Origin of the sequence: Paenibacillus sp. B2(2019) (genome assembly GCF_008370385.1) — a bacterium.
Taxonomy (GTDB): domain Bacteria; phylum Bacillota; class Bacilli; order Paenibacillales; family Paenibacillaceae; genus Paenibacillus_AQ.
The window spans coordinates 346,030-403,700 of record NZ_VTZR01000002.1; the positions used below are offsets into that span (position 1 = coordinate 346,030).

At 42.7% G+C, this 57,671-nt stretch carries 61 protein-coding genes and 1 pseudogene (2 of these 62 only partly in view); 50 read left to right on the plus strand and 12 right to left on the minus strand.

The window, feature by feature from the left end; all coding sequences use genetic code 11:
• Positions 1 to 871, plus strand: the 3' portion of a protein-coding gene (locus PAENI_RS01840) for an extracellular solute-binding protein (RefSeq protein WP_149644064.1). Its footprint begins 734 nt before the window's first position; only the last 871 of its 1,605 coding nucleotides appear in the window; the start codon falls outside the window, past its left edge; the stop codon is at positions 869 to 871.
• 108 nt (positions 872 to 979) lie between these two features.
• Here the strand turns inward: PAENI_RS01840 and PAENI_RS01845 are convergent, their stop codons facing one another.
• Positions 980 to 2,323 carry a glycoside hydrolase family 30 protein gene (locus PAENI_RS01845; RefSeq protein WP_042187078.1) on the minus strand — a complete coding sequence of 448 codons (1,344 nt, stop codon included), beginning with the start codon at positions 2,321 to 2,323 and terminating at the stop codon, positions 980 to 982.
• A gap of 135 nt (positions 2,324 to 2,458) precedes the next feature.
• Between PAENI_RS01845 and PAENI_RS01850 the strand changes: the two genes are divergently transcribed.
• Complete coding sequence (locus tag PAENI_RS01850) at positions 2,459 to 3,253, plus strand: AraC family transcriptional regulator (protein ID WP_149644065.1); 795 nt, start codon at positions 2,459 to 2,461, stop codon at positions 3,251 to 3,253.
• 12 nt (positions 3,254 to 3,265) lie between these two features.
• Here PAENI_RS01850 and PAENI_RS01855 read toward each other — a convergent pair whose 3' ends face one another.
• From PAENI_RS01855 to PAENI_RS01865, 3 genes are all read right to left on the minus strand, one after another.
• Complete coding sequence (locus PAENI_RS01855) at positions 3,266 to 4,312, minus strand: glycosyltransferase family 4 protein (protein WP_149644066.1); 1,047 nt, start codon at positions 4,310 to 4,312, stop codon at positions 3,266 to 3,268.
• Between the two features lie 118 nt (positions 4,313 to 4,430).
• Entirely contained in the window at positions 4,431 to 5,216 is a 786-nt protein-coding gene (locus PAENI_RS01860; RefSeq protein ID WP_262495474.1) for a sugar phosphate isomerase/epimerase family protein, read from the minus strand.
• Between the two features lie 110 nt (positions 5,217 to 5,326).
• Positions 5,327 to 6,235, minus strand: coding sequence for an alpha/beta fold hydrolase (locus PAENI_RS01865; RefSeq protein ID WP_149644068.1), 909 nt, complete (start codon positions 6,233 to 6,235; stop codon positions 5,327 to 5,329).
• Between the two features lie 379 nt (positions 6,236 to 6,614).
• Here PAENI_RS01865 and PAENI_RS01870 point away from each other — a divergent pair, with 379 nt between their 5' ends.
• From PAENI_RS01870 to PAENI_RS01915, 10 genes are all read left to right on the plus strand, one after another.
• Positions 6,615 to 7,115 (plus strand): GNAT family N-acetyltransferase, encoded by a 501-nt coding sequence (locus PAENI_RS01870; protein WP_042187086.1) that lies wholly within the window; start codon positions 6,615 to 6,617, stop codon positions 7,113 to 7,115.
• A gap of 228 nt (positions 7,116 to 7,343) precedes the next feature.
• On the plus strand, positions 7,344 to 9,413 hold the full coding sequence (locus tag PAENI_RS01875; protein WP_149644069.1) for a bifunctional aldolase/short-chain dehydrogenase: 2,070 nt from the start codon (positions 7,344 to 7,346) through the stop codon (positions 9,411 to 9,413).
• 40 nt (positions 9,414 to 9,453) lie between these two features.
• Entirely contained in the window at positions 9,454 to 10,212 is a 759-nt protein-coding gene (locus tag PAENI_RS01880; protein WP_042187090.1) for a DeoR/GlpR family DNA-binding transcription regulator, read from the plus strand.
• 26 nt (positions 10,213 to 10,238) lie between these two features.
• Positions 10,239 to 10,967, plus strand: coding sequence for a (Fe-S)-binding protein (locus PAENI_RS01885; protein ID WP_042187093.1), 729 nt, complete (start codon positions 10,239 to 10,241; stop codon positions 10,965 to 10,967).
• On the plus strand, positions 10,964 to 12,517 hold the full coding sequence (locus PAENI_RS01890; protein ID WP_149644070.1) for a LutB/LldF family L-lactate oxidation iron-sulfur protein: 1,554 nt from the start codon (positions 10,964 to 10,966) through the stop codon (positions 12,515 to 12,517). The genes PAENI_RS01885 and PAENI_RS01890 overlap by 4 nt, the downstream gene beginning before the upstream one ends.
• Positions 12,510 to 13,238 carry a LutC/YkgG family protein gene (locus PAENI_RS01895; RefSeq protein ID WP_149644071.1) on the plus strand — a complete coding sequence of 243 codons (729 nt, stop codon included), beginning with the start codon at positions 12,510 to 12,512 and terminating at the stop codon, positions 13,236 to 13,238. Before PAENI_RS01890 ends, PAENI_RS01895 begins: the two co-directional genes overlap by 8 nt.
• A 27-nt stretch (positions 13,239 to 13,265) precedes the next feature.
• Entirely contained in the window at positions 13,266 to 14,753 is a 1,488-nt protein-coding gene (gene rhaB, locus PAENI_RS01900) for a rhamnulokinase (protein ID WP_149644072.1), read from the plus strand.
• 221 nt (positions 14,754 to 14,974) lie between these two features.
• A complete protein-coding gene (gene rhaA / locus PAENI_RS01905; protein ID WP_149644073.1) occupies positions 14,975 to 16,249 on the plus strand; it encodes an L-rhamnose isomerase in 1,275 nt (424 codons plus the stop codon).
• Between the two features lie 117 nt (positions 16,250 to 16,366).
• A complete protein-coding gene (locus tag PAENI_RS01910; protein WP_149644074.1) occupies positions 16,367 to 17,005 on the plus strand; it encodes a Vat family streptogramin A O-acetyltransferase in 639 nt (212 codons plus the stop codon).
• Between the two features lie 111 nt (positions 17,006 to 17,116).
• Positions 17,117 to 17,494 (plus strand): YkvA family protein, encoded by a 378-nt coding sequence (locus PAENI_RS01915; RefSeq protein ID WP_149644075.1) that lies wholly within the window; start codon positions 17,117 to 17,119, stop codon positions 17,492 to 17,494.
• A gap of 16 nt (positions 17,495 to 17,510) precedes the next feature.
• Here PAENI_RS01915 and PAENI_RS01920 read toward each other — a convergent pair whose 3' ends face one another.
• Positions 17,511 to 17,903 (minus strand): winged helix-turn-helix transcriptional regulator, encoded by a 393-nt coding sequence (locus tag PAENI_RS01920; RefSeq protein ID WP_042187109.1) that lies wholly within the window; start codon positions 17,901 to 17,903, stop codon positions 17,511 to 17,513.
• Between the two features lie 151 nt (positions 17,904 to 18,054).
• Between PAENI_RS01920 and PAENI_RS01925 the strand changes: the two genes are divergently transcribed.
• The 13 genes from PAENI_RS01925 to PAENI_RS01980 all read left to right on the plus strand — a co-directional run bounded on the left by PAENI_RS01925 (position 18,055) and on the right by PAENI_RS01980 (position 25,168).
• Positions 18,055 to 18,729, plus strand: coding sequence for an NAD(P)H-dependent oxidoreductase (locus PAENI_RS01925; protein ID WP_149644076.1), 675 nt, complete (start codon positions 18,055 to 18,057; stop codon positions 18,727 to 18,729).
• Positions 18,730 to 18,939: 210 nt separating this feature from the next.
• On the plus strand, positions 18,940 to 19,350 hold the full coding sequence (locus tag PAENI_RS01930) for a CidA/LrgA family holin-like protein (protein ID WP_076283039.1): 411 nt from the start codon (positions 18,940 to 18,942) through the stop codon (positions 19,348 to 19,350).
• Positions 19,350 to 20,036 carry an LrgB family protein gene (locus PAENI_RS01935; protein ID WP_076283038.1) on the plus strand — a complete coding sequence of 229 codons (687 nt, stop codon included), beginning with the start codon at positions 19,350 to 19,352 and terminating at the stop codon, positions 20,034 to 20,036. Before PAENI_RS01930 ends, PAENI_RS01935 begins: the two co-directional genes overlap by 1 nt.
• A gap of 91 nt (positions 20,037 to 20,127) precedes the next feature.
• A complete protein-coding gene (locus tag PAENI_RS01940) occupies positions 20,128 to 20,307 on the plus strand; it encodes a hypothetical protein (RefSeq protein WP_042126589.1) in 180 nt (59 codons plus the stop codon).
• Positions 20,308 to 20,483: 176 nt separating this feature from the next.
• Positions 20,484 to 20,672, plus strand: coding sequence for a hypothetical protein (locus tag PAENI_RS01945; RefSeq protein WP_076283037.1), 189 nt, complete (start codon positions 20,484 to 20,486; stop codon positions 20,670 to 20,672).
• Between the two features lie 163 nt (positions 20,673 to 20,835).
• Positions 20,836 to 21,402 (plus strand): putative ABC transporter permease, encoded by a 567-nt coding sequence (locus PAENI_RS01950; RefSeq protein WP_262495475.1) that lies wholly within the window; start codon positions 20,836 to 20,838, stop codon positions 21,400 to 21,402.
• Between the two features lie 145 nt (positions 21,403 to 21,547).
• Positions 21,548 to 22,012, plus strand: a complete 465-nt coding sequence (locus PAENI_RS01955) for a 2-thiouracil desulfurase family protein (protein WP_042187118.1) — start codon at positions 21,548 to 21,550, stop codon at positions 22,010 to 22,012.
• A 61-nt stretch (positions 22,013 to 22,073) separates the two neighbouring features.
• Positions 22,074 to 22,220, plus strand: a complete 147-nt coding sequence (locus PAENI_RS31720; RefSeq protein WP_156113097.1) for a hypothetical protein — start codon at positions 22,074 to 22,076, stop codon at positions 22,218 to 22,220.
• Positions 22,221 to 22,430: 210 nt separating this feature from the next.
• Positions 22,431 to 22,904, plus strand: a complete 474-nt coding sequence (locus PAENI_RS01960; protein WP_042193681.1) for an NUDIX domain-containing protein — start codon at positions 22,431 to 22,433, stop codon at positions 22,902 to 22,904.
• Between the two features lie 18 nt (positions 22,905 to 22,922).
• A complete protein-coding gene (locus PAENI_RS01965; RefSeq protein ID WP_149644077.1) occupies positions 22,923 to 23,510 on the plus strand; it encodes a histidine phosphatase family protein in 588 nt (195 codons plus the stop codon).
• A complete protein-coding gene (locus PAENI_RS01970) occupies positions 23,507 to 23,932 on the plus strand; it encodes a hypothetical protein (RefSeq protein ID WP_149644078.1) in 426 nt (141 codons plus the stop codon). Before PAENI_RS01965 ends, PAENI_RS01970 begins: the two co-directional genes overlap by 4 nt.
• A 9-nt stretch (positions 23,933 to 23,941) precedes the next feature.
• Complete coding sequence (locus PAENI_RS01975; protein ID WP_262495476.1) at positions 23,942 to 24,352, plus strand: ribosomal maturation YjgA family protein; 411 nt, start codon at positions 23,942 to 23,944, stop codon at positions 24,350 to 24,352.
• A 24-nt stretch (positions 24,353 to 24,376) separates the two neighbouring features.
• The gene (locus PAENI_RS01980) at positions 24,377 to 25,168 is read left to right on the plus strand and encodes a lipid II flippase Amj family protein (RefSeq protein WP_060622455.1); all 792 of its coding nucleotides are present in this window, start codon (positions 24,377 to 24,379) and stop codon (positions 25,166 to 25,168) included.
• 18 nt (positions 25,169 to 25,186) lie between these two features.
• Here PAENI_RS01980 and PAENI_RS01985 read toward each other — a convergent pair whose 3' ends face one another.
• A complete protein-coding gene (locus tag PAENI_RS01985; RefSeq protein ID WP_076283032.1) occupies positions 25,187 to 25,963 on the minus strand; it encodes a hypothetical protein in 777 nt (258 codons plus the stop codon).
• A 198-nt stretch (positions 25,964 to 26,161) separates the two neighbouring features.
• On the opposite strand from PAENI_RS01985, the gene PAENI_RS01990 reads away from it, so the two are divergent.
• Positions 26,162 to 27,019, plus strand: coding sequence for an SDR family oxidoreductase (locus tag PAENI_RS01990; RefSeq protein ID WP_149644080.1), 858 nt, complete (start codon positions 26,162 to 26,164; stop codon positions 27,017 to 27,019).
• 368 nt (positions 27,020 to 27,387) lie between these two features.
• Positions 27,388 to 27,783: a DUF4265 domain-containing protein gene (locus PAENI_RS01995; RefSeq protein WP_076298441.1), complete on the plus strand. Its 396-nt coding sequence runs from the start codon at positions 27,388 to 27,390 to the stop codon at positions 27,781 to 27,783.
• A 140-nt stretch (positions 27,784 to 27,923) separates the two neighbouring features.
• Here PAENI_RS01995 and PAENI_RS02000 read toward each other — a convergent pair whose 3' ends face one another.
• On the minus strand, positions 27,924 to 28,901 hold the full coding sequence (locus PAENI_RS02000; RefSeq protein ID WP_410477453.1) for an alpha/beta hydrolase: 978 nt from the start codon (positions 28,899 to 28,901) through the stop codon (positions 27,924 to 27,926).
• Between the two features lie 169 nt (positions 28,902 to 29,070).
• Between PAENI_RS02000 and lepB the strand changes: the two genes are divergently transcribed.
• From lepB to mle, 3 genes are all read left to right on the plus strand, one after another.
• Positions 29,071 to 29,568, plus strand: coding sequence for a signal peptidase I (lepB, locus tag PAENI_RS02005; RefSeq protein WP_076283028.1), 498 nt, complete (start codon positions 29,071 to 29,073; stop codon positions 29,566 to 29,568).
• Between the two features lie 126 nt (positions 29,569 to 29,694).
• Positions 29,695 to 30,732 (plus strand): HD-GYP domain-containing protein, encoded by a 1,038-nt coding sequence (locus tag PAENI_RS02010; protein ID WP_042187147.1) that lies wholly within the window; start codon positions 29,695 to 29,697, stop codon positions 30,730 to 30,732.
• Between the two features lie 264 nt (positions 30,733 to 30,996).
• On the plus strand, positions 30,997 to 31,857 hold the full coding sequence (mle, locus tag PAENI_RS02015; protein ID WP_149644081.1) for an alpha/beta fold macrolide esterase: 861 nt from the start codon (positions 30,997 to 30,999) through the stop codon (positions 31,855 to 31,857).
• Between the two features lie 72 nt (positions 31,858 to 31,929).
• On the opposite strand, the gene PAENI_RS02020 is transcribed toward mle, so the two are convergent.
• Positions 31,930 to 32,247, minus strand: a complete 318-nt coding sequence (locus PAENI_RS02020) for a MazG nucleotide pyrophosphohydrolase domain-containing protein (RefSeq protein WP_149644082.1) — start codon at positions 32,245 to 32,247, stop codon at positions 31,930 to 31,932.
• Positions 32,248 to 32,344: 97 nt separating this feature from the next.
• Here PAENI_RS02020 and PAENI_RS02025 point away from each other — a divergent pair, with 97 nt between their 5' ends.
• The 6 genes from PAENI_RS02025 (at position 32,345) to PAENI_RS02050 (ending at position 37,657) form a co-directional block, all read left to right on the plus strand.
• The gene (locus tag PAENI_RS02025) at positions 32,345 to 32,923 is read left to right on the plus strand and encodes an LOG family protein (RefSeq protein WP_149644083.1); all 579 of its coding nucleotides are present in this window, start codon (positions 32,345 to 32,347) and stop codon (positions 32,921 to 32,923) included.
• A 103-nt stretch (positions 32,924 to 33,026) separates the two neighbouring features.
• Positions 33,027 to 33,410 carry a hypothetical protein gene (locus tag PAENI_RS02030; RefSeq protein WP_149644084.1) on the plus strand — a complete coding sequence of 128 codons (384 nt, stop codon included), beginning with the start codon at positions 33,027 to 33,029 and terminating at the stop codon, positions 33,408 to 33,410.
• 86 nt (positions 33,411 to 33,496) lie between these two features.
• On the plus strand, positions 33,497 to 34,246 hold the full coding sequence (locus PAENI_RS02035) for a GTP pyrophosphokinase (protein WP_042187155.1): 750 nt from the start codon (positions 33,497 to 33,499) through the stop codon (positions 34,244 to 34,246).
• A 156-nt stretch (positions 34,247 to 34,402) separates the two neighbouring features.
• Complete coding sequence (locus tag PAENI_RS02040) at positions 34,403 to 36,028, plus strand: glycoside hydrolase family 9 protein (RefSeq protein ID WP_149644085.1); 1,626 nt, start codon at positions 34,403 to 34,405, stop codon at positions 36,026 to 36,028.
• A gap of 124 nt (positions 36,029 to 36,152) precedes the next feature.
• A complete protein-coding gene (locus PAENI_RS02045) occupies positions 36,153 to 36,902 on the plus strand; it encodes an ABC transporter ATP-binding protein (protein ID WP_262495477.1) in 750 nt (249 codons plus the stop codon).
• The gene (locus tag PAENI_RS02050; RefSeq protein ID WP_149644087.1) at positions 36,899 to 37,657 is read left to right on the plus strand and encodes an ABC transporter permease; all 759 of its coding nucleotides are present in this window, start codon (positions 36,899 to 36,901) and stop codon (positions 37,655 to 37,657) included. Before PAENI_RS02045 ends, PAENI_RS02050 begins: the two co-directional genes overlap by 4 nt.
• A gap of 7 nt (positions 37,658 to 37,664) precedes the next feature.
• On the opposite strand, the pseudogene PAENI_RS33000 reads toward PAENI_RS02050, so the two are convergent.
• Positions 37,665 to 37,712: pseudogene (locus PAENI_RS33000) on the minus strand (excalibur calcium-binding domain-containing protein); the annotation flags it as partial.
• 82 nt (positions 37,713 to 37,794) lie between these two features.
• Between PAENI_RS33000 and PAENI_RS02060 the strand changes: the two are divergent.
• Positions 37,795 to 38,289 carry a hypothetical protein gene (locus tag PAENI_RS02060; RefSeq protein WP_149644088.1) on the plus strand — a complete coding sequence of 165 codons (495 nt, stop codon included), beginning with the start codon at positions 37,795 to 37,797 and terminating at the stop codon, positions 38,287 to 38,289.
• Positions 38,290 to 38,390: 101 nt separating this feature from the next.
• Here the strand turns inward: PAENI_RS02060 and PAENI_RS02065 are convergent, their stop codons facing one another.
• Positions 38,391 to 39,248, minus strand: a complete 858-nt coding sequence (locus PAENI_RS02065; protein WP_149644089.1) for an alpha/beta hydrolase — start codon at positions 39,246 to 39,248, stop codon at positions 38,391 to 38,393.
• Between the two features lie 184 nt (positions 39,249 to 39,432).
• Here PAENI_RS02065 and PAENI_RS02070 point away from each other — a divergent pair, with 184 nt between their 5' ends.
• On the plus strand, positions 39,433 to 40,251 hold the full coding sequence (locus PAENI_RS02070) for a cupin domain-containing protein (RefSeq protein ID WP_149644090.1): 819 nt from the start codon (positions 39,433 to 39,435) through the stop codon (positions 40,249 to 40,251).
• A 52-nt stretch (positions 40,252 to 40,303) separates the two neighbouring features.
• On the opposite strand, the gene PAENI_RS02075 is transcribed toward PAENI_RS02070, so the two are convergent.
• Entirely contained in the window at positions 40,304 to 41,299 is a 996-nt protein-coding gene (locus tag PAENI_RS02075) for an acrylyl-CoA reductase family protein (protein ID WP_149644091.1), read from the minus strand.
• A gap of 229 nt (positions 41,300 to 41,528) precedes the next feature.
• Between PAENI_RS02075 and PAENI_RS02080 the strand changes: the two genes are divergently transcribed.
• The 6 genes from PAENI_RS02080 to PAENI_RS02105 all read left to right on the plus strand — a co-directional run bounded on the left by PAENI_RS02080 (position 41,529) and on the right by PAENI_RS02105 (position 46,224).
• Complete coding sequence (locus tag PAENI_RS02080; protein WP_262495509.1) at positions 41,529 to 41,822, plus strand: GNAT family N-acetyltransferase; 294 nt, start codon at positions 41,529 to 41,531, stop codon at positions 41,820 to 41,822.
• A gap of 84 nt (positions 41,823 to 41,906) precedes the next feature.
• Positions 41,907 to 43,325: an NAD-dependent malic enzyme gene (locus PAENI_RS02085; RefSeq protein WP_076298432.1), complete on the plus strand. Its 1,419-nt coding sequence runs from the start codon at positions 41,907 to 41,909 to the stop codon at positions 43,323 to 43,325.
• Positions 43,326 to 43,721: 396 nt separating this feature from the next.
• The gene (locus PAENI_RS02090) at positions 43,722 to 44,804 is read left to right on the plus strand and encodes a sensor histidine kinase (RefSeq protein ID WP_262495510.1); all 1,083 of its coding nucleotides are present in this window, start codon (positions 43,722 to 43,724) and stop codon (positions 44,802 to 44,804) included.
• Positions 44,797 to 45,243 carry a hypothetical protein gene (locus PAENI_RS02095; protein ID WP_149644093.1) on the plus strand — a complete coding sequence of 149 codons (447 nt, stop codon included), beginning with the start codon at positions 44,797 to 44,799 and terminating at the stop codon, positions 45,241 to 45,243. The genes PAENI_RS02090 and PAENI_RS02095 overlap by 8 nt, the downstream gene beginning before the upstream one ends.
• Before the next feature lie 52 nt (positions 45,244 to 45,295).
• Positions 45,296 to 45,739, plus strand: a complete 444-nt coding sequence (locus tag PAENI_RS02100; protein WP_076298429.1) for a GNAT family N-acetyltransferase — start codon at positions 45,296 to 45,298, stop codon at positions 45,737 to 45,739.
• Positions 45,740 to 45,753: 14 nt separating this feature from the next.
• A complete protein-coding gene (locus PAENI_RS02105; protein ID WP_076298428.1) occupies positions 45,754 to 46,224 on the plus strand; it encodes a DinB family protein in 471 nt (156 codons plus the stop codon).
• 28 nt (positions 46,225 to 46,252) lie between these two features.
• On the opposite strand, the gene PAENI_RS02110 is transcribed toward PAENI_RS02105, so the two are convergent.
• Complete coding sequence (locus tag PAENI_RS02110) at positions 46,253 to 47,947, minus strand: ABC transporter substrate-binding protein (protein WP_149644094.1); 1,695 nt, start codon at positions 47,945 to 47,947, stop codon at positions 46,253 to 46,255.
• 112 nt (positions 47,948 to 48,059) lie between these two features.
• Between PAENI_RS02110 and PAENI_RS02115 the strand changes: the two genes are divergently transcribed.
• The 6 genes from PAENI_RS02115 to cysK form a co-directional block, all read left to right on the plus strand.
• Positions 48,060 to 49,559 carry a DUF4153 domain-containing protein gene (locus PAENI_RS02115; protein ID WP_149644095.1) on the plus strand — a complete coding sequence of 500 codons (1,500 nt, stop codon included), beginning with the start codon at positions 48,060 to 48,062 and terminating at the stop codon, positions 49,557 to 49,559.
• A gap of 24 nt (positions 49,560 to 49,583) precedes the next feature.
• Positions 49,584 to 50,108, plus strand: coding sequence for a hypothetical protein (locus PAENI_RS02120; protein ID WP_149644096.1), 525 nt, complete (start codon positions 49,584 to 49,586; stop codon positions 50,106 to 50,108).
• Between the two features lie 198 nt (positions 50,109 to 50,306).
• On the plus strand, positions 50,307 to 51,005 hold the full coding sequence (locus tag PAENI_RS02125) for a Crp/Fnr family transcriptional regulator (protein WP_076283011.1): 699 nt from the start codon (positions 50,307 to 50,309) through the stop codon (positions 51,003 to 51,005).
• Between the two features lie 164 nt (positions 51,006 to 51,169).
• Positions 51,170 to 52,864, plus strand: a complete 1,695-nt coding sequence (locus PAENI_RS02130) for a methyl-accepting chemotaxis protein (RefSeq protein WP_149644097.1) — start codon at positions 51,170 to 51,172, stop codon at positions 52,862 to 52,864.
• Positions 52,865 to 53,225: 361 nt separating this feature from the next.
• Positions 53,226 to 57,146 (plus strand): galactose-binding domain-containing protein, encoded by a 3,921-nt coding sequence (locus PAENI_RS02135; protein WP_149644098.1) that lies wholly within the window; start codon positions 53,226 to 53,228, stop codon positions 57,144 to 57,146.
• Positions 57,147 to 57,300: 154 nt separating this feature from the next.
• Positions 57,301 to 57,671 carry the beginning of a cysteine synthase A gene (cysK, locus tag PAENI_RS02140; protein WP_149644099.1) on the plus strand. Its footprint extends 550 nt past the window's final position, so 371 of the gene's 921 nt are visible here — the first part of the coding sequence; its start codon is at positions 57,301 to 57,303; the stop codon falls past the right edge of the window.

Sequence of the window (57,671 nt, forward strand, 5' to 3'; positions counted from 1 at the left end):
GGATCTGAACAATAACTTTATGGTCGTCCAGGACGGAAATGCGGTATATTACCCTGTTTCAGAGGCGTACAAAGAAGGGCTCAAATGGGAGCATAAATTATTTGTCGAAGGTTTGCTTGATAAAGAGTTATTCACGCAAGATGAAACGATGAGATCAGCCAAGTTTCTTAATCCGGATGCTCCTATTGTAGGATTCTCGTATCAGTGGACGCCGGATGCCGTGTTTGGCAAATGGAGTGATCAATATATCACGATTCCTCCGATTGCAGGACCTGATGGTAAGCGCTACACCATAGGAAATCCGTATGGAATGAATCTGGAGCGTAACGAGCTGCTAATTTCCACTTCTTGCAAATATCCAGAGATTGCTGCCCGCTGGGCTGACCAGTTCTATACCAATGAAGCAAGCATTCAAAATTTCTGGGGAGCGATAGACACCGTTATTAAGAAAAATATCAACGGTTCTTATACATTGATGGACCCACCGATGGGTACCAGTGCTGATGCCTGGTATTGGGATCAATCACTCCGGGATTTCGGGCCGAAATATGTCAGTCCAGTGTTTGAAAAATCCATCTTTCTAAACCCAAAAACCGGAGATGGACTGAAGCTGCAGCTCGATAAGCTGGGAAGTGATTATACAACGCCACCTTTCCCTGATGTAATGTACACCGCTGAAGAGTTTCAGCTGCTGCCGACTTTGACTACGGACATCGATAGTTATGTCAATACAATGCGTGCTCAGTTTATAATTAGAGGTAAAATTGACGAGGGCTGGGCTGATTATGTGAAACAGCTGCGGGGAATGGGGCTGGAGAAGCTGGTTAGAATTCGTACCGATGCTTACAGTCGTTATGTGAATGTAGAATAGAGCATTATGTGAAATACTGACGGCTAGGCTGTAACATCCTATTTCACTTATTTAAACAAAGGAGGTTCTCTCTATGCGAGTGGCATAAAGAGAACCTCCTTATTCTTTTTACTTTATTAGCAGGGTTTGAATGGCATGAGCCGGAATCATGTTCTCAGCCAAGTTGTTATGGAAGCGCAGGGTGAAAGGAAGCTCTTGTTCCGTGCGGTTCATAACGATAACAGCAATGGTGCCATCTGGGTTACGGAAAGCCGTTGTTTCAAGCTTATCAGTATATTTAGAGTGCCCAATTCGTTTAGCACCTGGGCGAATGTATTTACTGAAATGCCCGATGTAATAGAAGGAGCTCTCAAATATAATTTCATCGTTTTTCGTATCTCCAATAATTGGAGCATCGCAGTAGTTACCTACATGGTTAGGGCCCCCTTGCTCGTCCAAGACAATATTCCAGTCCGTCCAGCTTGACATCCAGTTGTTCAGGTTACCAATGATATCATGGCCGTAACGTTCGCCTGTGTTCCATGAGCCGAGATGAACGCCACCTTCTTGGCAGCCTTCGCTGAAGAACAGCTTCTTGTCTGGGAAGCGATCATGAACGGCCGATAGGGCTTCGAAGTGATCGCCGGAGTACCAGTGGAAGCAAATTCCCCAAATGTATTTGGAGGCTTCTTGATCTTCAAAAGCAACCTTGGCACGGTCATACACGCGCTCCTTGTTATGATCCCAGATCATAACCTTTACATGAGCCAAACCGGCTTGTTCCAAGGCTGGTCCCAAGTAATCACGAACAAAATCTTTTTCTTCTTCGGCAGTATAAAGGCAAGAATCCCAGATTTGAACAGCCTTCGCTTCATTCTGAACACTAACAGCCCAAATATCGATGCCTTCAGCTGCGTAAGCCTGAATATATTTTACGAACATGTTGGCCCAAGCCTCACGGTATTCAGGCTTGAGAGCTCCACCACCGTTCATTTGACCGTTCGTTTTCATAAAAGCAGGTGGACTCCAAGGAGAGGAGAACAAACGGAAATCTTCACCAACAGCTGTTGCAGCATTTTTGATTAGGGGAATAATTGACTCTTGATCTCTGGAAATATCGAACGAACGGAGCTCTGCATCGCCTTCTTCTACATAAGCATAGTTGCCCAGTGAGAAGTCACAGCTCTGGATATGCGAGCGGCAAAGGGTATACCCAATTCCGTGCTCAGGATCAAAATAAGCGTCGATGATTTCTTTTTGTTTAGCTTCACTTAGTTTAGCGATGGTAACAGCAGAAGCCTCAGTAAGTGCACCACCGAAACCTTCCATTTCCTGATACTCCAGATCATCATAAATATTGATGAGCTCTGATTCGACGCCTGATGTGTCAGGGAGGAAGATCAGAGGGTCTTTTTCTGTTAGACGGTCGGTAGTTTCTTTTGCTGTTTGAATGACGCGAACAATTTTACTCATAGTGGTTGGTAACCTCCTGTACATATAAATTCTGTCTTTATTATAGAAGGAGATTAACTGCTCTTTGAAGAAACAATATGGCTAAGAACCTCAACGATCTGGTCATCGACTACTTAGTGAAGAGGAGTGAATGCAATGGAAACTAATTGTGTCCAAATAAGCCTATGCGGCTTTATTTGCCATACTCAGCCTTTTCGGCAATTATATCGCAGTGGGCTGGATACCTATATCATCAGGCTGCAAGCAGAAGGGGAGTGTGAAGTACTGATCGATGGGGACATGGTAACCGTGGTGCCTGGTGATCTGTTATTATTTAAGCCTCAAGATATATATGATCTGAGAATCGGGGAAAAGAAGAGTCCGCTGGGACATAGTGTGGACTATTTTGTAATGTGTACAGGGGAATGGGTGGATCAATGGTGGAACCTGCGCGAAAGACCGAAGAAGGTTAGAATTGCGGATGATGGCAAGCTGCAAAGTATATGGCAACAGCTTGATCTGGAGAATAGAAGACTAGATGGGGGTAGCCCTGAAATACTTGAGGCGCTGTTTAAAGCGCTATGTCTGCTGTTAGATCGGGCAATGGAAGAAGCATCTGCATCATCATCAGCCTCACTGCTACACGGGCTTAAGATGAAGAGTTATGTAGAGGAGCATGCTACATCAGAAATCAGGCTAAAGGATGTAGCTGCCCATGCCGGAATTAGTGTAACGAGGGCTGTGCATGTATTCAAAATTCAATTCGGCTACTCTATTATGCAATATGCTGGGCAAATTCGGCTTGCTATGGCACTTCGATTAATGGACAACACCAATTATACCTTAGAGCGAATAGCAGAGGAGACGGGGTTTGGAAGCTACACCTATTTCCACAGGGTATTTCGGGAACGTTATGGCGTCTCGCCAGGCAACTATCGTAAGAGAGAGTAGCCTTCACTATTTTTAAGATCGTCTAGTTTTTAACAAGAAGTCCCTAACCGCTTGCTCAAATAACCTGACACTATTTGCCCATGTCCATTTGTGGGAAGATCTTTCACCTTGTGCAGCCAATTTAGTTCTTAAGTTTGGGTCTCGGATTAGGCGGATGACATCTTCACCAAGCCGATTCTCGTACCGATAGGAGAGCAGGCAGTTCTTCTCGTGATTTGCGTATTCAATATTTCCACCTGAATAAACACAGACGAGTGCTGCGCCACACCGCATGGCTTCAAGCCCCGGCAAAGAACCCGTATCAAAAATACTAGAACTAACAAAGATATCTGCACCGTTGTAATGGTAACAGAGCTCTTCATCATTCGCTGGCGTGAAGAATCGATATTTTCCAGTAGCTTTCATTCTTTGGAGATCTTCTGAAGTGTTGAACTCGTCGGGCGGACTGATAAAGTTAATATTTACATTGGGACATTGATTTTTCACGTGATCCAGCTGCTCTATAAGATAGTCTTGCTCACGGTGCCATGAGAAACCACGTTCTGCTTTTCTTAATATAGCTGTTATGTTTAAAGGCTCCTGAAGACTGTAACGGATATTCATATTCTTGAAGGAGGAGCTTATGCCAATGGGCACGATTTTTCCTGTGATCCCATGATTTAAACGAATCAGCTCCTGCTGCCAATACGATAAAACAATTAGATGCTCTGTGACATGATAAGAAGGGAACGACAGTGAACTATCTGGTAAAAAGGGGGGTTCATAACATAATGACAATCTTACATGAATTCCTTTTCCTTGATTGCTAGCTGCTTGAGAGGTAGGGACTGTCGTATGAAAATTAGAAACAATAACATCGCCTGAGGGATAGTCCTGTTCTTGAAGCTCCATATGTGTGGAACGGATTAAGATGGATCGGACATCATAGGAAACAACCCCATCCACAGGCATGAGGATAGTAACCTGATGCCCCATAGCTGTTAGCCCATTGGTGAGTTCTACCAGCATGCGTTGAGCTCCACCATGAGATAAGGTCAGAATAGGGAATGTGAATCTCATCGGTAATCCCGTCCCTTCCAAGTTAGGGCTTAATCATCAAACGATGTTACTCAATCGTTCTGTTTCTTATTTTATTCAACTCGCTTAGAAAGGTACCATTTATCCAGTTTGGAAAGCATTATTTTTCCATAGAAGCAATATTCTTCAGTAAAGCAACGGTCTCATTAATCTCGAGGTTCGTTATATCTTCTAAAGATACGTCGATCATGGGCTTGAATTTTTGGAGTTTGCTCAGGAAAGTTTCGGTATGGAAATGCCCTCCACCAGCTTTACCGTGGTAAATTCTCTCTCCATCTTGATAGATGTCTTTTAAATGCGCCAAAATGATCCGATCCCCGAACAACCTGAAGGCGTCATCAACAATTTGATCCTGCATATCTACAGCGTCACCAATAAAATTGCATGGATCCAGGACAACCCCAATATTGCCAGAGGGAATTTCATCTAAGATGCGGCGCATCTTGTCTGGTGTAGAAAGAGTATGTGTGCAGACCCCCTCCAATCCCAGAAAAACACCCCATTTTTCAGCTTCCTCTGCAAGCTCTTGTACAGTTGCCTTTAATATATCCCAGCCGATCTTTTCGTAATGGAGCGGATCTTGTGCTTGGAAAGTAGTCAGTGCGCCCGTCTCCGTAGCCACCATAGGGGCGCCGAATTGGCGGGCATGCCGTAGATGTTCTTTAAAGCGATCTATTTCTAATCTCCGAATAACAGGATCCGGGTGAATGGGATTGATATAACAGCCTAACACTCCGATACGTATACCTGCTCTGTCAAATTGTTCGCCAATATAGTTTGCGAGGCCTGGACTTAATTTACCTGTGGAGGTATCGATGTCCTGAATAGCTTTGGATAAAGCAAGTTGAACAAAATCGATATCATAAATCTGAAGCGTTGCTGTCAACGATTTGAGGGGTAAACAACCAAATGTATGCGCTAATGTTCCGTATCTGATGGAAATCATCTCCTTATCTAGGGTAGGTATGTGTAATTACAAACATAATAGTAGCGCTTTCATCTGGATGCAAGTGATTTATCCTTATCGTCTATCAGGAAATTGATGATCTCAGTGTTTACTCTATCCGGTTGCTCATGATTAATCCCGTGTCCCGCATGGGGGATGACTTGGTAATAGAACTTTCCATCTTCTAAAATATTTATGAAATCCTTCGATTGTTTTAGCGCGTGTTCTCCAACTAGAAAATAGAGCTTGTCTCTAACTGCGACTGCAGCGTTTTTATCGTATGGATGAAGCTTATGCACAAACATAGCTTGCTGATTATGAGTGCGCATTAAAAGGATCAGATGAGCAGCTAATGCTGGATGGTTGTCAAATAAAGGGGAGTGAGGTGCGCTTAACTTCTTTAGAACTTTCAGTAAATTGCGATCCGTTGGAATCAGAATCTCCGGGAACATCATCATTAAAGTTTGGATCATGGCTTTAAACGGTGCAGTGACCATCCCGCCCTCCAAACAAACGACACGGTTCACTTTGTCCGGTTGCTTGGTCGCATAATTAAAAGCAATATAGGCGCCATTGGACACACCCGCAATATTAAAGACGTCTATATTCAGATACGTCGCTATTTCATTAATCCATTTTACTTGCTCAAACTTCTGTTTGTTAAACTGCTCGTTAGGTATGCTTTTTCCGGGTCCACCCAAAGTATCAATCGCGATGCAATAAAAATGCTTCGATAATTCCTCGATATTTAAGATCCACATAACCGCCGAGTTATCACCTACACCATGAAACAGTAGTAAAGGTGGATTACTCTTTTGACCAGCAAGGATACAATGCGTCAATCCATATGTGGTTGGAACATCGATCTCCTCAAGTGGAATGGGCCACTGCTCAACCATCTGCTTATAGGAGTGCCACACTCGTTCTTGCGCCTTGGCATTCTTAAAGCTATTTACCATCTCAAACCTCCTTATCCAAAATAAAACATCTGTATCTTATTCCAATTAGTATACTACGAGAGTTCGAAAGGAGGAGATAGAAATAGAAATATTACTGTGAAAAAGAGGACGAGAGCAGATAAGTGTATTTAATACAACTAAACAGCTACTTTACTCCGGTTATTGTGATATAGATGTACTTTGTACAACTATATCTCTGGAAATCAGCGGATACAGCTTAATTGGGGGAATTTAGTTGCACTAAGTACACTTAACGATAGACAGGCGTGCTGAAGTTAATTTTAGTTGTAGAAAGTGCAATTAAATAATGCAGAGGGCTCTTTTTTGCAGTAAAATTTTTTGATATGGTAAGCAATTTTGTGTTCTAGGGGGGATTATGATGTTGATTGAGCTAAAGGAAGCTAGTTTGTCAGATGGACGCGATATTTTTGAAATGATTATGGAGATCGGCCCTGGGGAGAATGGATTCGTTAACAATGGGTTTGATTTGGCTTACAGTGAATTTCCTGATTTCATCAGAGATCGGATAGCACTCTCAAGAGGCGATAATCTCCTACCAAACTATGTCCCGCAAACCAACTATTGGTTACTGATTGACTCTTATCCTGTTGGTGTTGGAAAGCTAAGACATTCCTTAAATGATCAATTAAGAAAATCAGGTGGACACATCGGATATAGCATCAGGCCTAGTGAGCGAGGAAAGGGCTTTGGCAAGATTTTTTTAGCAGAGTTGTTAAAAAAAGCTGCGGATCTGGGGATTGATAAGGTCATGCTGACTTGTGAGCCGAACAATGTATCTTCGAGAAAGGTTATTGAAGCGAACAGAGGAATACTTAGCGGTATCGAGGATGGGAAATGTAACTACTGGATTAGTTTATGAGTCGAGTCGGTGCTGAATAGTGGGGGTGAAGGAGTTGCTAATTGGCAACTCTTTTTTTTGTTTTTTCACAATGGAATTTCAGTTCATCCAAGGAGGATTCGTCTAACTTGTGAAATAAATTTTAAATTTTGTTGAAAACGCTCTATTCAAACACAAACAAATAGATTAAAATCAAAACAAACAAAAATAAACAAAAAAATAAACATTCAAAAACGGAGGTATTCACAAATGGTACAAAGTTTATGGGATTCTGCACGGGGAAAAGTCATCAACGGAGGTCTGGATGCACTGGTCTATCGCTCCAATCTGTTGGGTGAAGATCGTAGAGTCTGTAATTTTGGAGGAGGGAATACCTCTAGTAAAACTATAGAATTAGATTTCCGTGGTCGTGAGGTTGAAGTCATGTGGGTGAAGGGTAGCGGATCTGACCTAGCTACGATGAAAGCAGGCAATTTTACCGGATTGCGGCTTGAGGATATTGCGCCTTTGTTTGATCGGGAGGAAATGCCTGATGAGGAAATGGTGGCTTACCTCGCGAATTGTATGATTGATCCTAAGCATCCGCGTGCTTCAATTGAGACGCTGCTGCATGCTTTTTTACCATTCAAACATGTAGATCATACGCATCCAGATGCGATTATCAGCTTATGCTGTGCTCATAACGGTAAAGATATTGCGCGGGAAATCTATGGGGATCGTTTCGTATGGGTGCCTTACATTCGTCCTGGGTTCACTTTATCCAAAATGATCGCTGAAGGCGTACTTGCTAATCCTCAAGCAGAATTGGTGTTGATGGAGAAGCATGGTCTCGTGACTTGGGGGGATACGCCGGAAGCTTGTTACGCGAAGACGATCTCTATCATTAATGAAGCAGAGCGTTACATCCAAGATAGAATTGAAGATGGGAACCTGTTCGGAGGTCGCAAATCGGAAGCGCTTCCGGAAGAAGAGCGGCGGGCTGTAGCAGCTGCAGTGATGCCGTTGATTAGAGGCGCAGTCAGTGATGAGCGCAAAATGATACTGACCTTCGATGATGCAGAGGATGTGCTGTGTTTTGTAGGTGGAGTTAACTCGGAGAAATTATCCAGTGTAGGTGCAGCTTGTCCGGATCATTTGGTACATACCAAAATGCTGCCACTATTTGTGAATTGGGAACCAAATGCCAGTGATATTGATGGTTTGAAGACGAAGCTGAACGAAGCGATTACCGCATACAAAGAGCAGTACAAAGCGTACTTCGATCGCAATAAGCATGAGGGAGATGTAATGTTCGAAGCCGCACCGCGTGTGATTCTAATTCCTGGAGTGGGAATGATCAACACAGGCAAAAGCTGGAGCAACTCTAAAATTAGCGGTGCCTTGTATCACCGGGCGATTGCTGTTATGCGCGGAGCTACCGCATTGGGAGATTTCGTCTCTCTAAGTGAAAATGAATCGTACAATGTGGAATATTGGCCTTTGGAATTATATAAATTATCGCTGGCACCAGCAGAAGCAGAATTCTCGCGTAAGGTTGCGTTCATTACTGGTGGCGCAGGAGGAATCGGGAGCGAAACCGCTCGTCGTCTAGTGTCCGAAGGGGCGCATGTTGTGCTGGCAGATCTCAATCTGGAGGGCGCACAGAAAATTGCCGAGGAGATTAACGATAAATACGGTGAGAATCGTGCGTTCGCTGTTAAAATGGATGTAACGCAGGAGGAGCAAGTTACCGCAGCTTATGCAGATACAGCACTCTTTTATGGCGGAGTAGATATTATTGTGAACAATGCTGGGCTTGCGACTTCCAGTCCTTTTGATGAGACTTCATTAAAAGAGTGGAACTTGAACATTTCCGTGCTAGGAACTGGTTATTTCCTCGTTGCACGCGAAGCCTTCAAGGTAATGAAGGAGCAAAAGATCGGCGGTAGCATGGTATTTATTGGCTCTAAGAACTCTATATTTGCTGGAAAAAGCGTATCGGCTTACAGTTCTGCCAAAGCACTCGAAGCACATTTGGCTCGCTGTATTGCAGCTGAAGGTGGAGAGTTCGGTATTCGCGCCAATACAATTTTGCCGGATGCCATTCTACAAGGCTCAGCGATTTGGAATTCGAACTGGCGGAATGAACGGGCTGCTGCTTACGGGATTGAGCCGGATCAACTGGAGGAACATTATCGTAAACGCACAACACTGCTTGTAAATATTTATCCACGTGATATTGCTGAAGGGGTGGCCTTTTTCGCTTCATCCAAGTCAGAGAAGACTACGGGCTGCATGCTGACGATTGACGGTGGAGTGCCGGCAGCTTTTACTAGATAAGTGGAAGATGGAATATAGATAGATATAACGGAGGGAAGCCATGCTGATTGCAGACAGATATGAAAGAATCGTAGAACTAGTGAATGAACGTGGCAGCATTCGTGTCTCGGAACTGAGTACATTATGCCAAGTGACGGAGGAGACCATCCGCCGGGATCTTGATCGCTTGGAAAAGGCGGGGAGGCTGCTACGCTCGCACGGCGGTGCAGTTAGTCTACGTGATCGTCAGCCAGAGACGCCATATGCTGAACGTGAAATTATGAACGCAGCGGAGAAGCAGCAGATTGCTCGTGAAGCAGTGATGATGATAAAGCCGGGAGATCGGATTTTGCTGGATGCTAGCACAACTGCATGGTATATGGCCTCACATTTGCCGGATATGCCACTAACTGTACTGACTAATTCTATTAGGGTAGCTGCGGAGTTAAGTGGGAAGGAACGAATAGATGTGATCTCAACTGGCGGTCAACTGAGCCGCAGATCGATGTCCTTTGTTGGTCATTTAGCCGAGCGTTCGCTTGAGTTGTATCACGTGGATAAGATGTTTTTTTCCTGCAAAGGATTTCATCTCGAACGCGGCGCCAGTGAATCGAATGAGCTGCAAGCGATGGTGAAGCGAAAGATGATTTCTATCGCGGAGCAGGTGATCCTACTTTGTGACTCCAGCAAATTCGGAATTCAAGCGTTCACACATGTTGCCACGACTAGTGAATTGGATGTTGTGATAACGGATTACAGCCCTGCCACAGAACAGCTAAAGCAGCTACAGGAGCTGAACATCGCAATAACAACCGTGTAGAAAATAGTGTTGCAGGAGGTGAAGACATGAAGGTATCGATGTTTATTACTTGCATCAGTGATGCTGTGTACCCGAAGGTCGGAGAAGCGATGGCACGTCTGCTTGCCAGATATGGCGTACAGCTGGATTTTCCCGAAGTGCAGACCTGCTGCGGACAGCCTGCGTACAATAGTGGCTATTGGAATGAGGCACGTCAAGCTGCACTTACGATTTTGCAGGCTTTCGAAGACAGTGACTTTGTCATTGCTCCTTCCGGGTCTTGCACCGGGATGCTTCATCATTACCCGAAACTGTTTCAAGATGATCCGATTAATTTGGTCAAGGCGCAGAATTTGCAGCGTAAATCCTATGAGTTCAGCCAGTTCATGGTACAGGTGCTTGGCGTAACGGATCTAGGGGCCGTATTTCCGCATAAAGTTACCTATCATCCTTCCTGTCATGGCACTCGGATTCTGGGGATTCGTGATGAGCCTATGTTACTTATGCAGAATGTGAAGGCGATGGAGCTAGTGCCATTACCTTTTGCTGAGGACTGTTGTGGGTTTGGTGGAACCTTTGCCGTGAAGATGTCTGATATCTCCGGGGCGATGGTCACCGAGAAGTCAGATCATGTGCTGGAGTCGGAAGCAGAAGTCTTAACGGGTCTGGATATGGGCTGTCTCATGAATATTGCTGGGAATTTGCGCTATCGCCACAAACCGGTCCGAGTCATGCATTTAGCAGAGCTACTGTATGAGGGGGTGAGTGGACAATGAGTCAGAATGCCGCTCAGACTAAATCGGAATCGATTAATGTGAAGCCAGCTACGGTAAAAGAGCGTGCCGACTTGGCGCTGAATAATGACTTTTTGCGCAAGGCGGTTCGCTTTACTACGGAAAGGCTGCGTGACGGGAAACAGAAAGCGGCGAACGATCATGGACACTGGGAAGAATGGCGCGAACGTGGGCGGCAAATTCGCCTGCATACGATCGCTCATCTGGATTATTACTTAAATCTATTTGCGGACAATGCAAGAGCGAACGGCACGCATATTCATTTTGCGGCAACGGGTGAAGAGGCAGTGAAGATTGCTTTAGAGATTGCACAGCGAAAACAAGCGGCTTCCGTGGTCAAATCAAAATCGATGGTGACTGAGGAGCTGCATTTGAATACGGCTCTTGAATCCATTGACGTGGAGACGATTGAAACAGATCTTGGCGAATATATTATCCAGCTTGCCGGAGAAACTCCGTCTCATATCATTATCCCAGCCATCCATAAGAACCGCTATCAGATTGCTGAGCTGTTGTCCAAGGAGGCAGGGGAGGAGCTTTTGCCTGAGACTACAATCCTTGCAGGATTTGTAAGGCGCAAGTTACGGGAGAAATTCCTAGAAGCGGATATTGGGATGACGGGATGCAATTTTGCGATTGCAGAGACAGGTTCCATGGTGCTATTCGAGAATGAGGGCAATGCTCGCATGGTCACCACCTTGCCGAAGACGCAAATCACTTTGATGGGGATGGAGCGGATTATTCCTTCTTGGAGCGACCTTGAGGTGATGGCTACGTTATTACCTCGTTCAGCAACTGGCCAGAAGCTAACAGTGTATATGTCCGGTATTTCAGGACCCCGTAGAAAGGATGATGGGGACGGACCGGAAGAGCAGCATATTATTATCCTTGATAATGGTCGATCTGAGCAGCTCGGCGATCCAGAGTTTCAGGAGCTACTGAACTGCATCCGCTGTGGAGCTTGTCTGAATGCCTGCCCTGTCTATCGTCATATTGGCGGTCATGCCTATGGTGGGACTTATAGCGGACCGATCGGAGCAGTGTTGACCCCGGCGCTGAACAAAAATGTAGATCAATGGGATGATATCGCAGGTGCATCGAGTCTATGCGGTGCGTGTTATGAAGCTTGTCCAGTCAAAATCCCTCTGCATGATATGCTTATCTATTTACGGCGACGTAAGGTAGAGAGAGGTTATGGAGACAAAGCGGAAGGTCTTGGCATGAAAGGTTTTGGTGCGATTATGGCGAAGTCCCAGCGATTCAGTAGTGTGATGAAAGTAGGCAGAATCGGACAAAAGCTACTTGTGAGAGACGGCGGAATTCCGTCAAAGCTTGGGCCGCTAAAAGGCTGGAATAACTACCGGATCGCTCCGAAGCTGGCGGATGAATCCTTCCGCGAGAGCTGGAAAGAGCTGCAGGAGGAGTTAGACCAAAATAGTCGCGAGATGGACCCGTCGATACAGAAACGGATGGAAGATTTATTAGCGAAGCGGAAGGCGGAAGAACTGAAAGGAGAGCCCGGATATGACTGAGGAAACGCACAGAGAATGGCTGGAGCGTATGGATCATGATTCTCGTGAGAAACAGCAGGCATTCATGAACGATATCGCTCGTCGCCTGAAGCGGCCAAGAACGACTGCGGCTCCGTTACATCCTTTTCGCGGTGCTCCAGATTATTGGCAAGAATTCCAGTGGAGTCCAGAAGAACGCATCGATCAATTTACTGCGAGTTTTCAAAGTGCAGGTGGACATGTGTTTCGCATGGCAACGATGGATGAAGCTAAAGCTTTTATCGTCAATAAAGCGAGTGATATGCTCGCCCGTTATATTCTTCGGCAAAATGTAGCTGAGCTTGAGGCACTTCGTCTAGAAGAAGAACTTGTAGATACGCAGGTATCTGTCTGGAATACGGATATGCAAGAAGCATGGAAAGCTAGGGCGGCGGAAGCCGATATTGGGATTGTGATCGCGGATTATGCAGTTGCTTATACAGGCTCTATTACAGTGTTATCTTCTGCGGATAAAGGGCGCTCTGTCAGCCTGTTGCCAACCGCATTAATTGCCATCGTTCCGCTGGATCGGCTGAAGACTCGTCTGGGTGAGGTGCTTATTGATTTTGATGAAGCGGGACAATCGGGTCTCCCAGCAGGTATTCACTTTATCTCTGGACCTAGCCGTTCAGCGGATATTGAGAATGATCTGACGATAGGTGTGCATGGCCCTGGAATCGTATTCGCCTTGCTGGTAGGCTGATGAGGAGATAAGGAGTGTTGTTTAAGAATGAATGCTGGGGCACATAAACAGGGTCAGAATCATATTGCTATTGATATTGGAGCCTCTAGTGGGAGAGTCGTTTGCGGAACCTTGCAAGAACCGGAAGGAACCTTATCATTAACGGAAATTCACCGTTTTAGTAATGGGTTCTCTGAGAAGAATGGTAATCTTTATTGGGACGTCGATTATTTATTTGCTGAAATTATAAAAGGTTTGCAGAAGGCGAAATCAAAAGGAATTGAGCATTGTACCGTCGGAATTGATACTTGGGCCGTGGATTACGTACTTCTAGATCAGAAGGGTACACGAATTCATGAAGTTTTTTCTTATCGTGATTCCCGAACAGATGGAGCGGTACAAAGCCTACATCGCAATATATCAACTGAAAGCGTTTACCGAAAGACGGGGATACAAGTTCTCCCGATTAATACGTTGTACCAGCTGTTTGTGCATGATCAGGCAGATCTTGAAGCAGCACATTCAATCCTGTTGGTCCCTGATTATCTCTACTATCGGCTTACGGGACGAAGAATTAGTGAAGTCACGAATGCTTCAACCACGGGTCTGCTGAATCTGCAAACACGGGATTATGATACTGATTTACTGGCACTGCTTGGTCTTTCAAAAGAGCAATTCCCCTCCTTAACGGAACCTGGGGAACAAATTGGCGGGTTGACTGATGACTTGGTGGCACGCGGTGATCTTCCAGATTGTGAGTTCATAGCAGTTGCCACACATGATACAGCATCAGCTGTACTAGGCGTTCCTGCAAGTAGCGACAAATGGGGATTTCTCAGTAGTGGTACTTGGTCCCTCATCGGGGTGGAACGAGCTTCAGCCATTACAAGTCCCGAGGCGATGGAACGTAACTATACGAACGAATGGGGCGCCTTCGGTTCGTTCCGTTTTCTGAAGAATATTATGGGGATGTGGCTGATCCAAAAGGTTCGTGAGGAATATGGCGGGCAATACAGCTTCAGCGAACTAGTAGAGCTGGCAGAGCAAGAAATTCCTTTCAGATCCATCATCTACTGCAATGATGAACGATTCATGAATCCATCCAACATGATCAGCGAGATACAGAGCTATAGTGCGGAAGTCGGACAGTGGGTACCAAAGACACCAGGGGAGATTGCCAGATGTGTGTTTGACAGTCTTGCTCTTTCTTACTATTTCTATGTTCAGGATCTTCAGCTATTGACCGGCGAGAAGTGGGAGCGGCTGCACATCGTAGGCGGAGGGGCGAACAATGGATTGCTATGCCAAATTGCGGCGGATTTGCTAGAGATGGAGATTTACGCTGGTCCAACGGAATCGACCGCATTAGGTAACGTAGTTATGCAAATGATCAGTGTGGGTACGGTCACAGATATTAAAGAAGCAAGAGAAATTATATATCGTTCATTTGATGTAACAATCTATATTCCACAAGAGATGGACTCTTCCCTAAAAACCGCGGCATTAGCTGAGTTTACTCGACTGCAGATCGTTTAAGAGTAACTAATAAAGTAACCGAGAATATATGGGATGACTATTAGATAGCTATGGATGAGCAAAAGAGGTACAAAAATACCCTACATTGAGCGTAAATAGCGGATAACGAGCAAAAGAAGGGTATAAATGCCCCTCATTGAGCGTAAATAGCGAAAAACGAGCAAAAGAAGGGTATAAACCCCCTAAATGAAATCACTAAGACAATATCAGGAGGCTCAAGCATGGAGCAGAATACAGAAAGCTTAAAGAGCATTCAGACGAGCTATAATGAGGCGAAAAAGCTCTACGCACAGCATGGCATTGACGTAGATAAAGTATTAGAGCAGCTTGCAGCAATCAAAATTTCATTGCACTGTTGGCAAGGAGACGATGTAAAGGGCTTCCTGAATAAGGAAAAGGAGCTAAGTGGCGGGATCGCGGTCACGGGCAGTTACCCGGGGCGAGCTAGAAATCCGGAGGAGCTGCGCCGTGATTTGGAGCAAGCACTAGCACTTATCCCCGGACGTCATAAAGTTAATTTACATGCTATTTATGCAGATACGGAAGAAACTGTAGATCTTGATGCGCTAGAGCCTAAGCATTTTGAAAGATGGGTGGACTGGGCTAAGGAGCAGGGACTTGGATTAGATTTCAATCCCACTTGCTTCTCTCATGAAAAAGCTAATGATGGCTTCACGCTAAGCCACTCGGATCCTGAAATCCGCAATTTCTGGATTGCTCACTGCAAGGCTTCACGCCGAATCTCCGAATCTTTCGGTCAGGCACTAGGTCAGCCTTGTGTAACCAACTTCTGGGTTCCAGATGGATATAAAGATACACCGATCGACCGTCTGTCACCGAGAGTGCGACTTCAGCAATCACTGGACGAGATCTTCAGCGAGGAGATCGATGAGCGATATAACATTGATGCTGTAGAAAGCAAGCTGTTCGGAATTGGCTCAGAAAGTTATGTGGTAGGTTCGCATGAATTTTATATGGGTTATGCACTAAGTCGGGGCAAAGCGGTTTGCTTCGATGCTGGGCATTTCCATCCGACCGAGACCATCTCGAATAAACTATCCTCTTGGCTGCTGTTTGGTGATCAATTGTTGCTGCATGTTAGCCGTCCAGTACGCTGGGATAGTGATCATGTGGTGACTATGGATGATGAACTGCTGGAGATTGCTCGTGAACTAGTTAGAGGTCAATTCCTAGAAAGAACTCATATTGGACTCGATTTCTTTGACGGAAGTATTAATCACATTGCCGCTTGGGTGATCGGAACACGTAACACAATCAAAGCCCTGCTACGTGCGATGCTGGAACCGATAGCGCTATTGAAGCAAATTGAACTGGATGGGGATTATACTACTAGACTTGCACTGGTAGAGGAATTGAAATCTTATCCGTTCGGAGCTATTTGGGATTATTATTGTGCGACGAATGGTGTGCCTGTCCGAGAAAGTTGGCTGAGCGATGTGAAGCAATACGAAGTAGATGTTTTATCAAAGCGATAAAGTACTTGTAATGGCGGTTACCACACGGTAGCCGCTTTTTATGTTCATGATTCGTACTTATTTGAAAAGATATGTGATCTCTGCTATGTTTTATCAAAAAGAGAGAGAGGCGTTATTATGGAGAAATATGGACCGAATCCGAATGTGCTCTATCCGAATGAACAGATCAAAAGCATCTGTTATATCAAAAATGTGATTACAAGAAAAAATATTACGGTTGGCGATTATACGTATTATGATGATATAGACGGTGCCGAAAAGTTTGAGGAGCATGTGACTCATCATTATGATTTTATTGGTGACAAGCTTATTATTGGGAAATTCTGCGCGATTGCCAAAGGTATTGAATTTGTCATGAATGGTGCGAACCATCGAATGAATTCTGTTACGACCTACCCTTTTAATATCATGTCTAATGGCTGGGAGCATGCGGTTCCAGAACTATCAGATTTACCCTTAAAAGGAGATACGGTGATCGGCAACGATGTGTGGATTGGGCAGAATGTTACAGTTATGCCAGGTGTACATATTGGTAATGGAGCCGTCATCGCGGCCAATTCAACAGTTGTCAAAGATATCCCGGCTTATAGTGTCGCTGGAGGAAATCCATGTAAAGTAATTAGACAACGTTTTGATGATGAATTGATCGAACATCTAGAAGCGCTTAAGTGGTGGGATTGGGATGCTGAGCGAATCTTTAAGAATCTTGAAGCGTTATGCAGCAGTGATTTGAATAAAATCAAAGAAATTAAATGATATTGTGTAAGTTTCATAGAACGAGCTATAGTTTATCTTAAAGATATAAATAATAGCTGAGGGTATACTGACTGTATGTACTTCATATGAACCTTGCGGAGGGAAAATCTAATGAAGAAAGATGATGATAAGATCACTGCGGAACTCACAGCAGAGAAGTTTCCATACAGTAAAGAGAACGAGGAGATGGTGACGCGGAATTTTTGGGCAAAAACTAAAAAGTTCGCAGGCAAGATCCCATTTACTAAAGATGCTATTGCGATGTATTATTGCGCAGTCGACGCAAAGACCCCTTTATGGGCAAAAGGAATTGCATTCGGAGCGTTGGCTTATTTCATCTCCCCGATTGATGCGATACCCGATGCGATTCTCGGCCTTGGATTTACAGATGATGCAGCGATCATTGCAGCAGGCATTAAAGCGATATCTGGTCAGGTAACCAACGAACATAAGGAAAAGGCCGAAGCATTTTTTAATGGGGAAAAATAAAAGGTGCAGCTTTGAGCTACACCGTAATATCCATACCTTCTGGACAGCTTTCTGCGGAAAGCTGTTTTGTTTTGTAAACCTCGCCCCAGTCTTTCATGAGTTTAATAATAGGGGTCAGTGTCTTGCCAAATTCAGTTAACGAGTATTCGACTTTCGGGGGAACCTGATGGTAGACCTCACGGTGAACAACTCCATCTTCTTCCAGCTCTCTAAGCTGCAAGGTTAACATGCGTTGAGTGATTCCTGGGCATATCCGGCGAAATTCGTTAAAGCGTTTCGTTCCATCCATCAAGTGATAGATGAGAATCCCCTTCCATTTTCCTCCTATAACATCGAGCGTAAATTCCACAGGGCAAGCTTCCTTATTTCCCCCTGGGAAATCTCCGAATCCACCTTTTCGATCACGCATAGCCGTTCAACTCCCATAGTATCATTTTGTATACTACATAACATTAATGTGCGTACTTTTAAAGAAGTGATATATATTCTAATATTAAGCATGAGAACGGCAAACAGTCAAATGGGCCGTTGATTCTAAGCAAATAAAAGGAGTGTTAAATATGGATACTTTATCATTAAACAAGAATGAAATCCTGTCTGCTTACCAGTTCAGACATGCAACTAAAGAATTTGATAGTCATAAAAAAATTAGTGAGTCAGACTTTCAGTTTATTCTGGAAACAGGACGTCTGTCACCAAGTTCATTCGGATTCGAGCCTTGGCGTTTTGTCGTAGTACAAAGTCCGGAAATACGTGAGAAATTACGTGCTCATGCCTGGGGAGCACAAAAGCAATTGCCAACCGCAAGTCATTTTGTATTGATTCTCTCACGTCTTCCTAAAGATATGGCTGCTGATTCAGATTATATTAAAGGGATCATGGAGCATGTGCAGGAGCTACCTCCAGAAGTGATGGAAGGGAAAGGTAATATGTTCGATAAGTTCTTGAAGGTTGATTTCGGATTGATGGAGAATGAGCGTGCAATGTTCGAATGGAGCTGCCGTCAGACTTATATAGCCCTTGGTAATATGATGACATCAGCCGCTTTAATCGGAATCGATTCTTGCCCAATGGAAGGTTTCGATAAGGCGAAGATAGAGCAAGTTCTTACCGAAGAGGGGATTATGGATGCCGAACATTTTGGAATCTCCTGCATGGTAGCCTTTGGGTATCGTTTGAATGAACCACGTGGAAAAACAAGACAAAGTGCAGAGCAAGTCGTTCAGTGGGTTTAACTAAGCTGGAATCGCATTTTTGAGCTGCATAACGAAAATAATTAAACCTGCAGAGTCTCCGGCATCTTGGAGATCATGCAGGTTATTTTTGTTTAATTCTTACAAGATTCGAAAAGTAATTGAAATTTTCATGAAAACTCTGATACTCTTATTGAGGTGACCCATTTTAAGCTTTATCGAGTTAATTTAATAATGAAGGGATCCTGCATCATGAAAATCATTCGCATAATTATCCAAGTGTTCCTGCTTTATTTGTTCTACTTGGCTGGAGACTTCCTGCAAAAGCAGCTGCATCTTCCCGTTTCTGGGAGTATCGTCGGATTACTTTTGCTCTTTGTTTTATTGCTATTCAAGGTTGTACCAGTGAAGTGGATTGAAGATGGTGCAACAACAATATTAGCTTATCTTCCGTTATTTTTTATTCCAGCGACGGCTGGGATCGTGAAGCATATGGATATTTTTAGTGGAAGAGGTTTGCTCTTAATCTTGATTCTTATCGTTAGCAGCGTCCTCACAATTGCAGCAGCAGCACATACGAGTCAATGGCTTTCAACCTTGAAAGGAAAGAGCAAGGCGGGCTGGAGCAGCAAGAGCTTAAGCGAAAAGGGGAAGGAATTATAATGTTTTTTATCGCGACAGGAATTGTCCTGCTTAATGTTGCTATTTATTTGATGATGTCCGTAATTTATAGACGTTTTCGGTTTCCTGTACTGATTCCCGCGTTAACAGCAACAGTCCTTGTTGTAGCAATACTTCTATTTTTTCATATTCCGTATGATACATATATGATAGGCGGTCAGTGGATCAATCAGTTACTCGGTCCTGCTGTAGTGGCGCTAGCCTATCCATTGTATAAACAACGTAATGTGTTAGTTGAGAATCTTCCAGCCATCCTGGGGGGAGCGATTGCAGGTCTGTTATTAGGGATGTTTAGTGGTCTGCTTTTGGCAGCTGGTCTAGGATTTTCTAAATTGTATGTTCTGTCCATTTTGCCAAAATCTATCACAACACCTGTGGCGATACAAATCTCAAATGGTTTAGGTGGGGACTCCTCGCTAACCTCCGTATTTGTAATGATTGCCGGATTTACAGGTGCGATTGGCGGTCCTCTCATTATTAAACTGTTTAAGATTCGAAGCGAAGTTGGGATTGGGATCGGGTTAGGAACGGGTTCTCATGCACTTGGAACTGCAAAGGCACTGGAATACGGTGAACAGTCAGTTTCAATGAGCTCCGTAGCGATGACCGTTTGTGCTATTGTCGGTTCATGTATCGGTCCGGTGGTAGCTTGGATCATGTACCCTTAAATTCATTCATCGTAACTATGTTTGCAAAACACTCCATCGGGTAACTATAACTAAGGAACAAATAAAGCAAAGCACCTGAGGAGGATTTCACATGTCAGATTATTCTCAAGATGAAGCGGAAATCCGCAACAAGGAAAATAAAGACGGCGATTCATTAGCTGAAATTAAGAAGATGGAGAATGGTGTGGACATCGAGCCAGAAGCAGACGATTGGGTAGCCAAGCCTGCAGAGTCCTCGCATCCTGATCCGCTTCCTAACGATTTGGACTAAATGATTCGGAAGACAGGCTGTCCTTCATTGGGCAGTCTGTTTTTCTTGAGATGATTTTAGCAATTATTGTATAATGAATTCAGGTACAACCTCATCAGAGAGTTTTCTCCAAATTCTTAGTAGCTTTTCGCAAATTTCACAGATCTCAGCCATTCTTGTAGCAGGGAGGAAATGAAATGCGTAGTCGGAATGAGAACAGCCGATATCGGCAAAAACGTGGTGAGGCTCTTGTAGGAAACTTTGAGAAAAAGTATGGTTCAAACTTTGGCGTACGTAGTGAACTTACAACGGATACGTTAAAGAAACAAGACGACGATCAGTCGCTAATATCGGCTCAGAATCACGAAGAACGGCTTAAACCATAAGCGTGGATGGATAGAGAATCCGCTTCACTTTTTATAATTTGTAATGAAGACATAACCTTTGGGTTATGTCTTTTTTGTTGCGCATATCTCCTGAAGGATTAAGGCATAATAGGGCCGGATGGATATTTAAGAAAATAATGACAACTAGGAGTGGTGTATAAACATGATGACTTCTATATTTTCTTCAAGCGGAGATTCTGCGATGGCAGTGGCGGGCCAATATTTCTTTTATTTTATGATCTACTCTTTTTTAGGCTGGGTATTGGAAGGTACATATAACTTATATAGTAATGGAAGCTTTCGCAAAGAAGGCTTTCTAAAAGGTCCCTTTAAACCAATGTATGGATTTGCACCACTGCTTCTATTGATTGCCAGAGACTTAACCCTGCCTTTCCCAATTTTCCTCCTGCTTGCGTTAGTCGTTCCTTCAGCTGTTGAATATGTAAGTGGTTGGTTGCTAAAAACTGTGTTTCAAAAGCAATGGTGGGATTATTCAGAGATGTCTTATCAACTGCAAGGGCATATTTGTCTTCGATTCTCCCTATATTGGTGGGCGCTATCGGTTGCTTGTGTATATGGGATTCAGCCGTTTATGGAGCGTTTGTATACACAAGTCCATAATGTTTGGGGAATTATATTTCCTTTCGTGGGACTCTATCTTATGGCTGATTTATTGTGGACTTGCTGGAGTCGGTATAGAAGTGAGAAGACCCCCCAATATCAAGATTAATGATGCCTATATGGACATAATAAGCATTCTTTTGTATATGAAGCACAAACATTTCAGTGACAAGCATTTCGATCTTGCATATCAGTTTTGTGTCGTAAATAATATAGCCATATATTAAATACTAGACGGACTGGTGGAGATTACGATGACAGGGAAGATTCTAGTAAGCGCATGTCTGTTAGGACATAAAGTGCGTTATGATAATGGTGATGTGCCGTGTCTCGATGCTCGTTTCTTGAAGTGGTATGAGGAAGGGCGTTTTGTCCACATTTGTCCTGAGGTAGTCGGAGGGTTATCAACGCCTCGTCCTGATGCCCAGCGGCAAGGTGAGCGGGTAGTAACAGGTGCAGGTGTGGATGTTACGGAACCTTTTATGAAAGGTGCTCAAGCAACGCTGAAGCTGGCTACAGAACATCAAGTTACATTAGCGATATTAAAACAGGATAGTCCTTCTTGTGGTAGTCTTTATATTTATGATGGTACTTTTAGGGATACGAAGATGTCAGGAGAAGGTACAACTACGGAGTTATTACGGCAAAATGGCTTTAAAGTGTTCGGCGAAGATCAACTAGATGAAGTGGAGAAAGAACTTGCTCGTATGGAGGGGTAAGTCAATCTTAAAGTAATAATTGGAACTCATGTTACATAGTGTGTATAAGGGGAACGAAGCAGTGTCCTTGGGAGAGGAAATGCCGTCCGAAGAGCCATCCTTCATTTGGGATTGGAGGCGGACGCAGATGAGTATTGATCAGCTCATTTCATTGCTTGTTCTTGTCATCATGATCGTACAGCTTGCCGGCTACAAAGGGAAACATTAAGCTCAAAGTCTCACCTCATTGTAACTGCTTCCGGACCTCAGAAAGTATTGAGCCGTTCGGAAGCTTTTTTTGTTCCACGCTAAGCATATTACCGAATCTAAAGGATTCCATCACAGAGATGTCTAATATATACATAATGTGGGTTTTTGGGAAGCCGGAGGAAAATAGGATGATGTTCTACAAAACGGTGTGAGAGGATGGATGAATAGCGTGCCGATGTCTGAGTATTATCAGGAGATCCGAGGAAAAGTGGGTTCAGAGTTATTAATGATGCCTTCCGTAGCTGCAGTAATAAGAAATAAAGAAGATGAAATTCTATTTATTCGAAAACCTGAAGAGTCCTTGTGGGGATTGCCAGCAGGCGCCATCGAGCCAGGGGAACGGCCGGGAAGAACTTTGCGCAGAGAAGTATATGAAGAGACTGGATTAATGGTGCATCCTACTTCCATTCTTGGGGTTTTTGGTGGCGGGAAATATAGATACGAATATAACAATGGAGACCAGGTGGAATATACAGTCATCGTATTTGAGTGTTCTATCATCCGTGGAACGCTGAGAGCAATGGATGGAGAAGTCGAAGAATTTAAGTTCTTTAAAGAGAGTGAGCTGCCCGAGATGGCCATTCCCTATCCAGTGGAGATTTTCAAGAAAGACCGCGAAGTGGCAAAAACGATATTTGAATGAGCTGGAGAGGTGTAACTCATGAAGACTTTTATTTATATGATTAGGCACGCAGTATCACCTTTTGTGCTTGGAGATGAGAGGGAACGAGGATTATCTGATAAAGGGCATGAGGACGCATATAGAATTAAAGAACTATTGGCGGAGGAAGAGATCACACATTTTGTCTCCAGTCCTTATAGACGAGCCATAGATACGATTAAGTATTTAGCTGAGGCATCGGATCAAGAAATTGAGCTGTATGAGGAACTTAGAGAAAGAGCCATCGCAAGCGTTGAAATCGAGATCAGTGAACAAGAATTTCTTCAAGGTATCCGGGCATCATTCACAGACTTACAATATAAAATGCCAAATGGTGAGAGTACTCAGGAAGCGCAAGAGCGTGCGATCCCCATCATGAAGCAATTGATCCAGCAAAATAAAGGCGGCAAAATTGCACTAGGTACCCACGGGAATATCATGACCATTATCCTGAATTACTTCAATAAAAAGTATGGTTATGAGTTCTTTGAACAGACTTCGAAACCAGATATTTATAGGCTGGAATTTGATGAATTAGAGCTTACTAGTGTGGAACGAATGTGGAACCCCGAAGTACTGAGCAAATGAAGTATTTTATTAAGCTTAATTCGTTAAGCGTATTTTATGCCTTTATGTTGTTTGTCGTAATAGAGCTACTAGCAAATATTTATCGTATTAGTAGAATTTCTGGCTTGGAGCTGGATAAAGTGAATAACTTGCAGCTTATCTTCATATTTGTGATGTTTATATTTTTTTCTATAGGGTTTGTTTGGATGACAAAAAAATATTTGAGCGGTAAAAAATCCATGTATTTCACTACGATCCTGTGGTTTCCCTATTTGGTTCTGTTTATTAATTTATTCGCAGCATGGTTCCCAATTACAGAAGCTGCGGATAAACCAGTCCCGGTAACAGGGTTAATCATAATAGGGGCCATGATTATTTATCCGTTTTATATCGTGATGATTAATATTATATCAAGCATAAACTTCAAGTCAGACGCAGGATAGAGGATGGAAATGAGAGTTAATGCTTTAAAAGAAAGAGTTATTTATGGATGCATCTGCTTAATTGTTATTGTACTGGGGTTATGCTCTAGAGCATTCTCGGAACAGCTACCCTTGTTTGTAACGAGACATTTTGGAGATGCGCTTTGGGGCAGCATGGTTTACTTTATGTTTCGTGTACTGCTAGTGAACCGGAAGCTGTGGATCGCTTTTATGTGGAGCCTGATGTTTTGCTTCGGCATAGAATTTAGCCAACTGTATCAAGCAGAGTGGATCAACAGCATCCGTACTACCTTACTCGGTGGGTTGATTCTCGGAAAGGGATTCCTATGGATTGACCTTGTTCGATATACCGTTGGAATTACGCTTTCTTACGGACTGGATCAATACTTTCGCCCAAAACTGCATCGAATAGATAAATAGCTTTCAATGGAGATGAACCTAAAAATGGTAAATAGCTTGATTGTAGTATGCTTGCTTACAATGATTATTCATACAGCAGAAACCTTATCTTATTCGGTAAGATACGCCGGGGTGAAGCTGAACAAGATAGCTATTGCTTTGTCTCTGACAGGCATTATTGTTCTCGTGTCAAGAACTGCAAACATGATTCAAGCTCCACTGACGGCTAAATTCGTAGATTATGCCAAAATACATTCTGATTTCCCACTTCTTAATTACTTGAGAATTATATTGTTAGCTTCTTCATTAGGGACATTAATTGCCATTGCTATTTTCCCTACTTTTGTAGGCTTGTTTGGGAGAATCATCTCAAAGCTTGAAATCGAAGGTTCTATTCCCAAGCTGCTTACGAGCGTAACGATCGGGCAGTTAAAAAATACTAGAAAATACATAAGAAAACCAAAAGTGAATCTATATAACTTCAGATACCTGGGGATTCCTAAACGTTTTATTGTTATGAATGTTTTTGTTACAGCCTTTTACACCGTAGGGGTCATATCATCTTTGTATGCTGCTCATCTAATGCCTCAATATAGCACGACTGCTTCTCAAGCCTCAGGATTGATTAACGGAATGGCGACTATACTGCTGACCATATTTATCGACCCACAGCTTGGTCTTATTACCCATAAAGCCACTGAAAATGTAGAATACCGTGATCAGCTAGGAAAAATATATGTGGTATTGATGGGTTCACGATTTCTAGGTACTATATTTGCTCAGCTCCTAATTGTGCCCGCAGCCCAACTAATTAGTATGTTAGTGAAGCTGATATGAGCTGGTGGGAGCGAATCATTATGGAAGCTTAGACTCTGCAGATCGTAGAGCTAGGGAGATCTTCTGCTCCCAGCTGTAAATATTCTGATGCATGTCATGAATTCGTTTCATTTGCTCATAGGAAATTCTCATTTCTGATACTGCCTTAATCGCATCCCCTTGTTTTACAGCCGATTTATATTGTTTATCTGCTTCTGAACGAACTTTCTGTGCTACAGCGATATTCTTGTTCTCGGCGGTGATTTGCTTCTTCAGAGCTGTGATTGGTGCCAGAGCATCTTTGATAGGCTTGATCTTGGCAGCTGTTTGCTTGCGGGCAGTTGCCAAAGCGTCTGTCTTGGCCTTAATTTCAGTTCGAGCGAGTGTTACCGCAGCTTTGAGCTTATTGCGTCTTAGATCCAGGAGAGTGGCTGTCTTAAAGTCCTTAGCTTTCTTGGCTGCGGTAGACTGCTTACTGAGTGTGCTGTATTGGTCCAGTAGAGGAGCATGTTTCTTCTGAGCCGACGTTGCTTCAGATGATAAACGACTCAGCAGAACCTTATCTGTTGACTCTATGACAGAGTGAATAGATTTCAGTGTTTCATTGTTCTGCTTACGTAGCATTTGAATTTTTGAACTATCGGACTTGAGGGCTACTTGAAGCGAGGTATAATTACCATGGAGACCGTTAATGTCATCTAAGGCTGAATCCCAGTCTGTACCTGCAGAAGCTAATGTAAGGTTGATGTTGAGGAGAGCTACTACTAGGATTAATTGGACAAACCTCTTTAAATAACTAAAATTGTGAATAAACATTCATTTCAGCTCCTTAATTAGTCTATGTGCGCAAAAAAAGCACCTCCAAGATAGGCATGAATGCCTATCTTGCGAGGTGCTTCTCCCGCAGAAATATAAATGATACACTTACTATAACTTGAAATTAATGGATAGTCAATCCGAAAAAGAACATTTGTTTGCTTTTTTTGAAATAATGAAACATAAGGAGAGTCAAAGATGAATTCACATCTAGATCGAATGCATGATCGAGTGGCCTTAATAACCGGAACCTCTAGTGGATTTGGACTGCTCACAGCCCTTAAACTAGCAGGACAGGGATTCAAAGTTGTAGCAACCATGCGCGATTTGAGTCGTAAAGGCGAGCTTGAACAGCAGGCAGAGCATGCAGGACTCTTGAAGCAGCTTCATTTTATGACCATGGATGTTACCGATAGTGATTCTATACAGGCGACTATAACCTCAGTACACGAAACATTCGGAAGAATTGATGTTTTGGTAAATAATGCAGGCTTTGCTATAGGCGGCTTCATAGAAGAGATATCCATGGAAGAATGGCGTCAGCAAATGGAGACTAATTTTTTCGGATTAGTCGCGGTGACAAAAGCTGTGCTGCCAGTTATGCGAGAACAGAAAAGTGGTACGATTATTAACGTGGGGAGTATAAGCGGGTTGTCCGGGTTTCCGGGGTATGCTCCATATGCAGCTTCCAAATTTGCAGTAGAAGGATTCAGTGAAAGTCTGCGTCATGAAATGTCTCCTTATGGAATACGTGTAGTATTAATTGAACCTGGCTCCTTCCGTACTCCGATTTGGGGAAAAGGAATGGCACAAATTCGGCAAGTCGAGGATTCTCCTTATAGAGACCGTCTGGACGCTGTACTACGATATTCCAAGCATACCGCTGAAACTGCACCTGATCCAAAGCAAGTGGCAGATCTCATCGGTCGTATTACTGAAATGAAGTCACCGAGGCTTCGGTATCCTATCGGCAAAGGCACCCGGATCTTGATCTTAGGCAAAACGCTGCTCCCGTGGAAATGGCTGGAGAGAATTATTGCGAAAGAATTGAGGTGATGGAATGGAGCAATCCATAAACTTAACAATCATTAAACTCATTGGATATGTATCCAGTTTGATGACCGTTTTTTTATGGTTTATATTTATATTCATTAATCCGTATGCTGAGGTTACGAATCAATCCAGTATTATAATAAGTATGGTAATGTTGGTGTTGCCTGCCGGATTACTTGCGATAGGTGTCTCTTTAAACAGAAGCCTTCTCATGCTTCTCGCCTTTATTTGGAGTTTTCCATACAGTTTATATATGTTATTAACGCCGGGAATCTTCAGGTTGTTCGGGATTACAAGCTTAATGTATTTATTGTGTTTTGTGTTATTTAGAATCATCAAGATCAGATTTTGAATAGAATTGAGGTGTGCTGATGCTAGATTCGTCAGGACTACATATTTGCTTCGATCCAGCAGGCCGTGAAATTGAAATCCTTGATGTTACTCCAGTCGGTAAAGATAAATACCGCATCGAAGAGACGCCGATCTTTAATCCAAGTGTTACAATGGGTGATATTATACGGGTGAAAGAAGAGCTAGGGATCTATTACTATCAGGAAACTGTACAGAAATCTCATTTCAAAAGGTATGCTTGGCTCCTCAGTAAAGAGGCTGTTGATTCAGCAGCCATTTCTGCTTTTAAACAACGGATCACAGAGAATGATGGGAAATGTGAACAGATCTTTGGCGGTTTGTTGGTTATTCATATTCCTAAGAATACTATGATGGACGTAGATGGGGAAATGAATCGCATTATTGAGCGGTTTTAGAAGTGTGGGTACGTAAATATTAACGAGTATGAATAAGAAAAAAAATGCTGCTGCATGAAATGCAAGGAAGCTTGCATTTCATGCAGCAGCATGGAGAATAGGTGAAACGGTTTAGACAATCTGAGCGATACAATCTATACTTATTTTATTTCTTTCATAAATGTCTTAAAATTTTCGGCGATTTCTTTTGATTTGGTATGGTGCAGATAATGTCCTGCATCAAGTTTTACCAATTTTCCTTGTACGGAATTTTTGACTTGCTCTTCATGCAATGATATCCAATCTTTTAAGAGAGTATCATCCCCTTGTACAAAGAGCAAAAGGGGAATATCCTTTGGAAAAGTTGAATTTAGAGCCCCTTTATAATTAGAAGACATATGTTCCACTTCATTTAAGTTAGTGTAATTATAAGTGTTTCTAAGCGTAAGCAATCTCAATTGTTCTTTAGTTTCATCATCAAACGGCAATTCAGCATAGGGATTTCCACTTGATTTAAATAACAATCTGCCCAAGCCTGATTTTCTAAGTAGTTTTAATTTTCCTGTTGGTACTTTAACACCTATTCTGTCTTCCGTTGCAATACTATTATCAATCCCGACAAATGCACTCACTTCGTTTGGATATTTGTTCACATAATTCAAACTGTACATACCGGAAATAGAGTGTGCCATTAGAATATAACGGTCAATATTAAGCTGCTTTACAGCTTCATGAATTTCACTCACAATGTTTTCTGTGGTTCGCTCTTTTTCAGTTCTATCACTTAATCCATAACCGAAAGGCTCAATCACAACAACTTTGTAAAATGGTGATAGTTCATCTATTAACAGCTTAAAATCAAGTCCCGGTGCCACCGTTCCATAACCAGGTAAGAGCACGACTGTCTCTTCACCCTTTCCTTGAATCAAAACGTTCATATTTTTACCATCGACGCTTACAGACTGACCATAGGGTTTTATTTTAGCTTGGTCCGATTTATTGAGGAAAATATTAGCGACAAAAACAGTCACTAGAAAAAGCACTAGTGCAGTAGCTAAAGCCCCTAAGGAAATAAGTATAAATTTAAGCGGTTTATTCATCCTTTTTTTAATAACCTCTTCTTCTGGTTTCACTCGTATCTTCTCCTGTTCTAATCGCTTTATTTTAGCTACCTTAACGAATTGCTAAAGGAAGCTTACCCGATGAAGATGAACTATACATGACGACAATATGAACTGAATATGAACGAGCGAAAAAAGCTTCTGCACCGATCAAAAAGTTTATAAAATGAATATGAGGTGAGCAATTATGTTGAAATTTATCAAACAATATTTGCCTAGTGTTGCTATCGCAGTGGTCCTATCTTTGTTTGTAAGAACTTATGTTGCTGAAGCCATGAGGGTTCCTACTGGCTCTATGATTCCTACAATTGAAATTAATGACCGTCTAATCGTTGAAAAAATGTTATGGATGACGACACTCGATCATGGAGATATCGTCGTGTTTACGCCTCCGGTAGCAGGTGATGAGAATAAAAGATATGTAAAGCGGTTGATAGGGTTGCCAGGTGATACCATTGAAATTAAAGATGGAGCCCTTTACAGAAATGGAACGGAGATCAATGAACCCTATCTTAATGAGCGGATGAATTATACTTTTGGACCCGTTACGGTTCCGGCGGATCATTACTTTTTTCTCGGAGATAACCGGAATATAAGCTATGATGCTCATCTCTGGGCTACTCCTTTTGTAGCGAAGGATCAGTTGATTGGAAAAGTGATAGCGGACTTTAGTATTCCTTTTTAGGTGATGTTACGGGGGTCTTTTGAACTAATTGAGAGTGTTAATGAGACTTTAACCATATTGTGACTTTGGAATAATTTAGCTATCCTTAAGGTAAAATATACCTATTGATAGGAAGGGTGCAGAATTTTGAAAGCTCATGTCACGGATCTCAAACATGGCGATTGTCTTATGTTGGACACTTTTAATAGTGTTGGTTTACACGTGCTCCCAAAAGGGACAATTGTTTACCAAGAAGAAATCACCCTCCTGATGAGACATCGTATCGATTATGTCGATATTGAACCTCGCAGCATTGCGATGGATAATGAGGGAACGAATCTGGAGCAAAGCCTAAATGGAAACTTTGATCTAGCGATCCAAAACTATGAATCTATTTTTCTAGAAGCACTCAGCAAGGGCAGTTTCACGCAGTCAGATGTTGATCTTACGTTGCAGCCCTTGCTGGAAAAAATGGATGAACATAAGGATGTAGTTTCCTTATTGCTGTTGCTTGAACGAGAAGACGTTGGTACATACAATCATTCATTACAGGTCGGACTGCTATCATTTTACATAGCGACTTGGTTAGGTTATACGAAAGAAGAACGCTACGAGATTAGCCGGGCAGGGTATTTACACGACATAGGAAAAAGTCAGATCGACCCATCTATCTTAAATAAGACGGGGATCTTAACCCCTGAGGAAACTGAAGAACTTAAGCGTCACACTTCGTATGGATACGATATTATTCTTAAATCTATGAATGACGAGAAGACCGCTCTGGTGGCGCTTCAGCATCATGAATTCGAGGATGGGACTGGTTATCCTAATATGCTTCGTAAGGCGGACCTGCACCCGTATACACTGATTGTGGCTGTTGCTAATGCCTATGTTGGGATGACCTCTGCAAGAGTGAATCAACCCAAACAAGGGCTGATTACCGTTCTGCGCAAGGTGCATGAGCTGGGCTTTGGCAAGCTGAATGGAAATGCGGTACAAGCTTTGATTGGACATTTACTGCCGAACTTCGTAGGTAAAAGTGTGCAGCTTAGCAACGGAGAGCAAGGTACGATTATTATGAACAACCCTTTGGATATTTTTAAACCGTTAGTGAAAGTAGATGAAACTACGTTTAGGGATTTATCCAAGGAACGAAATTTGACCGTTGAGGAAGTATTTATTTAACGAATAGTTTTGTCTGGATAAATGGAAAGGCTATCTCCTGATTCAAAATCAGAGGATAGTCTTTTTATGTTATAATCGAAATTGGGTTAACAACCCTTTAATATGAAGTAGGAGAGTGCTTATCGTGATTATCAAGTTCATTCGTTTGCGTTAATTCGAGGTGCAATTCAATGATACCAACATCCATTTATTTCAAAATGTGACGGGTCTTATTTAAGTGTGCATTCTTTGATTATCAAATTCGAATGAAATGAGGAATAAATAATGAGCGAAAAGATATTTAAAGTAAACGGTATTGATATATGTTCGGATAGTTTTGGAGACCCCAGTAATCCTGCAGTATTACTAATTATGGGTGCCACTTGTTCAATGGTTTATTGGGATGAGGAGTTTTGTCAACGATTAGCAGATACAGGACGATATGTTATAAGGTATGATAACCGGGATGTGGGACGTTCTGTTGTATATGAGCCTGGGAGTTCTAATTATACGGTAATTGATATGGCCGATGATGCTGCTGGGTTACTTAACGCTTATAATATAGAACAGGCAAATATCGTTGGGATGTCCTTAGGTGGAATGATTGCACAAGTCCTTGCTATACGTCATCCCCAAAAAGTTCTAACCTTAACATTGATCGCATCTAGCATTTTTGAATCTGATGATAATGACCGGAACTTACCTCCAATGGATGAGAGGATCCTCGCTTTTCATGCCAATGGAGCTAGTCTGGATTGGTCAGATGAAGAAGCGGTCGCAGATTACTTGGTTTCCGGTTCCAGCATACTCTGTGGATCAAAACATAAATTCGATGAGAAAAGAGCGTATAAACAAGTTAGGATGGAAATAAAACGTGCAAACAACTTGCTCAGCATGTTTAATCATTCGCTTCTTACAGGAGTGGATGACTACGAGGGGAAGGCGAAAAATACCATGGTTACTTCCTTAGTTATCCACGGTACAGAAGACAGCGTACTTCCCTTGGAGCATGGTCTGGCGCTTGCCGATGAAATTCCTAAAGCGTCGCTACTAACCCTAGAAGGAACGGGTCACGAAGTTCACCCTGATGATTGGGAAACAATAATTAATGCTATTTCGAATCATACATTAGGCAGTAATGCTTAACGAGGCTTAGATAGTTAGATAATGAAGGGTTACAATACGGTGATGTCGATTGTAGCCCTTTTCTACTTCTTTTTAGGAATTAAAGCGTTTAACTAATTTTTCCTTATGTGCAGTAAATGCCTCTTCTAAAGTGATATCATACAAATCGGCTAACAAGGCTATATTTCCTAGCACATCACCAATTTCCTCAATCAAGTCTTGTTTCAGTTGCTCTGGTGGAGGGGTAGATTCATCTGGGCGATCTCTTCCGATTTCATAGGAGCGTACTGCCCGTGCAACCTCACCGGTCTCTTCCATAAGAAATCCAACCCGTATAAAAGGACCATAATCGGTCCAGCCTCTTTGTCCATAATAATTTTTAATCCATTTCTGCACTTCATTGATCTCCATATTATGTAGCACTCCTTAATCTTTTATATGATTTATTCTCCAACATATAGTATATTAGATGTCGGATATTATCAATATATAGTTTGGAGATGAGGATTTGAAATCAATTTGTGTTTTTGCAGGATCGAATTTAGGGGTGCATGAGGAATATAAAGTTAAAGCTGTTGAACTTGGAAACTACATGGCTATGAACCAATATCGCTTAGTTTACGGGGGATCAAGAATTGGATTAATGGGTGAAGTCGCCAATGCTGTTTTGAACGGTGGAGGTGAGGTGATCGGAGTTATGCCTAGGGGATTGTTTAATGGAGAGATGGTACATAGAGAATTAACGCAGCTGATAGAAGTGGACGATATGCATGGACGAAAAGCAAAAATGGGAGAATTGGCGGATGGGTTTATTGCTTTACCCGGCGGTTTTGGGACGTATGAAGAGCTGTTTGAGGTTTTGTGCTGGTCACAAATCGGTATACATAAGAAACCGGTAGGGGTTTTAAATATCAGGAATTATTTTGATCCTCTGATGAATCTAATTCAACATAGCATTAAAGAGGGATTTTCTAACGCTTCGCATCTTAGTTTGTTAAATATAGATCAAGAACCCTTGGAACTATTAAAAAAATTAGAAAGCTATGTCCCTCAAACGTTGGAGCAAAAGTGGAAACAGCTTAACTAAAGAACAGTTACTGTATCAGATGAAAGGGCTGCCGAGAGGGAGCTCTTTTTCTGCTAATCATTAGTTGTGGTAAAATATAGGTATGCTTCAAGGAGGTGTGCGAATGAACGTAAAAAAGAATGTACTATTCATTTTATGTGTAGTTGTAATTGTAGCTATTATTGGATGGATCACTATAGAAGTTGGGCATTCCAAATGGAATTTTGAACGTCAGTTAAATGCGGATCTACAGGGACTCCAAACCATAAATCAAGTGAATTATATTTCCGACGCTGATGCAGTGAAAGAAATAAGCCTAATGAAGCATCCTTTGAACATAAAAGTCCTCTCTACAACTCCTGAAGTAGCACCAAGGCCTGATTATTTTCGCGATGTAATGGTTGAAATTAATGATAAGCCTTTTAAAGTACGAATGGCTTGTTATACTAAACCCTTGTCTAGTACCCCATTTGAAATATGGGATTTGAATCAAATCAACTTTGAATAATCTTACATCCTCTCGCTGAATTTGAATTTCACTAGTGGATTGGCTATGATAAATATAGAGAAAAGCTACAAGAGGAGAAATGGATAATGACCCCCGAGAATCAAATCGAACAATTTAAGAAGCTTAAGCACGAGATCACCCGATTTATGTTGATTTATAAATTTGCACTTGATGAGATGGAGACGAAGATTGAGATCCTCAAACAGGAGTTTCAGTCTCTTCACGATTACAGTCCTATTGAACATACCAAATCGAGAATCAAGTCTCCCGAGAGTATTATGAACAAAATGCTCCGCAAAAATGGAGAATTATCTCTAGATTCTGTGAGAAATTGTATTAAAGACATTGCAGGTCTACGAATTACCTGTTCTTTTATCTCAGATATTTATCATGTAAGTGAAATGCTTCAGAAGCAGGACGACTTAACGGTTCTTGAAGTGAAGGATTATATTAAGAATCCCAAGCCTAACGGTTATCAAAGTTTGCATTTGCTGATTCAGGTACCTGTATTTATGTCAGATCGTCAGGAGTTAGTGTGCGTTGAGGTACAAATTCGTACCATTGCTATGGATTTCTGGGCAAGTCTCGAACATAAAATTTTCTATAAATATAATAAGTCAGTACCAGAGAGTATGACTCGTGAATTGAAAAATGCAGCGGATGCCGCTCATGCACTTGATCTTCAAATGGAGCGACTGCATCGGGACATTAAGGAAATCAAAGACGACGATGAAGATGATGATCTTAGTTCCTTTGAGGAGCTTCGCCGTATAGTGATTCACAATCAGCAATTCACACTTCCAGCTAACTTTATTAAGCTGCTTGGAGACAAATAATCTGATTATATCACCTAGAGTTACCGTTTCTGGTTAACTCTAGGTTTTTTATATTGTAGTTATCATTGCCACGTACAACTAGAATAGAGTATTCTCAACTTGAAAGAGAGACTTGTAATCATTGGCTTCATCAAATTGATATGAAGGAGAATGAAGATGAGTGAGCGTAGACTCCGAACCATTACTGTAAATCAAATCGGATATCCGGTGGGTGGAGAAAAGATTGCAGTGTTTACTGGTGCTGGTCATGACTTTCAGGTTGTTGATGTTGATCATGGAAATGTTGTATTCGAAGGGCAGACAGGTACTCCCAGATTTGATGAGGCAAGCGGAGTAACTGTACATACAGGTGACTTTTCTGAGGTTCATGCAGTGGGCAGATACCGGATTGAGCAAGGTGAGGGGATAGCTTCGGCATCATTTATAATCTCAGATAAACCTTATCACGAGCTTCAACAGGGCTTGTTGAAGGCCTTTTATTATTATCGTTGCGGGGTTGAGTTGACTGAAGAGTATGCTGGAGATTGGAAGCATAAGGCTTGTCATACAGCAGAGGGAATTGTATATGGTGAAACGGAGCGTCGACTAGATTGTTCTGGAGGCTGGCATGATGCAGGTGATTATGGTAAATACAGCGGACCCGGAGCCAAGGCCATCGCTGATCTATTACTAGCCTATGAGTTATATCCATCTGCTTTTGTAAGCGCTATCCCGATTCCTGAAAGTGGGGGGATAACTCCAGATGTTCTGCTGGAATGCAAAGTGGAGCTGGATTGGTTATTCAAAATGCAAGACTATAGAACAGGTGGAGTGTATCATAAACTGACTACGCTGAGCTTTCCAGATTTGGATGTGATGCCAGAGGCTGATACAGCAGATCTATATTTCTCACCGGTGTCAGCAACCGCCACTGGAGATTTTGCTGGAGTCATGGCCATGGCAGCGCGGATATATGAGCCCTTTGACTCAGCCTATGCGAAGAAATGTCTGGATGCCGCAACACTAGCTTGGGAATGGCTTGTTCAACACCCAGATGCGCCAGGGTTTATAAATCCGCCAGAAATTAGCACCGGTGAATATGGAGATGGGAACGACAAGGATGAGCGGTATTGGGCAGCTGCGGAGCTCTATCGTACGACGGGGAAAGAAGAATACCATCAAGCTGTTCTGCAACTGGTGCAGTTGTCTTTTTCAAAATACAGTCTAGGCTGGGCAGATATGGGGGGATACGGCACACTTGCATATCTGTTAAATGGTGAAGATCTAGCAGACCGTGCTTTGTATGCTTCCTTAAGAGAAGGACTTCTGGCTGAAGCGGAACGGTTAGTGGAACAGAGTCGTGAGGATGGTTATAGGATCTCCTTAAAAGAGGACGACTATATTTGGGGAAGCAATATGCTCGTAATGAACAATGCTATGCTGCTAGTTGTGGCTGAATATTTTAGTGGGGATTCGAGCTTTGCGGACTGTGCGCTAGATCATTTGCACTATCTGATGGGTCGTAACGTACTGGATATCAGTTATGTTACCGGATTTGGCGATCATCCAGTGATGCATCCGCATCATCGTCCATCTGTTGGTGATCATGTGGTTGATCCTGTGCCGGGTCTTGTATCTGGGGGGCCAGATCGTGGGCTTCATGATGAATATGTAGTAGAACATTTACACGGAAAACCAGCCGCTCAGTGTTTTGCCGATCATGAACTTAGTTATTCTACGAATGAGGTAACGATCTACTGGAATTCACCTGCGGTGTTCGTTACAGCTCGATTTAATCAATAAATTAATTAATATATGGGAAAGGCATGTCTCATGGGGGAGATGCCTTTCTCTTTTTTTATGCAGCTAAAATGCTATAATACGAAATGGTATGATATTTTTTCGTTTGGCAATAGGAGGTAAGGCATTGAGCAGTATTTTTGAAATTCAAAGACTTGCAAAATTGAACTGGAAAAGCAGCGAACAAGCTTCGAAATATCTATTCTCGGACATCTCCGCTGAAATATCTGAATCGGACCGAATCGCTCTGATCGGTGCCTCGGGTCAAGGTAAAAGCACACTACTTAGAATAATGGCTCTGCTGGATGCTCCAGATGAAGGGGATATGCTTGTCAAGGGCACTTCATTCAAAAATATGGATTCAAGGCTGTGGAGAATGAAAATCGGGTTTGTGGCTCAACAAGCGGTTATGTTGCCTGGCAGTGTGGAGGATAACCTAAGAACCGTCAGCAAGCTGCATGACAGACCATATGACCATAAATTAGTACAGCGGCTATTGGAACAACTAGGGCTGGAACAATTGGATTTGAGTAAAAAAGCAGCAGATTGCTCTGGCGGTGAAAAGCAGCGGATATCCCTGATTCGGTCATTGCTGCTGCGACCTAATGTTCTACTGCTCGATGAAATCACTGCATCACTAGACATTGACAGCACTCAAAGGGTAGAGGATCTACTGGAACAGTGGCATAAAGAAGAAGGGACTTCAATGATTTGGGTGACCCATGACCTTAAGCAGGCTAGCCGAATAAGCACTACTACATGGTTTATGGGGAATGGTAAGCTGGAACAACACTGGAGTGAATCTTTTTTTGCTGAATCTGCGGAAGACTTGGCAAAAAGATTTATTCGACCGTTAGAAGGAGCGTCATTCTTATGAGTTATACTGCACTGAGTTTCACGCTTCTGTTTGTGTTAGGGACGATGTTGGTTTCGGTATGGCAAAAGCTCGGACTAGAAAAAGATATTATTGTAGGCACTATAAGGTCGGCGATTCAATTGCTTGCGGTCGGATATGTACTGCAATTTATTTTTAAAACCGATCAGATGATCTATGTTATTTTGATAATAATCTTCATGATAAGTGTAGCCGCATGGAATGCAGCGAAAAGAGGAAAAGGTCTACGTGAATTAGTCTGGAGAATTGGACTTGCGATCGCTACTATGGAGCTCCTTATGATGGGGATTCTGCTCGGCTTACATATTATTGAGGCGACCCCACAATATATCATTCCCATTAGTGGCATGACCATTGGTAGCGCTATGGTTGTCTCGGGTTTGTTCATTAACCATATCAAGCACGAAATACAGCAGAGCAAAGGGGAAATCGAGACTCTACTGTCACTCGGTGCAACGGTTCCGCAAGCGATCCATGAAGTTAGAAAAAGATCTGTGAAATTCAGCATGATCCCTACCATCGACGGAATGAAGACAGTAGGACTTGTCCAGCTTCCAGGTATGATGACGGGTATGATTATAGCAGGCGCTGATCCGGTAATCGCTGTTCGCTACCAGATTCTGATTGTGTTCTCATTCACCGCCTCTGCGGCCATAACAAGTATACTGCTAAGTGTACTGAGCTACCGACTCTTTTTCACGCCTGATCAACGGCTTAAACAATCGGTAGAACGATAATAGATTTCTATTTCTCACAAGCGATTCCGTTATTGTCACGGTCGCTTTTTTTGTTGGCATTTTGGTTACATAAAAGTTAGCGATAACGGGGAATAATTAGAATTCAATTCACATGAGGTGAAAAAGCTTTCTATGAGGTGATTCTGATTAGTAAAAAGAAATTGGCGGCTACTCTGATCGCAGGCGTATTGCTTCTGCCAGGAATCGCAATAGGTGCACCTGATAACGGAACGGTGATTCAGTCTAATGGAAAGCTGCTCTCAGCCATGCCTTTGCCAGCTCCCGAGTCTAAACGAATCATATTGCCTTCTGCGTTTCAAGCGGCTGAGCTATACGGGTTCGGTTTGCAGCACCGGAATGCGTCAATTCAATATTCGATCTTTTCCAAGGAACTCAAAAAGGTTATGTATCCGCAGTTTGTTGAACTGAATTGGGTAACGGGCGTATCCAGTCCGTGGATTACAAAGTACGAGGTTACTAAAGAAACAGTAATTAACCCGAATTCAGAGGTCATAGAAATGCGCATAGATTCCGCGACTTCAAATGGTCCGGAACCATCCATGCTACTGACGATCTCACTTGTTAAAGATCATAATAGCTGGGTGATTACCGGAGTGAAGCCGAATCCTTAAATGACATGCGGAGAATTGTAAAAAGAGCAAGCGTAGTAGGGAACATTCCCGTACGCTTGCTCTTTTTTACTGACTGAATGCATTATTCCGCTATTACGCGACTAATCTCTACCCGCCTTGACCATCAATTCCGCCATCATTTTTGGCTCGGTTCGGACAGTGGTCATATGATCACCTTTGCCCTCGATGAAGCGGAAAACGCCCAAATGACTGGATTGAGTCGGGTGAAACCCATATGGACCTTGTGGGATAGCCGTGTCTTCCGTCAGATAAAGATAACTTTTAGGGATTTGGAGACTGTAGAATTTCTTGAGATCCAGCTTTTCAAACAGTGGGGTAGCTGGTTCAGGCGGAGCTTGTTTATAAAAGGCTTGTGCTTGCGCAAGACTGGCAGTGTTGACGAAGGTATCCCGGAAGAGCGGGAAAGGGAGCGTGATGGTGTTATTACCGGAAGCGTCTCTTAGCTGTTCAAAGGATTTAAGTGACTCAGCAGGAAATTGATCTGCCACACTTTGCCCGTCAAGCGGCGCGAAGGCATCAAAGAACACGATCCGTTTGATCCGATCAGGTACTTGTTGGGAAACTGTTTGAATGACTGATCCGCCGAAGCTATGTCCGAGCAGAATAAAATCCTTCAAGTCTTTTTGTTTAATATAGTCGACAACGGACTTTGTGATTTGCTCATGTGTTACATTATTATTCTTATCCGCGCCATGTCCTGCATATTCGGGTGTGTAGACGGTGTGCCCTAACTTACGAAGCTCAGAGGCTGTTTCATCCCAAAAACCTGCAGTAGCCCAAGACCCATGAATCAGAACAAAGGTTAATGGAGTCTGTTTGGTAGAGGATTTGTGGTTAGCGGCTGCAACCGCGGGGTGTTGATTCAAAGGCTGCAACCCCATAATGGTGAAAATAGAGATACATAACGCTAATACTATTTTAATGTGAATCGATTTCATACTTTGCCTCCTGTATAGTGTGAGAATTTAACATTATAGAGGATGCCCCGATTGACAGAGAAAGATGAGTTTTTATTGGAGTCAGTGAATCTCCGGCACCTAGGCATAGGCAAACGCATATGTTGTTCTAGGAAATCAAAAATTTACGGGAACAGAAGGGTAGGAATAAACAGTGACTTCATACATGGATTATACGTCCCCTAATACACAATTTACTTTCGATGTGAACACTAATACTCTCTTTAAAAAGGATGCCAACAACTACATTAATTTGCTGTCGGTTAAGCAGTTGAACACACTGGAGAATACCTCACTCCTTGATATTTTTCTTAGCAAATCGAATGTGGTGGAGCCCCATTATCATCAAAATGCGGCAGAACTTGTCTATTGTATCTGCGGTTCAGCAGTAGTGTCCTTAATCAATCCGTTTACGAATGAACTACTACATTTCCCAATTTGTCCAGGTCAAGTGGCGAACGTGCCGCAAGGCTGGTGGCATTATGAGGTGGCAACCGTCGATAATACACATCTGCTCGCGATTTTTGATGCACCTATTCCTGAGGTTATCTTAGGCTCGGATATCCTGAGCAAAACCCCTGCGAATGTATTGGCCCATACTTACTGTTTGAATGAAGCATTGGTAAAGGAAGCGTTAGCTCCTATTAAACCTGGCACCTTTATCGGCCCACCTGCCGACTGCTGTGAGGAAGATAAAGTAAAGGGAGTCAATAATATGGCCCCGAATATGGCTCCTAATATGAATATGCATGCAAATATGATACCAAATATGCAACCTAACATGCATCCAAACATGCAGCCATATGCTCATATGCAAGCTCAGCCCATTCCTATATCTTCACAAATGCCTCCAGCGACGCAAGCATTTAATTATCAGCCTTACCCAATGCAAGGATACTACACTCAAGGCTATGAACAGCACTATCGCCAACAGCCTTATGTACAACAACAGCCGAATTATCAATATTCAAATAATCAAGAGTAACAACAAAAAACCTCCTGAGATTAAATCTCCTGGGAGGTTTACTTGTTAGGACTTAAGATAAACGGACAAGCACTCTGCCTCGTGTGTTTCCTTGCAGAATATCTTCCAATGCTTGTGGCAGTTCATTCAAGGTTACTTCACGATCTACAAGGTTCTCAAGCTGTGCAGGCTTCAAATCAGTCGCCATCCGTGTCCACACCTTTTCGCGTAGCTCAGCAGGACACTCTACGGAATCAATACCGAGCAGGTTAACCCCCCTAAGAATAAAGGGAAGGACGGTAGTTGGAACAGAAGTGCCACCGGTCAGGCCGCTTGCAGCAACAGAACCTCTGTAGGAGATTTTACTCAAAATCGACGCAAGTGAGTTTCCGCCAACGGAATCTACAGCACCTTGCCATAGTTGCTTCTCTAATGGTTTGCTAGATCCGCCCGTAACCTCTTCGCGTGAAATGACTTCTTCCGCGCCAAGAGTTTTCAAATATTCGTTAGCTTCTTTATTACCAGTGCTGGCCACTACACTATAGCCTTTTGTACTAAGCATAGCGATAGCCGATCCACCCACACCACCGGTCGCTCCCGTTACGAGTACTTTGCCTTTGTCTGGTGCTAAGTCATTGTCTTCCAGAGCTTGAATGGACAAGGCTGCAGTTAGTCCAGCTGTACCATAAATCATAGCTTCTCTTAGTGTAAGTCCTTCCGGAAGTGGGGTGATCCAAGCGGCAGGAATTCGTGTATATTCGCTATATCCTCCAAAGTGAGATACACCCATACCATACCCTGTAGCGATAACTTGTTGTCCTTCATGAAACCGCTCGTCTGAAGAAGACACCACAGTACCGGATAAGTCGATGCCTGGAATAAAAGGGTATGATCTTACAATTTTTCCGTTAGAGATACTGGCTAATCCGTCTTTATAATTCACACTGGAGTATGCAACCTTAATTACAACTTCTCCTGCGGGTAGTTCTTCTAAGGCAACCGGCTTAACAGCGACGGAGAATGATGATTCTGTTTTGTCGACAACTAATGCTTGAAATGATTCTGTCATAAGTGTAATCTCCTTCAACTACGTTATAGGTAAGACATGTATATAATATTTATTCTGATCAGTCAACTCGTCATTGTCTATGATATAACGCAAGTTAGACGTAGTGTAGGATTCTTTGATTGTGTATTGTAACATTATATCTTAGCTGAGGTTGAACATATCCATCTGGATAGAAACAATCCTAACCATGAGCAGTGGCTGAGACGTCGCTTTTGGTATTGTTGCCGTTCTGCATGAGGAGGCACCGATTGGCATTCCCGCGCTTGGAGCAAGAGCCGAAGTCCTAGATATTGGAGTATGTAAAGATCATCGTAGAAAAGGAATAGGAGGTATTTTACTACAGCATGTAGAAGAAGTTGTTAAGAGTAGGGGAGCTTACTGTTTACTTATGCTAACCTATGCAGAAGATTATGATGTGATTGCTTTTTACGGTAAAAACGGCTTTGTGCCCGTCGCTACAATCCCTGATGTATTTGGTCCGGGTGCCGAAGGGAATACTATCTTAAGAAAAATACTAAGGTGATCTATTCAATAGGAAGAAAGTTTGTTTAAATGGTATAGTATAGTGTATTTGAAATCTTAGGGTTGAAGAAAGAGAGGCTAATTCATGGCTATTGCAACAACGATGATTGTCAGGCTCGAAATTCGGAAATCGGTTGCTTCTTTTGGTGATGTTGCTTCAGGAATTGCCACTGCAGGTGGAGATATCGTTGCTATTGACGTGATTCGTGCAGGTAAGGATGTAACAACTCGAGATATAACAATAAACGTGCAAGATGCCTCGAATGGAGAAATGATGTCTATACTATCGAAGATGCCAGGAGTCAAAGTAATTAATGTATCAGATCGAACTTTTCTAGCTCATCTTGGCGGAAAAATTGAAATCACACCTAAAATGCCTATCAAAAATCGGGAAGATTTATCGCTGGTGTATACCCCGGGAGTTGCCCGAGTGTGTACGGCGATTGCCGAAGATCCGAACAAAGCCTATTCTTTGACGATGAAGCGGAATACAGTAGCCGTCGTTACAGACGGAACGGCTGTGCTTGGACTAGGGGATATTGGACCGGAAGCGGCTATGCCTGTTATGGAAGGTAAGGCTATGCTGTTTAAGCAATTAGCGAACATCGATGCTTTTCCACTATGCTTAAATACTAAAGATTCAGATGAAATCATTAATATCGTTAAAGCAGTATCTCCTGGATTTGGGGGAATCAACTTAGAAGATATCAGTTCTCCGCGCTGTTTCGAGATTGAACGTCGTCTTGCCGAAGAGCTGGATATTCCGGTATTTCATGATGATCAGCACGGTACATCTGTTGTAGTTTTGGCAGGTCTTTTGAATGCGCTTAAAGTAGTAAATAAATCTATCGAAGATGTTCGAATTGTCGTTGTGGGTATAGGTGCAGCTGGTGTGTCCATTTGTAATATGCTTCTGGCGGCAGGAGCTCGCAAAATCTACGCGGTAGATCGTGAAGGTGTTCTTAGAAAAGATCTTCAGTATGATAATCAGGAATGGCGGAAGCTTGCTGATGCAACTAACCCGGAAGGTATTGAAGGTGGACTGACGGAGGTTATGCAGGGAGCAGATGTCTTTATTGGGGTGTCACGTGGTGGGATTCTATCCGTCGATCATCTCAAGAGTATGGCCAGCGATAACATTGTGTTTGCAATGGCTAATCCGACACCGGAGATTGAACCAGAATTGGCCGAGCCTTTTGTTCGCGTATTAGCGACAGGTAGAAGTGACTATCCGAATCAGATCAACAATGTGCTGTGTTTTCCGGGTATCTTCCGTGGCGCACTGGATTGCAGAGCAAAAACAGTGAACCTTGAAATGAAGCTGGCCGCGGCAAAAGCGATTGCTTCAGTCGTTCATCCGGATGAGGTTAATGAGCAATACGTAATCCCAAGTATTTTTAACGAAAAAGTGGTAGAGTTAGTGCGTCTGGCAGTGATCCATGCAGCTATTGCAACGGATGTAGCCCGCCGGATCCCTAAGGATATTGATAAGGATATGGAATAAAAGCGATACTATAAATGGACTGCTTTGCTTAGTGAGAGAGCAGTCTATTTTTTTATAGATTGACACATAACTGAGAGGCGTATCATAATTAGGGCTAAAAGTATTTATTCCCATTTTAGTAAAGTGGCTGATATAATTACAATAATGTATGAGATGTAGAAAGGGCATCCAAGTGGGTGCCCTTAAATTTTGCCTCTAGAGAGGGTAGTATCCAAAAAAGGGTTAAATTAATATAGAAGTGGTGAATTCATGAAAGAGTTTTACAGTCAGGTGAATCGAAAAATCTATTACAATGTAATGTTATTAAACATTACCCTTATGATATCTGGATTAATACTGTCAACAACAGAGTTGAATGGGATTAATTTTGGATACATTGTACATTTTTTGTGCGTGATGATTTTATCCATTAGTTTATGGATCTATCCTAAGTATGAGACATATACCTTTAGAAAGATCATCATTCTTTTTGGATTTGCTTACTTCTATACGCTTTTCTTTTTATATCCTCAAACTTGGACTACCTATATTTTGATTTGCCTTATTCCTGCACTTTCTATACTATTTTTCGATTTAAAATTGTTCTACTTTTCCTTTATTATAAATGGAATATTGATGGTAATTACTTTTAGTTATGTCATCTTTATTGATAAAGGTGAATTATATACTTATTTACATCATGACATTATAGGCAACATTATAAATATAATAGCTGTTCAAGCATTATTATTTTTCATTTTCCATTTATCATTTAAACGGATGAAAAAGCAGCAACTGTATTATGAACAATTACAGCAATCCGAGCGGTTAAAGATGGTAGGACAATTAACAGCTGCTGTTGCACATGAAATTCGAAATCCTATAACCGTGGTTAGAGGTTTTTTGCAATTGTTCAAAGAGGACGATTCATTTGATGATTCTAAAAAAAGTAAGTTCAACTTAATGATTGATGAATTAAACACAGTAGAACAGATTATCTCTCAATTTCTAACCCTATCCAAACCAAATGGAGATCAAAGACTAGAGAAAGTGGATGTGAAGGATGTCCTTCAAAGTGTAACGGGTCTGCTTCATTCCTATGCCATGCTATCTGATAACCAAATCGATATAAAGGTAGAGGAAGATTGTTTTATTTCCATTAATAAAATTGAGTTTAAGCAGTTACTCATTAATATTATAAAAAATGCGCTAGAAGCCTCGGATGTAGGGAAATCCGTCTCAGTCATAGCAAATAGAAATAATAATTTTATCGAGATCATGATCACCGATGAAGGAAGTGGGATGTCAGAGGCTGAGGTTAAGTCGCTGGGCACGCCTTTTTATTCATTAAAAAGTAATGGAACCGGTTTAGGGTTAATGATTTGCTTTAATATTGTAGAAAAATATGGTGGGGAAATTTATTATAATAGCTCTAAAGGTAAGGGGACAACAGTTACTATTCGCTTTTTATCAGAATCGGGAGGGATCTATAATGATTAAGAGGCTATCCGCACTGATGCTGTCTGGAATAATCATCGTTCTTCTTGCTGCCTGCAATACAACTACCTATAAACACAATTACACATTTACAGGTGAAGGAAAAGTATGGTCGGCTGAATATGTTCAAAAGGCAACGGAGAAGTTCATCGATAAAAAGGGTGAAAGACCAGATTATGAAACCTCGCAGCAATCTACATTTGAGCTTAAATATAAAGGTGAGCAAACGGATCTTGATAAGATTAATTCTTTTAAATATAGCTTCAAGGGAAGATCAGGTGGAGGAAGTAAAACCTTAGAAGATGTCGAGGGAGTAAGAAAAAGTGAGCTGAAGTCCGAAAGAGCTGGAAGCGGGGCGTTTGAACACGAGGACTCGATTATTAAGGTTGTTGTAGAGTGGGATGGGCAGAAGGATGAATTTGAACTGAAGGTACGTAAATAGTGGAGCATATATGAAAAAGATTCTTAAATTAAAGAAAGCAGGTTGAACATCCATGGTTGTTATTAAAGAAATAGAGTTGGAGTCTCTCCATGAACTTGGTGATTTATATCAGGAGCTAATGAATCAACCTTCTGATCTTAATAAAATGGAACAAGTATTTAAAGTGATTAAGACAGATCGTCGGTACATATTGTTGGGCGCTTTTGTCGACGGGGAGTTGATGGGGTCTTTGATGGGTATCATTTGTCATGATCTAATAGGAGATTGCAAACCGTTTATGGTGATTGAGAATGTGGTAGTTTCTTCGCGTGCCCGTCGTCAAGGTGTGGGCAAAAAACTGATGCTCGCCATTGAAGAAATAGCTCAGGAGAAAGACTGCTTTTATATCATTTTAGTCTCTGGAGAGAAGCGTAAGGAAGCGCATATTTTTTATGAATCGTTAGGGTATAGAGATGAGAAGGTAGAAGGATACCGAAAATATCTAAGTTCCCATTAAAAGGAGGCCTTGATCTGCAAACATTCTTTCAATATAACTGGATGGTTCGTGAACAATGGTACGAATGGTGTGAGAGTATTTCTGAAGAAGAGTTGCTTGGGACACGTACTGGTGGTGTAGGCAGCATATTGAAGACTCTCTTTCATATTGTTGATGTGGAGTGGAGCTGGATTCAAGTGTTGCAAGGTAAACCGGATTTTCAGGAGGATTTCGAACATTACAAGTCTTTGCAACAGGTAAGAGAACTGGATGCGAAATTCCGGCCCGATGTAGAGCCCTTTGTACTTTCTTGGCATGCGGGTTTGGAGCAGAATATGTTTGAGGATCACCTGGCGGATGGCCGGATCGTGACAGATACTTGGGGTGAAGTGATGCGCCATGTGATCGCTCATGAAATTCATCATGTCGGACAGTTGTCCGTTTGGGCAAGGGAAATCGGGAAGGAGCCAGTTTCTGCCAATTTGATTGGAAAAGGGCTCCGATGATTCTGCAATCGACTGGGCATTGCGTATATCATGAAGTACTGTCGCTGGAGAGCAGCGGCGGGAACCACAAATGACGAAGATCAACCCAGCCCTGACTATTGAAGCTTACTCCTCGGACCGAGGGGAGATAAGCAGTTTGGGTGGGTTTTTCATACAAGATGTGCAGATGATGTTCCTCAAGAAGACGGTTTTCGATCATACTAAAGCTCTCGGATCTAGCCTCAGGGTTAGGTTCTCGTGCAATGGTATAGAGCCAGCCTTCAATATCCGCACGAGTATGCGGTTCTATATGCTGGGAAAGCGTGAGATATAGATCAAATAAACGAAGCTGTTCATCCTCGTCTCGAAATAATGAGAAAACAATCAGGTCGGACTCCAGTCGGATCGGGCCCTTGAACTCCTCTGGAGACACGGAAATAACCGTACACGGATAACCTTGACGCTCTAGTTTAGCAGCAATACATTCAGCATCGTTAGCATATTGCGGAATGGTAGTTATTTGCAAGGTGACCTCATAGTCTTCCATTGACTTATGCGTTACAGATGCTGACTCTTCTTTTAAACAGGATACAATCTTTGCCCGAATAAGGGGGTCGCTAAGCGGTCCTTTTTTTTGTGTGTTGCAGGTAACAAATTTACGGATGTAGGACTCAGAATGAATCCGACTCCAAGAAGAAGAATTGTTGGATGAAGGATTCTGAATCACATGAAAAGCCGAGCCAGGATCTGAGGAATCGGACGCAGTATCCCACGGAACATACATTATTTCGACTCGATCTAAATGAGCTCTTCCTAGAAAATAATAAGGAAAAACCTCCAGCACACAAGTGTCCTCATTCATGTCCACAACCTTAAATGGTCCTGTCCCCACAGGTCTGCGGCCAAAGCTAGGTTCGTCCATTCCTTCTAAATCACGCGGAACAATTGCCGCTCTACTCGTACACAAGAAAGGGAGGAATAGCTCATTGGGCTGTTTAAGTGTAATTTGAACGGTGGATGGGTTTAGTGCGGTAACTTGCTGGATTTCTTTGAAAATATAGCTATAGAGTGTCCGCTTTGAGGTTTGCATCAGCCGTCCCAAGGAATAGACTACATCTTTTGCCGTCAGTACTTTTCCATGATGGAACAGCACTTCTTTACGAAGAAAAAAAGTCCAAATCGTACGGCTCTCATCCACTTCCCAGGCATGAGCAAGACTAGGCACAATCTTATCCCGTTCCCCGCTGCGTCTCACTAATCCGTCGAAGACATGACTGGAAACAAAAGACTCTGCCAATAGATTCATATGAAGCGGGTCGAAGGTATGTAGCTGCTGGGTGATGGGGAGCCGCAGGGTATCAATCTGTTTGTCACTACGGATTTCGGAATGATGACCAAAATAGGTCAGCAGCCAGCCTTGTAAGGTATCCTGCAGCGAGGAAGAGCTGGCATGGGTTTTGATGCCATCAATAGCTTTGTGAACATCTTTACGGCTGATAGCCTGCATCATGGATTGAAGCGCAATTTCTTCGGAAGGGACAAGGAACTGTAATAAGGAACGACTTCCACGTCCGCGCTTAGGCGTCCATTGGACCCATTCCAGCTGCATCATTTTATTCACAATATGCATGGCATTGCGGTGTGTACATCCGAAGGTCAAGGCTAGCTCATCCATCGTAACTGAGATTTCTGTGACTCCCCCAAACTGTGAGTGCAGCTTTAAATATTGGCTATGCAGCTTCATGGTTTAAGTCCCTTTCAGAAAATAGGAAATTATTAAAGAATTCTTTCTCTTTTTTTTCTTATTTTATCACTTAGAATAAGGATAAGAAAGTAAGAATATGGGGGTGTTTACCATGACCGATGAAACGGAGCTTAAGCTTAATCGATCACTTGCCGCTTTAATTGTTGCCTTCTTACTGGCGATTGTTCATCAGTTGTTGTTCTACGGAAAGTTGCCAGGTGTTTCTTATCCTATCTTCGTTTGTCTGTTTTATGTGTATATGCTTTATTACGCTAAGGCTAAAATGCGCAAACTGACCAAACTCAGTTATTTCTGGTTTGGAGCGATTTTTCTACTCTCGATGACCTATGTGTTGTTTCATAATCTTTTCTACTTTGGGTTGAACCTATTAGTAATCCCTGTGCTGATTTTATTACATATGACTTATTTGCTAAGTGATAAACGCCCCTCTTGGAGTCAATTCAGAATACTTTGGGATACACTAGAGCATTTGCTTCCACAGAACTTTCGCCACTGGGGTACTGTGTTCAAGGACTTCAAAAGTAGCAGTGATAGTAAGGTGAAGGATGAACGCAAGCAAGTGCTGGGGAAAGTGTTTACAGGACTTGCGATCTCTTTACCGATACTGCTTGTTGTAATTACCCTGCTGGCCTCCGCCGATGGTGTGTTTCATCATGTGTTAATATGGCTGCCAAATATGCTGGATCGAATTTCATTTGGTGAAATTATTGTGCGGACGTTGTGGATATTCCTGATGGGCATGGGATTGTTCGGCTTAGTATGGGGCTTTGTAGATTCGAAGATCTATGACTGGAATGTGCAACCAAGAGAGTATGGACCTGTGCAGGCGCCTGTGACCTTTAAGGTTGATCCAGTAATTATGACGACAATTCTTATAGCTATTAACACGGTATATGTTCTGTTCGTAATCGTCCAATTTTCTTACTTGTTTGGAGCTTGGGAAGGGATGTTACCAGAGGGTAGTTCCTATGCTGATTACGCTCGTAGTGGATTCTTCGAGTTAATTATGGTGACCGCGATTAATTTCGTGATTCTAATGCTGGCATTGGGATCAGAAGGAAAGAGGGGCGGACTGCTCCAAAAAGTCATTAATATTATGCTGTATATCTTGGTCGGCTGTTCAACTGTTATGTTGTATTCTGCCTATACTAGACTAACCCTATATGAAGAGGCGTATGGATATACTACGATTCGTTTCCTAGTTCATGCATTTATGATATTTATGGGTTTGCTGTTGATTCTTGCAGCTGTGCGGATTGTTGTACCCCGTTTGCCGTTGGCTAAATGTTATATTGTGCTAGGTCTGACCTCTTATGTTGTTATGAACTATATAGGTATGGATGTCATTATAGCTAATAAGAATATGGAGCGTTATGAGGTGAATGGTAAGCTGGATGCTGATTATTTGGTTGGTCTGTCACCGGAAGTCATCCCTTCTCTGATTAAGTTCAGTCGTAAGGAAGACGGGATGCTAGATCAATTTTTGAAAAACAAATGGTGGGACGGTGCTCAGCGAGAGCGGAAGTGGCAGTCCTTTAATTTCCCGGAATATCAGGCGCAGCGTGAGCTGGAGAAGTATTTTGCACAGTAAAGGTTAGAAGAAGGTGTGAGGAAAGTGAGAAAAAAGCCATTTAGTAACGGCTGGTTATTTATCATCATTTTTATTACGGTAGGTATAAGTTATGGGATCTATCATATTTATTTATACAATGCCCCAAGACAAAGTCATTACTCTCGCGTATCCAGCAGCAATCTAGAGCAGGAACGTCTGGGAGGCATCCAGCTGCTTCAGAACCTCGAATCGCTCACCCAGGCACCTAAACCACGTGACGATATTGAACGGTATCAGTATTATCATTTGGACAACGAAACAACAGTAGCCACAGCGCGTGGTGACGATAAAATCATTCTAATTAGCGTCTATTCAGATCTGAAGATGAGTACTGCCAGAGGTATTCATGTGGGGTCTTCTACAGATGATGTGATTGGAGCTTATGGCTCTTCTTATTATAAAAGAGGGGAACAAGGGGCTGAGATTATCGGGTATGTGGATAAAATCAATCATCGGAATTTAGAATTTTGGTTACAAGATCAGAAAGTGAATATGATCCGATATAGTGTGGACTCTGTTGTGATGTAAGATGTTTTGGGATATCCTTACAAGCATAAACGCCTTCGGCTTCCTTATAAGGTCGATAAGCGGTTAAGCGAGAAATATAAGAAATATAGTATTGTGTGAAACTTATACTTTCTTATATTATTAAAAAGGACATATGTCCTTTTTTTGTGGGGTATTCTAAATTACACTTATTTGAGCAAACAATAGAGGGGGCACCACATGCAAACGATAAATGACCGTGAAGCTGTCCGTGCCTTGGCAGTGAAGAACGGTCTGGACGGAATTTTTAGCCCGCTAGTCACGTATAAAATGGAATTGAGACGTTATACGGATGAAGAGAAGCTGTGTTTGGTTGGCGATCAGTTGGATGGGATGTTCATATTGGTTGAGGGCAAGCTCAAAATTCAGACACTGCTGCCGAACGGCAAATCTATGCTGGTGCGGTTTACAAATCCGATATCAGTGATTGGGGATGTGGAGCTGCTTCATCGCTTTCCTGTCAAGAATCAAGTGGAGTCTGTGGGTGAGAGCTTGATTCTTTTTGCCGGGAGAAGATTACTGCTGAGAGAGCTTGAGGAAAATACAGCTTTGTTACGTTTTCTCGTAGGGGAACTTAGTCACAAATTGCATACGCTCGGTCAAGCCTCCGCACTTAACCTGTTGTATCCGGTCGAGAATCGATTTGCCAGCTATTTGATGTCTTTATTCGCCGATAAAAACGGTGACCGACGTGTGGAGGAGATTCGGACCTCTAGCCTTATAGAGACAGCAGAGTTGTTAGGTACAAGTTATCGGCATCTTAACCGGATCGTGCGTCGGTTCATTGATGAAGGAATTATTACACGAAATCGTGGACGCCTAAGCGTACTGGACGAAGGGAAGCTCGCTGAGCTGGCGAACGGAAATTTATACGAATAAAAAGATCTCTAAAGACCATTAGTTCCAGCCTTGGGCCGGACGTAGAGGTCTTTTTGTTTTTTTAAGCGAACATTCAGTTCAAATTCAGAGTGGCTTAAGGGAACGATAGTAGGATAAAAGTACCAATTAGAAACCTACTATACATATAGAGATGAGGAACAACGATGTTCAGAAATATCCGCGGAAAAATGATATTGGGATTTACTGCTGTGATTGTGGTCTTTCTAGTGGCAATAGCAGGAAACACATGGTTTCAAGGAAAGGCTACGATGCTGACGGATCAGGTCAATCGCAACTGGAACAAACTGTCGCTTGTACAGGGATTAACGGATAAAATTCGTACGGCAGATGAGCTAGGGGCTCGTTATGTGATGAGCAACACAGAGGCTGAGCGGAAATCATATCTTTCTAAGTACGAAGAGACGCTCCCATTGATTGAGAATGCCATCAAGGAGCTGGAGAGTGTTAGATTAAATGAAGAAGAACTAAAGGGTGTAACGGAGCTGAAGGGGAAATGGAATGATTATTTGATCGTTTTGAAGGAAGCCTTCGCCTTAGCCAAGGATGGAAACTTCCCGGAAGCGCAGAAGAAGTTTACCAATTTATCTTTAGATGCAATGATTGAATCTCAGATTGTATTCCAGAGCATGCTCATGGAGGCAATACAGAACGGGCAGAGTCAAGCAGAAGCCCATCGTAATAACGCTATGATTACTAGCTTTGGTGTGACCGGATTATCGGTTGTTCTTGCCCTAATTCTTGCACTATTAATATCTGGACGAATTATTAAACCACTTCGTGATGTGAACACACAGCTGAAGGAGATTGCAGATGGAGATGCCGATCTTACTCGCAAACTAAACGTCCGGTCAAAAGATGAGATTGGTGAACTGGCGTTTAATTTTAATAAAATGACAGAAAATTTGGGCTCGATGATTGAACAAGTGAAGCTATCGGCGAATAGTCTTGCGAATTCCTCTACAAATCTTACCTCAGATAGTGGAGTGACAGCAGGTGCCACAGAACGAATATCGGATATTATCGGCGAAGTAGCTTTGGGAACTGCTAAACAGATGAATGATCTACAGACCAATACAATATCGTTCTCAGAAATATCGATTGGAATCGGTCAAATTGCCTCTAGTGTTCAGGATATTTCTGAAGCCTCGCATCGCTCTGCGTCATTTGCTATTGCCGGAGATGAATCACTTCAGGCAGCAGGGCAGCAGGTGGAATCCATTAATCGATCTATACATTCTTTGTCACAGCAAGTCCAAGGCTTTGTGAATCGATCACAGGAAATTGGCAGTGCTGTAGGAGTTATAAAAGGGATTGCTTCGCAGACAAATATGCTGGCGTTAAATGCGACAATTGAGGCAGCCCGCGCGGGTGAACAAGGTAGAGGATTCGCTGTAGTTGCTGATCAAGTTCGTAAGCTGGCTGAGCAGTCTACAGAATCCGCTAATCAAATTGCGGAAATGGCGAGCGGGATTCAAAGTGAAGCAGATAATGCGATGAAGGTTATGATGAGTAGTATGAGTGAAGTAAGGGGAGGCACGGAGATTATTCAGCAGGCTGGACGTTCCTTTAGTGAGATTCGGTTATCTATAGATTCACTAGCCGAGCAGGTTCAGGAAGTATCCGGAGCTGTGGAAGAGATCACAGCGGCTACGGATGAGATTGTGGAATCGCTTCGAAGTGTTACGACAATTGCAGAAACGACTGCAGCGAGTACACAACATGTGTCGGTAGCCTCACAAGAGCAAAGGGCTTCGGTGGAACAAATTGCTTCCTCTGCAAGTGAATTAAACTTAATGGCTCATGGACTACAGGGGTTGGTAGTTAGATTTAATGTATAAGGCGAGCTTCGGAGAGTTGAGGGGGAATCCCAGTGCTCTCTGGAGCTTTCTTTTTTTATTTGGTTGAACGTAATATCCCACATACTAAGCATAGAAATCGCCATCGACGTCCACCTGCCTATAACTTATATTATTACCATTATTAGTTAGTTTGTGGTCAACCTCTGGGTATAGATCAAAGACTTATTGAAGTGAGAGTCAAGGATACGGGAGGACAGGCAGCTAATAATAAAATGATTGTTAAGTCTCGTTGAAAACTATCAGGTCCATTTTAGGAGGCGAATGTCTATAACAATACTATTTTGAAAGCGTATTCTTATTAGCTGCATAGCTTCACAAAACTTTGGGAGGTGGTTCTCTAATGATAGCAGCTTCTAAAAAAATTACGGGTAAGTCGGTAGTAATGTATTTTTTGATTGTAATATTATTTGTAGGTCAATTAGCGTTGTACCCCTCGGTGAGTTTAGCTGCGGGGAATTTAGCCCAAGGTAAAAGCATTACTTCAAGCTCATTTGGCGATGTTTATGTAGCAACTAATGCCAATGACAGCAATCAAGGAACGTATTGGGAGAGTGTAAGTAACGCATTCCCGCAATGGATTAAAGTGGACTTAGGCGACGTAAGCAGTGTCAATCAGGTTGTTCTAAAACTGCCGACGAACTGGGAAACAAGAACCCAAACGTTGTCGGTGGAGGGAAGCTCTGATGATTCTACTTACATTAACTTAGCAGCCTCTGCCAATTACACCTTTGATCCAGCAAGCGGATCTAATACTGTGACCATTAATTTCACAGCTGCGAGTGCTAGATATATTAAATTGAACTTCACGGCGAATACTGGATGGCCAGCAGCACAGTTATCGGAATTTGAGATTTATGGCAGCACAACAACACTCCCAACAACAGGATATGAAGCGGAGAATGCTGCTTTATCCGGTGGAGCAAAAGTCAATACAGATCATACTGGTTATACCGGAACCGGATTTGTAGATGGCTATTTGACACAAGGAGCAACGACTTCCTTTAGTGTTAATGTTGCCTCTGCTGGAAACTATGATGCCGCATTAAAATATGCAAATGCTTCAGGCAGCACAAAAACAATAAGCATTTATGTAAATGGGACGAAAATAAAGCAATCTTCTCTTTTAAATCTGGCAAACTGGAATACATGGTCCACAAAGGTTGAAACGCTAGCTTTGAATGCTGGTGCTAATACGATTACTTATAAATATGACGCTGGTGATACTGGAAACGTGAATCTGGACAACCTGATCCTTACTCCATCTTCAGCACCGACAGCAACACCATCACCAACGGCAACGCCAACCCCAATGCCAACGGCCACACCAACGCCAACACCAACACCGACAGTAACCCCGACACCAACACCGACAGTAACACCGACACCAACGGCAACACCGACACCAACGCCAACACCGACAGTAACACCAACACCGACACCAACGGTAACCCCAACACCTGGGACGGGTTCAAATTTGGCTTTGAACAAAAGTATAACTGCGTCGTCCTCAGTCTTTACCTTTGTGCAGACGAATGCGAATGACGGTGATGTAACTACTTATTGGGAGGGGGCAGGGGGAAGTTATCCGAACACATTAACTGTTAATTTGGGCAGTAATGCTGATGTTACATCGGTTGTTCTCAAGCTGAATCCTGCATCGGCGTGGTCCACACGTACTCAGACCATTCAAGTGCTTGGGCATAATCAGAATACAACGGCTTTTACGAGTCTTGTACCTGCGACCGTGTATACCTTTAATCCGGCAACCGGTAATACAGTGACGATTCCGGTCACGGCTACGGCTAGTGAATTGCAGCTAAAGATCACTACCAACTCTGGTTCAAGTGCTGGACAAATTGCTGAATTTCAGGTAATTGGTACACCATCTGCGAATCCAGATTTGACGGTGACTGCTCTTACATGGACTCCAACCTCTCCAATTGAGACGGATGCCATTACTCTTAATGCAACAGTTAAGAATATCGGATCTCTAGCATCTGCTGCAACTAATGTGAATTTTTATTTGGGCACTACCCTTGTAGGTACTAGTCCAGTAGGTGCTCTAGCTGCTGGCGCATCAACGAGCGTATCTCTTAACCTGGGCGCAAAAGATGCAGCAACCTACTCATTAAGTGCAAAGGTCGATGAGAATAATACAGTGATTGAATCAAATGAGGGGAATAATAGTTTTACGAGTCCGGCTTCCCTTATTATTGCTCCAGTGTCCAGTTCTGATCTGGTTGCTTCCTCCGTCAGTTGGACACCTGGCAATCCAGCAGGCGGCAACACTGTAAGCTTCTCAGTGGCCATTAAGAATCAAGGTACAGCAGCTTCCGCGAGTGGTGCGCATAACATAACTCTGACGGTTTTAGATGCTACTACTAATACGGTGGTTAAGACTCTAACGGGTTCCTATAACGGCGTGATCGCAAGTGGGGTAACCACAGCGCCTGTAGCTCTTGGTAATTGGACTGCAGGAAATGGCAAATATACTGTGAAGAGTGAAATTGCAGTAGATGCTAATGAGCTGCCTGTAAAACGGGCTAATAATATTCAGACGCAGTCACTGTTCATCGGTCGAGGTGCGAACATGCCTTACGACATGTATGAGGCTGAGGATGGAGTTATTGGCGGTGGGGCCGTGAAGCTTTCAGCCAACCGGACCATCGGCGATCCTGCAGGTGAGGCTTCAGGCAGAAGAGCAGTCACTCTGAACACCACAGGTAGCTATGTTGAATTCACGACAAAAGCCAGCACGAACACTCTGGTTACTCGTTTCTCGATTCCAGATTCAGCGAGTGGTGACGGCACAAATGCTACGCTTAACATCTATGTTAATGGTGTCTTTAGCAAAGCTATTAACTTAACCTCTAAATATGCATGGTTGTACGGTTCTGAGACAAGTCCTGGAAATTCGCCAAGCGCAGGTTCTCCACGGCATATTTATGATGAAGCTAACATTATGTTTGATAGTACCATTCCGGCAGGAAGTACGATCCGTTTACAAAAGGATACCGCTAACACTTCTCAATACGCCATCGACTTCATCAGTCTGGAGCAGGTTTCACCGATTGCTAATCCAGATCCGGCTAAATACACTGTTCCTGCAGGCTTTACGCATCAGGATGTTCAAAATGCGCTTGATAAAGTGCGGATGGACACCACAGGAAATCTCGTAGGTGTATATTTGCCACCAGGAAACTATCAGACCTCTAACAAGTTTCAGGTCTACGGCAAGGCAGTGAAGGTTATCGGTGCGGGTCCTTGGTATACAAGGTTCATTGCTCCAACTAACCAAGAGAATACTGATGTCGGATTCCGAGCCAGTGATACTGCAAATGGATCTACCTTTGCGAATTTCGCTTATTTTGGAAACTATACTTCTCGTATCGACGGTCCTGGTAAAGTATTTGATTTCTCCAATGTGGCGAACATTACGATCGACAACATCTGGACTGAACATCAGGTATGTATGTACTGGGGAGCCAATACGGATAACATGGTGATAAAAAACTCTCGTATCCGTAACACCTTCGCTGACGGCATCAATATGACAAATGGAAGCACGAATAACCTCGTGTCTAATATTGAAGCACGGGCAACAGGTGATGATAGCTTTGCATTGTTCTCGGCGATTGATTCCGGTGGTGCAGATATGAAGGATAACATCTATGAGAACCTCACTTCAATCTTGACTTGGCGTGCTGCTGGTGTAGCTGTCTATGGTGGATACGCAAATACCTTCCGTAACATTTATATTGCGGATACACTTTGCTACTCCGGGATTACAATAAGCTCTTTAGACTTTGGGTATCCAATGAATGGCTTCGGAGCTTCACCGACTACGAATTTTGAGAATATTTCTATTGTTCGTGCAGGTGGGCATTTCTGGGGCGCGCAGACTTTCCCGGCGATCTGGGTATTCTCGGCCTCCAAGGTCTTCCAAGGTATCCGAGTCAATGATGTGGATATCATTGATCCGACCTATCATGGCATCATGTTCCAGACCAACTATGTAGGTTCCACTCCACAATTCCCAGTAACAGATACCATCTTTAATAATGTTACAATTACCGGTGCGCAGAAGAGCGGCGATGCTTTTGATAGTAAATCCGGAGTGGGCATCTGGGTGAATGAAGCTGCTGAGGCAGGTCAAGGTCCAGCCAGAGGCTCAGCAACCTTCAACAATCTGAAGATTACGAACACGGTAACGAATATTAAGAATAATACATCTACTTTTACTATTAACGTGAATCCGTAAATCGTTGATCAGTAGTTAGTTATAATGAAGCCGCCTACCCATAAATTTGGGAGGCGGCTTTTTAACTTAGGGAGCCTGCAAGCTCCAGAATCGACAGGAGATGCCACTCAAGTTACAATGAAGGGTATGTAAAGTAATGAAGGAGGCTCTATATATGACACCACTAGTTGTTAACAATATAACTGAGCTGATTGGGAATACACCCGTTGTGCGACTAAATCGGTTGACCACCCCCCAAGATGCAGAACTATATGTGAAGCTGGAACGCTTCAATCCCAGTGGCAGTGTAAAGGATAGAGCAGCTTATAATCTGATCCTGCAAGCAGAACTAGCCGGGCTGCTGAAGCCCGGAGGGACCATTATAGAGCCGACAAGCGGAAATACAGGCATTGGATTGGCTATGAATGCCGCTGCAAAAGGCTATAAAGCGATTCTTGTCATGCCTGACAATATGACGAAAGAACGAATCAATATTCTAAAGGCTTATGGCGCTGAAGTTGTGCTGACTCCTGCAGCGGAGCGGAT

Coding starts and splice junctions, on each gene's coding strand:
- PAENI_RS01845 (WP_042187078.1), bottom strand. CDS start 2,323: ATGAGTAAAATTGTTCGCGTCATTCAAACAGCAAAAGAAACTACCGAC.
- PAENI_RS01850 (WP_149644065.1), top strand. CDS start 2,459: ATGGAAACTAATTGTGTCCAAATAAGCCTATGCGGCTTTATTTGCCAT.
- PAENI_RS01855 (WP_149644066.1), bottom strand. CDS start 4,312: ATGAGATTCACATTCCCTATTCTGACCTTATCTCATGGTGGAGCTCAA.
- PAENI_RS01865 (WP_149644068.1), bottom strand. CDS start 6,235: ATGGTAAATAGCTTTAAGAATGCCAAGGCGCAAGAACGAGTGTGGCAC.
- PAENI_RS01870 (WP_042187086.1), top strand. CDS start 6,615: ATGTTGATTGAGCTAAAGGAAGCTAGTTTGTCAGATGGACGCGATATT.
- PAENI_RS01875 (WP_149644069.1), top strand. CDS start 7,344: ATGGTACAAAGTTTATGGGATTCTGCACGGGGAAAAGTCATCAACGGA.
- PAENI_RS01880 (WP_042187090.1), top strand. CDS start 9,454: ATGCTGATTGCAGACAGATATGAAAGAATCGTAGAACTAGTGAATGAA.
- PAENI_RS01885 (WP_042187093.1), top strand. CDS start 10,239: ATGAAGGTATCGATGTTTATTACTTGCATCAGTGATGCTGTGTACCCG.
- PAENI_RS01890 (WP_149644070.1), top strand. CDS start 10,964: ATGAGTCAGAATGCCGCTCAGACTAAATCGGAATCGATTAATGTGAAG.
- PAENI_RS01895 (WP_149644071.1), top strand. CDS start 12,510: ATGACTGAGGAAACGCACAGAGAATGGCTGGAGCGTATGGATCATGAT.
- rhaB (WP_149644072.1), top strand. CDS start 13,266: ATGAATGCTGGGGCACATAAACAGGGTCAGAATCATATTGCTATTGAT.
- rhaA (WP_149644073.1), top strand. CDS start 14,975: ATGGAGCAGAATACAGAAAGCTTAAAGAGCATTCAGACGAGCTATAAT.
- PAENI_RS01910 (WP_149644074.1), top strand. CDS start 16,367: ATGGAGAAATATGGACCGAATCCGAATGTGCTCTATCCGAATGAACAG.
- PAENI_RS01915 (WP_149644075.1), top strand. CDS start 17,117: ATGAAGAAAGATGATGATAAGATCACTGCGGAACTCACAGCAGAGAAG.
- PAENI_RS01920 (WP_042187109.1), bottom strand. CDS start 17,903: ATGCGTGATCGAAAAGGTGGATTCGGAGATTTCCCAGGGGGAAATAAG.
- PAENI_RS01925 (WP_149644076.1), top strand. CDS start 18,055: ATGGATACTTTATCATTAAACAAGAATGAAATCCTGTCTGCTTACCAG.
- PAENI_RS01930 (WP_076283039.1), top strand. CDS start 18,940: ATGAAAATCATTCGCATAATTATCCAAGTGTTCCTGCTTTATTTGTTC.
- PAENI_RS01935 (WP_076283038.1), top strand. CDS start 19,350: ATGTTTTTTATCGCGACAGGAATTGTCCTGCTTAATGTTGCTATTTAT.
- PAENI_RS01940 (WP_042126589.1), top strand. CDS start 20,128: ATGTCAGATTATTCTCAAGATGAAGCGGAAATCCGCAACAAGGAAAAT.
- PAENI_RS01945 (WP_076283037.1), top strand. CDS start 20,484: ATGCGTAGTCGGAATGAGAACAGCCGATATCGGCAAAAACGTGGTGAG.
- PAENI_RS01950 (WP_262495475.1), top strand. CDS start 20,836: ATGATGACTTCTATATTTTCTTCAAGCGGAGATTCTGCGATGGCAGTG.
- PAENI_RS01955 (WP_042187118.1), top strand. CDS start 21,548: ATGACAGGGAAGATTCTAGTAAGCGCATGTCTGTTAGGACATAAAGTG.
- PAENI_RS01965 (WP_149644077.1), top strand. CDS start 22,923: ATGAAGACTTTTATTTATATGATTAGGCACGCAGTATCACCTTTTGTG.
- PAENI_RS01970 (WP_149644078.1), top strand. CDS start 23,507: ATGAAGTATTTTATTAAGCTTAATTCGTTAAGCGTATTTTATGCCTTT.
- PAENI_RS01975 (WP_262495476.1), top strand. CDS start 23,942: ATGAGAGTTAATGCTTTAAAAGAAAGAGTTATTTATGGATGCATCTGC.
- PAENI_RS01980 (WP_060622455.1), top strand. CDS start 24,377: ATGGTAAATAGCTTGATTGTAGTATGCTTGCTTACAATGATTATTCAT.
- PAENI_RS01985 (WP_076283032.1), bottom strand. CDS start 25,963: ATGTTTATTCACAATTTTAGTTATTTAAAGAGGTTTGTCCAATTAATC.
- PAENI_RS01990 (WP_149644080.1), top strand. CDS start 26,162: ATGAATTCACATCTAGATCGAATGCATGATCGAGTGGCCTTAATAACC.
- PAENI_RS01995 (WP_076298441.1), top strand. CDS start 27,388: ATGCTAGATTCGTCAGGACTACATATTTGCTTCGATCCAGCAGGCCGT.
- lepB (WP_076283028.1), top strand. CDS start 29,071: ATGTTGAAATTTATCAAACAATATTTGCCTAGTGTTGCTATCGCAGTG.
- mle (WP_149644081.1), top strand. CDS start 30,997: ATGAGCGAAAAGATATTTAAAGTAAACGGTATTGATATATGTTCGGAT.
- PAENI_RS02020 (WP_149644082.1), bottom strand. CDS start 32,247: ATGGAGATCAATGAAGTGCAGAAATGGATTAAAAATTATTATGGACAA.
- PAENI_RS02030 (WP_149644084.1), top strand. CDS start 33,027: ATGAACGTAAAAAAGAATGTACTATTCATTTTATGTGTAGTTGTAATT.
- PAENI_RS02035 (WP_042187155.1), top strand. CDS start 33,497: ATGACCCCCGAGAATCAAATCGAACAATTTAAGAAGCTTAAGCACGAG.
- PAENI_RS02040 (WP_149644085.1), top strand. CDS start 34,403: ATGAGTGAGCGTAGACTCCGAACCATTACTGTAAATCAAATCGGATAT.
- PAENI_RS02050 (WP_149644087.1), top strand. CDS start 36,899: ATGAGTTATACTGCACTGAGTTTCACGCTTCTGTTTGTGTTAGGGACG.
- PAENI_RS02065 (WP_149644089.1), bottom strand. CDS start 39,248: ATGAAATCGATTCACATTAAAATAGTATTAGCGTTATGTATCTCTATT.
- PAENI_RS02070 (WP_149644090.1), top strand. CDS start 39,433: ATGGATTATACGTCCCCTAATACACAATTTACTTTCGATGTGAACACT.
- PAENI_RS02075 (WP_149644091.1), bottom strand. CDS start 41,299: ATGACAGAATCATTTCAAGCATTAGTTGTCGACAAAACAGAATCATCA.
- PAENI_RS02085 (WP_076298432.1), top strand. CDS start 41,907: ATGGCTATTGCAACAACGATGATTGTCAGGCTCGAAATTCGGAAATCG.
- PAENI_RS02090 (WP_262495510.1), top strand. CDS start 43,722: ATGATTTTATCCATTAGTTTATGGATCTATCCTAAGTATGAGACATAT.
- PAENI_RS02095 (WP_149644093.1), top strand. CDS start 44,797: ATGATTAAGAGGCTATCCGCACTGATGCTGTCTGGAATAATCATCGTT.
- PAENI_RS02100 (WP_076298429.1), top strand. CDS start 45,296: ATGGTTGTTATTAAAGAAATAGAGTTGGAGTCTCTCCATGAACTTGGT.
- PAENI_RS02110 (WP_149644094.1), bottom strand. CDS start 47,947: ATGAAGCTGCATAGCCAATATTTAAAGCTGCACTCACAGTTTGGGGGA.
- PAENI_RS02115 (WP_149644095.1), top strand. CDS start 48,060: ATGACCGATGAAACGGAGCTTAAGCTTAATCGATCACTTGCCGCTTTA.
- PAENI_RS02125 (WP_076283011.1), top strand. CDS start 50,307: ATGCAAACGATAAATGACCGTGAAGCTGTCCGTGCCTTGGCAGTGAAG.
- PAENI_RS02130 (WP_149644097.1), top strand. CDS start 51,170: ATGTTCAGAAATATCCGCGGAAAAATGATATTGGGATTTACTGCTGTG.
- PAENI_RS02135 (WP_149644098.1), top strand. CDS start 53,226: ATGATAGCAGCTTCTAAAAAAATTACGGGTAAGTCGGTAGTAATGTAT.